We start from the raw sequence: 56,016 nt of genomic DNA on the forward strand, positions 1-56,016 counted from the left end.
GATGCCCTGGAGCTTCTTGGAGCCCACCAGGTCCTTGATCTTGGCGATCACCTTCTCCGGGCCGACCGTGAAGGGCAGCTCGGTGACGACCAGGCCCTTGCGGCGGGCGGTGACGGTCTCCACCGAGACCGTCGCGCGCATCTTGAAGGTGCCGCGGCCGGTCTCGTAGGCGTCGCGGATGCCCGACAGGCCGACGATCCGGCCGCCGGTGGGCAGGTCCGGGCCGGGCACATGGCGCATCAGGGCGTCGAGATCGGCGTTCGGGTGCTTGATCAGGTGGCGGGCGGCCGCGATGACCTCGCGCAGGTTGTGCGGCGGCATGTTGGTGGCCATGCCGACCGCGATGCCCGAGGAGCCGTTGACCAGGAGGTTCGGGAAGGCGGCCGGCAGAGCGACCGGCTCCTGCTCCTGGCCGTCGTAGTTGGGCGCGAAGTCGACCGTGTCCTCGTCGATCGACTCGGTCATCAGGCCCGACGCCTCGGCCATCCGGCACTCGGTGTACCGCATGGCGGCCGGCGGGTCGTCGTTGCCCAGGGAGCCGAAGTTGCCGTGGCCGTCGACCAGCGGGACCCGCATCGAGAACGGCTGGGCCATGCGCACCAGCGCGTCGTAGATCGACGCGTCGCCGTGCGGGTGCAACTTACCCATGACCTCGCCCACGACGCGGGCGCACTTCACATAGCCGCGCTCGGGGCGCAGCCCCATCTCGTTCATCTGGTAGACGATGCGGCGGTGCACCGGCTTGAGACCGTCGCGGGCGTCCGGCAGGGCTCGGGAGTAGATGACCGAGTACGCGTACTCGAGGAAGGAGCCCTGCATCTCGTCGACGACGTCGATGTCGAGGATGCGCTCCTCGAACGAGTCGTCGGGCGGCGGGGTCTTGGTGCTGCGGCGGGCCATCGCTGCCTGGCTCCTTTTGCTCTGGTCGTTCGCCTACGGGACGCGTCCCTTCGGCTTGCTCCGGCGGAAAGCGTGAACGAATTCTGACGCGGACCATTGTGGACCTAGGCACTGACAACGACGGACCGGGTCCCGCGTCGCCAGTGGCGGCGTGTGCCCGCAGGCTACGGGATCTCGCTCTGGGCGTACGTCGCACGGGAACTCCACCGGCGGTCCGCGCGCTTGCATACAGTGGCAGGAACGGCAGGAGAACAGCGGTTTTCACGCACCGCATCCGCGATCGAAGGGACGTACATGCCCATGGGTCACACGGCCACAGACCAGGCAGGCTCCGGCGGCCTGACAGCGACCGAGCACCGCCTGGCCAACGGCCTGCGCGTGGTGCTCTCCGAGGACCACCTGACCCCGGTCGCGGCGGTGTGCCTCTGGTACGACGTCGGCTCACGCCACGAGGTCAAGGGGCGTACCGGTCTGGCTCACCTCTTCGAGCACCTGATGTTCCAGGGCTCCGCCCAGGTCAAGGGCAACGGCCACTTCGAGCTGGTGCAGGGCGCGGGCGGCTCGCTCAACGGCACCACCAGCTTCGAGCGCACCAACTACTTCGAGACCATGCCCGCGCACCAGCTGGAGCTCGCCCTCTGGCTGGAGGCCGACCGCATGGGCTCGCTGCTGGCCGCCCTGGACGACGAGTCCATGGAGAACCAGCGCGACGTCGTCAAGAACGAACGCCGCCAGCGCTACGACAACGTGCCCTACGGCACCGCGTTCGAGAAGCTGACCGCCCTGGCCTACCCCGAGGGCCACCCCTACCACCACACGCCGATCGGTTCGATGGCCGACCTGGACGCGGCGACGCTGGAGGACGCGCGCGCGTTCTTCCGCACCTACTACGCGCCCAACAACGCGGTGCTGTCCGTCGTCGGCGACATCGACCCCGAGCAGACGCTCGCCTGGATCGAGAAGTACTTCGGCTCCATCCCGGCGCACGACGGCAAGCCCGCCCCGCGCGACGGCACGCTGCCCGACATCATCGGCGAGCAGCTGCGCGAGGTCGTGCGCGAGGAGGTCCCCGCGCGGGCGCTGATGGCCGCCTACCGGCTGCCGCACGACGGCACGCGCGCGTGCGACGCCGCCGACCTGGCGCTGACCGTCCTCGGCGGCGGCGAGTCCTCCCGTCTGTACAACCGGCTGGTGCGCCGCGACCGCACGGCCGTCGCGGCCGGCTTCGGCCTGCTGCGGCTTGCGGGCGCGCCCTCGCTGGGCTGGCTGGACGTCAAGACCTCCGGCGACGTCGAGGTCCCGGTCATCGAGGCCGCCATCGACGAGGAGCTCGCCCGGTTCGCCGAGGAGGGCCCCACCGCCGAGGAGATGGAGCGCGCCCAGGCCCAGCTGGAGCGCGAGTGGCTGGACCGGCTCGGCACGGTCGCCGGACGCGCCGACGAACTGTGCCGCTACGCCGTGCTGTTCGGCGACCCGCAGCTCGCCCTGACGGCCGTACAGCGCGTCCTGGAGGTGACCGCCGAGGAGGTCCGCGAGGTCGCCAAGGCGCGCCTGCGGCCCGACAACCGCGCGGTGCTCGTCTACGAGCCGCTGTCCCCCGAGTCCGCGGAGCACACCGAGGACGAGGACTTCCCCGAGGACCCGGAGGCCGAAGCGACGGTGGAGGCCGGCGACATGAACAACGAGGAGACGGACCGGTGACCGAGCTCGCCACGATGGACTTCCACCCCCAGCCCCAGCCGGGCGACGCCAAGCCGTGGGCCTTCCCGGCGCCCACGCGCGGGACGCTCGACAACGGTCTGACGGTCCTGCGCTGCCACCGCCCCGGCCAGCAGGTCGTCGCCGTCGAGGTGCTCCTCGACGCGCCCCTGGACGCCGAACCGGCCGCCCAGGAGGGCGTGGCCACGATCATGGCCCGGGCCTTCTCCGAGGGCACCGACAAGCACTCCGCCGAGGAGTTCGCCGCCGAGCTGGAGCGCTGCGGCGCCACCCTCGACTCGCACGCCGATCACCCCGGCGTCCGGCTCAGCCTGGAGGTCCCCGCCTCCCGCCTGGCCAAGGCCCTCGACCTGCTCGCCGACGCCCTGCGGGCCCCCGCCTTCGCCGACGGCGAGGTCGAGCGGCTGGTGCGCAACCGCCTCGACGAGATCCCGCACGAGCTGGCCAACCCCGCCCGGCGTGCCGCCAAGGAGCTCTCCAAGGAGCTGTTCCCGAGCACCTCGCGCATGTCCCGCCCCCGCCAGGGCACCGAGGAGACGGTCGCCGCGATCGACTCCGCCGCCGTCCGCGCCTTCTACGAGCGGCATGTCCGCCCCGCCACCGCCACCGCCGTGGTCGTGGGCGACCTGACCGGCATCGACCTGGACGCCCTCCTCGGCGAGACCCTGGGCGCCTGGACCGGCTCCAAGGCCGCGCCCCGCCCGGTGCCCGCGGTGACCGCCGACGACACCGGCCGCGTCGTCATCGTGGACCGTCCCGGCGCGGTCCAGACCCAGCTGCTCATCGGCCGGGTCGGCCCCGACCGCCACGACCGCGTCTGGCCCGCCCAGGTGCTCGGCACGTACTGCCTCGGCGGCACCCTCACCTCCCGCCTGGACCGCGTCCTGCGCGAGGAGAAGGGGTACACCTACGGCGTGCGGGCGTTCGGCCAGGTGCTGCGCTCCGCGCCCGACGGCAGCGGTGTGTCGATGCTCGCCATCAGCGGCTCGGTCGACACCCCCAACACCGGTCCCGCGCTGCAGGATCTGTGGACGGTGCTGCGCACCCTGGCCGCGCAGGGCCTGACCGACGCCGAGCGGGACGTGGCCGTGCAGAACCTGGTCGGGGTGGCGCCGCTGAAGTACGAGACGGCCGCCGCCGTCGCGAGCACGCTGGCGGACCAGGTCGAGCAGCATCTGCCCGACGACTTCCAGGCGACGCTGTATCAGCAGCTCGCCGCCACCGGCACGGTGGAGGCCACGGCGGCCGTCGTGAGCGCCTTCCCGGTGGACCGGCTGGTGACGATCCTCGTCGGTGACGCGGCCGCCATCAAGGAGCCCGTCGCGGCCCTCGGCATCGGTGAAGTCACCGTCGTGACGGCCGAGTAGCGACGGAACCGCGCACCACGCGCGCGTGAAGCCCTGGTGACCGAAGGGTCACCAGGGCTCACCTTTGTCCGGATTGACGCTGATTGCGGGGGAGGTTGCCTGTCTGCCCTGTGGCATGCGCTACAAAAACCCTGATCCATTAGAGGATCGAAAGATGATCCCCTTAGTGTCGTCCGGGCTGTCCGTCAGGCAGTGCGCCGCACCCGCGGCACCGGACAGCCATCGCCGAGTCCCCGTACGGCGCGAGCCAGGGGAGCCGGGGACCCACCACGTCCCTTGGGGTGAATCGGACGCCCGCGCGTGAGCGAGGGGGCCCGTAGGAGACCTTCCTGCTCCGAACCCGTCAGCTAACCCGGTAGGCGAGAGGGAAGGAAAGGACCAGCCACTTCATGGCGTTCACGCGCGCCACCGGGAAGCATCGTCGTCCCAGCAGGATGCAGCGCACCACCGCCCGCGCGGCGGGTGTCGCGGCGCTCACCACCACCGGCGTCATCGGCACCCTGGCCGGACCGGCCCTCGCCGCCGAGGCCGAGGCCGAGCAGACCGGCCTGCTGCCGGTCCTCTCCATCGGCGACTCGGTCGCCGAGCAGATCGACGCCCAGGCCGCCGCACAGCGGCAGGCCGCCGAGGAGGCCCTTGCCGAGCAGCGGGCCGAGGCGGCCGCCAAGAAGGCCGCCGAGGAGCGTGCGGAGGCCGCCCGCCAGGCCGAGGAGCGCGCCGCGCGCGAGGCCGAGCGCAAGCGCCTGAACACCTTCGTGTCGCCGATCGCCGGCTCCTACGTCTCCACCGGCTACCGCGCCGGCGGCAACATCTGGTCCTCCGGCAGCCACACCGGCGTCGACTTCCACGCCTCCAGCGGCACGGTCGTCCAGTCCGTCGGCCTCGGCACGGTCGTCGAGGCCGGCTGGGGCGGCGCCTACGGCAACCAGGTCGTCATCCGGATGCACGACGGCACGTACACCCAGTACGGGCACCTCTCCTCCATCGCCGTCTCGGTGGGCCAGACGGTCGAGCCGGGCCAGCAGATCGGCCTGTCCGGCGCCACCGGCAACGTCACCGGCCCGCATCTGCACTTCGAGGCCCGCATGTCCCAGGAGTACGGCTCGGACATCGACCCGGTCGCCTACCTCCGCTCGCACGGCGTGAACATCTGACCGACGGCGCGTCGCCGACCGAAGCGCGTCGAAGAAGCCCCGGCCCCCGCGGCCGGGGCTTTCTTTGTCCAAAAAATATCCTCGGATTCCGGCCCGCCGTCGGAAATTCAGCCTCGCTGCAATAGAGTCGCTGAACACACGTCAATCGTCGACGTTTCACGGGGATTAAAGCGGAGGTCGGTCATGCGTGTTCCGGCGCACTCGGTATGCACGGCGATCCGGGACGACATCGTCGCGGGTGTCCACGAGCGCGGCAGCCGGCTCACCGAGGAACTGCTCGCACGCCGGTACGGCGTCTCGCGCGTCCCCGTCCGCGAGGCGCTGCGCACCCTGGAGGCGGAGGGCTTCGTGGTGACGCGGCGGCACGCGGGCGCGTGCGTGGCCGAACCCAGCGAGCAGGAGGCGGCGGACCTGCTGGAGATGCGCATGCTGCTGGAACCGCTCGGCGCCTCGCGGGCCGCCCAGCGGCGCACCGAGGCCCATCTGAAGGTGCTGCGCGGCCTGGTGCGGCTGGGGCAGGAGCGGGCCCGCCGGGGTGGCAGCGAGGATCTGCGCTCCCTGGGCGGCTGGTTCCACGAGACGCTCGCCCAGGCTTCCGGCAGCCCCGCCCTGGTGTCGGTGCTCACCCAGCTCCGCCACAAGATCGCCTGGATGTACACGGTGGAGGCGCCCGTCGGCCCCGTCGAGTCCTGGGCCGAGCACGGCGCCATCGTGGACGCGGTGGCGCGCGGCGACAGCGAACGCGCGCGGGCGGTCACCGCGCTGCACACCGAGCGGGCGATCGCCGCGCACCGGCTGCGCTTTTCCGGCGGCGGGGAGCGTGTGAGGACTTCGCAACATGTCGTAAACATGTCGAGCGCGCGGCATTAACACAGGCGCCGTATACAAAGAGGAGTGAATTTCCGGGGGTTTATTCATGCTGCCCGGAAGGGGAAATCGACCTGCTGTCGGGGCAGGGAATTCGCCTGCTGCCGGGACGGGAATCAAGGCTGCCCGTGCCGGAAAACGCGAAGGGCCCGCCCGGTGATGCGGGCGAGCCCCTGCCGGCTACGGCGAGCGCCGTGACCGTCCATTGCCTCAGACGGTCTCGGGCAGCTCCTCCAGGCCCTCGGCGACCAGCTTGGCCAGACGGTCGAGGGCGGCGTCCGCGCCCTCGGCGTCGGAGGCGAGGACGATCTCCTCGCCGCCCTGGGCGCCCAGGCCCAGAACGGCCAGCATGGAGGCCGCGTTGACGGGCTTGCCGTCGGCCTTGGCGATCGTCACCGGGACGCCTGCGGCCGTGGCGGCTCGGACGAAGATGGAAGCGGGGCGGGCGTGGAGGCCCTCGGCCCAGCCGACGTTGACGCGGCGCTCAGCCATGTGTTGCTGCCCTTCACTTGCTCAGGGTTGTCTAGACCAGTGTTCCACACGTGCAGCGTCTCCGGAACGGGCCTCATGACCCGTCCGGGGTGGCAGAAGGACCGCGGCCTCGGTCCGACCCCACGTCCTCACAGACTGCCCCGCGCCGTTGTCGTACGCGAGCCGTACTCTGGGCCCCATGCAGAGCGCGACGGACCGGCAGGAGTACCCCGCCCACTGGGAAGCCGACGTGGTGCTGCGCGACGGCGGCACCGCGCGCATCCGCCCCATCACCGTCGATGACGCCGAGCGCCTGGTCAGCTTCTACGAGCAGGTCTCGGACGAGTCGAAGTACTACCGCTTCTTCGCGCCCTACCCGCGTCTGTCCGCCAAGGACGTCCACCGCTTCACGCACCACGACTTTGTGGACAGGGTGGGACTCGCGGCCACGATCGGCGGCGAGTTCATCGCCACCGTACGCTACGACCGCATCGGCACCAATGGTCTGCCCGCGTCCGCGCCCGCCGACGAGGCCGAGGTGGCCTTCCTGGTCCAGGACGCCCACCAGGGCCGCGGCGTCGCCTCCGCCCTCCTGGAGCACATCGCGGCCGTCGCCCGCGAGCGCGGCATCCGCCGCTTCGCCGCCGAAGTGCTGCCCGCCAACACCAAGATGATCAAGGTGTTCACCGACGCCGGGTACACCCAGAAACGCAGCTTCGAGGACGGCGTCGTGCGCCTGGAGTTCGACCTGGAGCCCACCGACCGCTCCGTGGCCGTGCAGCACGCGCGCGAGCAGCGCGCCGAGGCGCGGTCCGTACGGCGGCTGCTCGCGCCCGGCTCCGTCGCCGTCGTCGGCACCGGCCGCACCCCCGGCGGGGTGGGCCGCAGCATCCTCGGCAACATCCGGGAGGCGGGCTTCACGGGCGACCTCTACGCCGTCAACCGGGCCTTCCCCGAGGAGCTGAAGGAGCTCGACGGCGTCCCGGCCCACCGCTCCGTGCGCGACATCCCCGGCCCCGTCGACCTCGCGGTCGTCGCCGTGCCCGCCGAGCACGTGCCCGAGGTCGTCACCGAGTGCGGGGAGCACGGTGTGCAGGGGCTCGTCGTGATCTCCGCCGGATACGCCGAGAGCGGGCCGCAGGGGCGCGAGCGCCAGCGCGAACTCGTCCGGCACGCGCGCGCGTACGGCATGCGGATCATCGGGCCCAACGCCTTCGGGATCATCAACACCTCGCCCGAGGTCAGCCTCAACGCCTCCCTCGCCCCCGAGCTGCCCCGCCCCGGCCGCATCGGACTGTTCGCCCAGTCCGGAGCCATCGGCGTGGCGCTGCTGTCCCGGCTGCACCGGCGCGGGGGAGGGGTCACCGGCGTCACCGGCGTGTCCACCTTCGTCTCCTCCGGCAACCGCGCGGACGTCTCCGGCAACGACGTCGTGCAGTACTGGTACGACGACCCGGACACCGACGTCGCCCTGATGTACCTGGAGTCCATCGGGAACCCCCGCAAGTTCACCCGCCTCGCCCGGCGTACCGCGGCGGCCAAGCCGCTGGTCGTCGTGCAGGGCGCGCGGCACGGCGGCGCCGCGCCCCAGGGGCATGCCGTACGCGCCACGCGGCTGCCGCACGCCACGGTGTCCGCGCTGCTGCGGCAGGCCGGTGTGATCCGGGTCGACACGATCACCGAGCTGGTGGACGCGGGCCTGCTGCTCGCCCGCCAGCCGCTGCCGGGCGGGCCACGGGTGGCGATCCTCGGCAACTCCGAGTCGCTGGGGCTCCTGACCTACGACGCGTGCCTCTCCGAGGGGCTGCAGCCGCTCGCGCCGGTGGATCTGACGACCGCGGCGACGGCGGAGGACTTCCGCCGGGCGCTGTCGGGCGCGCTGGCCGACGACCTGTGCGACTCCGTCGTGGTCACGGCGATTCCGGCGATCGGGGAGGGCACCCCGGACGACGCGGAGCTGGCGGAGGCCCTGCGGTCGGCCGTGGAGGAGGTGCCCGGAAAGCCGGTACTGGTCGTGCACGTGGAGCTCGGCGGACTCGCGGCGGCGCTGTCCGCCGCGGCGAGCACCGCGCCGGTGGGTTCCCGGACGTCCGGCACGGGCGGGGGAGGCGACCTGTTCCTTCCCCGCTCCGCGGGGGGACCCCCGACGGAACGACCGTCCACCGCGGGGACCGCGGAGGGCGGCGACCGGCCCGCCGCGGACGCTGCCGACGCCCACACCCCGGTCGAACCCGCGGACGCGGGCCGCCCGGCCGCGCCGCCCGCGGACGGCCGGCAGCCCATCGCGCCGCCCGCGGACGGCCGGCAGCCCGAAGCTCCGCCCGCGGACGGCCGGCAGCCCGAAGCCCCGCCCGCGGACGGCGCGCAGCCCGTCACCGTGCCCGCCGACGGCCGCCGGACCGCCACGGCACACAGCGGGGCCGCGGAGGCCCCGACCCCTGCCGAGAACAGCGCACCCGCGGCCACGTCCGTCCCCGCCGCCACCCCCCGCCTCATCCCCGCCTACCCCGCCGCCGAGCGGGCCGTGCGGGCGCTTGCCGAGGCCGTGAAGTACGCCCAGTGGCGCCGGGAGTCGGTCAACCCCGGCAAGGTGCCCGAGTACGACGACATCGACGAGCGGGGCGCCGCCGAGCTGATCGACGGGCTGCTCACGCGCGGGCAGGGGCTCACCCTCGGCGCGGAGGAGACCTGCGAGCTGCTCGGCCGCTACGGCGTCCGCGTCATGCGCGCCCTGCCCGCGCCCACCCCGCAGGCCGCCGTGGAGGCCGCGCGGGTGCTCGGCTACCCCGTCGCCCTCAAGGCCACTGCCCCGCATCTGCGGCACCGGGCCGACCTCGGCGGAGTCCGCCTGGACCTCGCGGACGAGGAGCAACTGCGGCGGGCGTACACGGAGCTGACCGGGCTGTTCGGGACGCCGGAGGAGCTGCGGCCGGTCGTGCAGCGCATGGCCCCCCGCGGGGTCGACACCGTCGTACGGGCCGTGATCGACCCGGCCGCGGGCGCCGTCCTGTCGTTCGGGCTGGCCGGGGCCGCGTCCCAGCTGCTCGGCGACACCGCGCACCGGCTGATCCCGGTCACCGACCGGGACGCCACCTCGCTGATCAGGTCGATCAGGACGTCGCCGCTGCTGTTCGGCTGGCGCGGCTCGACACCGGTCGACACCCCCGCCCTGGAGGAACTGCTGCTGCGGGTGTCCCGGCTGGTCGACGACCACCCCGAGGTCGTCGCCGTCACCCTTGAGCCGGTGGTCGTGGCCCCGCAGGGCCTCAGCGTCCTCGGCGCCTCGGTCCGGCTGGCCCCGCCCCCGGCCCGCGACGACCTCGGTCCGCGCACCCTTCCCGCGTACTGAATCCCGTACCCGAGGCGTACGGACGACCGCGTGAGCGGTCCCTCGCAGTCAGTGCGCCACCGTAGGATGGACGGCATGGCCAAGACCAGTACGACGACCCAGGGGCTGCGTGCGGCGATCGAGCGCAGCGGCTACTACCCGGCCCTCGTGGCCGAGGCGGTGGAGGCCGCCGTGGGCGGCGAGCCCATCAAGTCGTACCTGGTCCACCAGGAGACCACCTTCGACCAGAACGAGGTCCGCCGCCATGTCACGGTGCTGGTCCTCACCGGCAACCGTTTCATCGTCAGCCACACCGACGAGCAGGCCGCCGACAGCACCTCCCCGACGCCGTACGCGACCACCTCGACGGAGTCGGTGAAGCTCGACCGGATCTCCTCGGTGGTGGTGAGCCGGGTGGTGTCCAACCCGGAGCAGTACACGCCGGGCACTCTGCCGCGCGAGGTGGTGCTGACCATCGGCTGGGGCGCCGTCTCCCGGATCGACCTGGAGCCCGCCGCCTGCGGTGACCCGAACTGCGACGCCGACCACGGCTACACCGGCAGCTCCACGGCCGACGACCTCAGCCTGCGCGTCAGCGAGGCCGGGGACGGCCCCGAGACGGTCCGCCAGGCGCTGGTGTTCGCCCAGGCGATCTCCGAGGCCACCGCGGACACCGCCCGCTGATGGCCCACCCGTCGCCCGCCCCCGCCCCCGACGGAGGGCGCTCCGCGCCCGCACCCGCCGGTTCCGCCCACTGGGACCACCCGGAACCCCTCCCCCTCGACTCCGCACCCGTACCCCAGTACGGCAGCGGCTCCCTCGCCGACCTGCTGCCCACCCTCGCCGCGGGCATGGGCGTCCCCGGCACCACGGCGGCCATCCCGGAGCTGGCCCCCGCCGACCGGGCCTGCGTCTTCCTGATCGACGGCCTCGGCTGGGAGCAGCTGCGCGCCCACCCGGACGAGGCGCCCTTCATGACCTCGCTCCTGGCGACCTCGCGCGGCGGCACCGGCCGCCCGCTGACGGCCGGCTACCCGGCCACCACCGCGACCTCCCTCGCCTCCGTCGGCACCGGCCTCCCGCCGGGCGCCCACGGCCTGCCCGGCTACACCGTGCGCAACCCGGCGACCGGCGAGCTGATGAACCAGCTGCGCTGGCAGCCCCACAGCGACCCGCGCGCGTGGCAGCCGTACCCCACCGTCTTCCAGCTCGCCCACGACGCCGGGGTGCACGCCGCGCAGGTGTCGTCCCCGGCCTTCCAGAACACCCCGCTCACCAAGGTCGCCCTCAGCGGCGGCACCTTCCACGGGCGGCTCACCGGCGAGGAGCGGGTGGACTTCGCCGCGCAGCAGCTCGCCGCGGCCGACCGCGCCCTGGTCTACACGTACTACGCCGAACTCGACGGCGCCGGGCACCGCTACGGCGTCGCCTCCGACACCTGGCGCGGCCAGCTGATGTACGTCGACCGGCTCGTCCAGCGCCTCGCGGAGCAGCTGCCGCCGCGCACCGCGCTGTATGTCACCGCCGACCACGGCATGGTCGACATCCCCTTCGACGAGCAGCACCGCATCGACTTCGACGAGGACTGGGAGCTCCAGGCCGGCGTCACCCTGCTGGGCGGCGAGGGCCGCGCCCGGCACGTCTACGCGCTGCCCGGCGCCGAGAACGACGTTCTGATCTGCTGGCGCGAGGTGCTGGGCGAGCAGTTCTGGGTGGCCTCGCGCGACGAGGCGATCGCGGCGGGCTGGTTCGGGCCGCACATCGACGAGCGGGTCTACGCCCGGATCGGCGACGTGGTCGCGGCCGCCCGCGACGACGTCCTGATCATCGCCTCCGAGCGGGAGCCCAAGGAGTCGGCGATGGTCGGCAACCACGGCTCGATGACCCCGGCCGAGCAGCTTGTCCCGCTGCTCGAAGTACGCTCCTGACGCCCACCCCTCCTCCTGACCTTCCTCACCGAAAGGTGCTCGACCCGCCATGCCCGAGCTGGTGTTCTTCTCCGGAACGATGGACTGCGGGAAGTCGACGCTGGCTCTGCAGATCGAGCACAACCGCTCGGCCCGCGGACTCCAGGGCATGATCTTCACCCGTGACGACCGCGCGGGCGAGGGCAAACTCTCCTCGCGCCTCGGCCTCGTCACGGACGCCGTGGAGGTCGCCGACGGCATGGACCTGTACGCCTACCTCGTCGACCACCTCTCCCACGGCCGGCGCGCGGACTACGTCATCGCCGACGAGGCGCAGTTCCTGGCGGAGGAGCAGATCGACCAGCTCGCGCGCGTGGTCGACGACCTCGGCATGGACGTCTACGCCTTCGGCATCACCACCGACTTCCGCTCCAAGCTCTTCCCCGGCTCCAAGCGCCTCGTCGAACTCGCCGACCGCGTCGAGGTCCTCCAGGTCGAGGCCCTGTGCTGGTGCGGCGCCCGCGCCACCCACAACGCCCGTACCGTCGGCGGCCGGATGGTCGTCGAGGGCGCCCAGGTCGTCGTCGGCGACGTCACCCACTCCGCCGACGAGATCGGCTACGAGGTGCTGTGCCGACGCCACCATCGGCGCCGGATGACGGCCGCGTCGGCGCGGGCGGCGGCGTTGTCGCCGGATGTGCTGCCGGTGCCTCCGGCGTAGGACGCGGTCAGGACGTGGCGGGCTTCTTCTCGGGGACCTTCCATTCGCCTACGTCCTTGGCGAAACCGCTGTTCATGGCGAACTCCACGGCGACGATCCGGGAGCCGTCCGGCACCTCGAAGGTGAGGTAGCCGAGCGCCTTGCCGCCGGGCCGGACGGTGAGGCCGGTCGGCAGCTCCACGCCCGCCGTGGCGGGGACGTGGGACGCCTTGAAACGCTGGTCGTCCTGGTCGACGACCGAGGCACCGTTCTGCGGCGAGTCGCTGTACGTCTCGGATCCCGTGTTCTCCAGCCGGAACTGCACGGCCACCAGACGCTCGTCCGGATCGGGGGCCAGGAAGTCGTCCTCGGCGCGGGTCGGATCGACGATCTTCGTCACCGTCACGTCGAGTTCCTCGCCCCCCTGAAGCCCCTTGAGGCTCAATGTGTCCCCCACCTCCCCCTCGGCCCCCGGGGCCAGAGCCAGGGCGGGAACCGCCAGCAGACAGATCACCAGGGGTGCGGCACGGCGACGCATCGCTCCTCCTCATCCGCATCGGAGGGCTGATGACACCATCCTCCGCCCCCGCCGTGCCGTCGGCGAGCCGGCCGTCAGTGGGGATTCTGGATCAGGGCGAACCGGGCGCCCTCCGGATCCGTGACCGTGGCCACGCGGCCGTGGGGAGAGTCGTGCGGGGGAGCGAGGACATGGCCGCCGAGGTCGGCGACGCGGGCGACGGCGGCGTCGGTGTCGGCGACCTCGAAGTAGGTCAGCCAGTGCGGCCCGCGGTCCCGCGGCAGTGTGTTGCCGACGCCCTGGACGGCGGCGACGGGGCGGCTGTCGAGGAGGAGGGTGACGGTGTCCGGGTCGGTGGAGTCCACCGGTTCGCGCCGCTCGAAGCCGAAGACCGTCTCGTAGAACTTGACGACGGTCGCGGACTCGAAGGTCAGCAGCTCGTTCCAGGCGGGCGTGCCCGGCACGCCGGTGATCGCGGTGCCGAGGTGTGCGGCCGCCTGCCAGACGCCGAACACCGCGCCGCAGGGATCGGAGCCGATGGCGAGCCGGCCGGCCTCGGCCGCGTCCAGCGGGCCCACGCCGATCGTGCCGCCGCACAGCCGGACCGTCTCGGCGGTGACGTCCACGTCGTCCGAGGCGAAGTAGGGCGTCCAGGCGATCGGCAGATGGCGGTCCGGTGGGAGCTGTCCGATGCCGGCCACCTCCCGGCCGTCGAGCACGGCCCGCACATAGGGCCCGAGCTGCTGCGGTCCCGGCCTGAACTCCCAGCCGAACAGCTCCCCGTAGAACTCCTGCGTCGAGGTCAGCCCGTGCACCATCAGGCTCACCCAGCAGGGCGTGCCGGGCGCGTACCGGGCGGGTGCTGTGCTGTTCGGGTCGGCCGAATCCCGTGCCTCGGTCATCGTCACTCTCTCCTCGGCCCCTTCGCGGTGGCCGTGTCGCCTCGCTGCGGATTCCCGTGCCGATGCTCGCACCACCGTCGTGCGGCGCGCTGCGGGCGCGCCGCCGAGCTGCGGCCGGTGAGCCGCCTCACGCCGGAGATCATGTCCGGTGTGCGGTTTCTCCACCGTTTCCGCGCCTTTGCCGACGGGTGTCGATCGGCTGTACAACCTGTGCCCGATCACGTACGTCCGGTGACCGTACCTGTCCGGCCGAGCAGAGTAGCCGGACCTGAGCGCCGCGGCCACCCCGTGCGCAAGGATGGTGGCCATGAACGCCATCATCTCCGCAACCGAACTCGCCGGTGAACTGGCGGGCGAGAACCCGCCGGTCCTGCTGGACGTCCGCTGGCAGCTCAGCCTCGCCAAGGCCGCCGGTGAGCCCGCCTTCGACGGCCGTGCCGCCTACGGGTCCGGGCACATTCCCGGTGCCGTATTCGTCGATCTGGACCGGGAGTTGGCCTCCGAGCCGGGCAAGAACGGACGGCATCCGCTGCCGGACGTGGAGGAGTTCGGGGCGGCGATGCGACGGGCGGGTGTGTCGTCCGCGCGCCCGGTGGTCGTGTACGACGGCGGACAGGGGTGGGCGGCCGCGCGGGCCTGGTGGCTGCTGCGGTGGACGGGTCACCCGTACGTGCGGGTCCTCGACGGCGGGTTGCCGGCCTGGGAGGGGCCGCTGACCACCGACGTACCGACGCCCGCCGAGGGGGACTTCGAGCCGGCGCCGGGGGCGGTGGGGCTGCTCGACGCCGACGCGGCCGCGGCACTGGCCCGCTCCGGTGTGCTGTTCGACGCGCGCGCGGGGGAGCGCTACCGCGGTGAGGTGGAGCCCATCGATCCCGTCGGCGGTCACATCCCCGGCGCAGTGTCCGCGCCGACCGGCGACAACGTGGGCCCGGACGGCCGCTTCCTGCCCCCGCGGGACCTGCGCCGGCGCTTCGAGTCGCTGGGCGCCGCGCCCGGCACCGACGTCGGTGTCTACTGCGGCTCCGGCGTCTCCGGCGCCCATGAGGTGCTGGCCCTGGCCGTGGCGGGCATCCCCGCGGCGCTCTACGTCGGTTCCTGGTCCGAGTGGTCTGCCGACCCGTCCCGTCCGGTCGCGGTGGGGCCGGACCCGCAGTGACCTGAGCGGGGCGACGGCGAGCGGCCCGCGTCGGTGAACACGCGGGCCCTGTCGCTCGTACGAGTGACTACTCCTGCTTCTTGCGGCGCGTACCGAAGACGATCTCGTCCCAGCTGGGGACCGCCGCGCGGCGGCCGGGGCGGACTCCGTCGGCCTCGGCCTGGCGGTCGGTGGCGCCGACGAGGCGGTCGCGGTGGCTGCCGACGGAGCGCGGCATGAGGACGTCCGCGTAGGCGGAACCGGCCGAGGCCGCGGGGGCCGGCGGTTCCTCCGCCGCGGGCTCGTCGGAGGGCTCCTCCGTGGGCTCGGCGGGGCGCTCCGGGACGACGAGGTCGCCGCGGAAGCTCGGTACGGCCTCCAACAGGCTGGTCAGCGAGTCCCGTTCGCTCGGGGTCTCCTCGTCCGGCTCCGGCGCGGGCAGGCTGGGCCGCTCGCGGTCGGCGGTGCGGTCCAGCGGGCGGTCGCGCGGCAGCCGGGCGATGCGCGGCACGAACGGGAAGCTGGGCTCCGGCGCACCGAGGTCCTCGGACTCGCCGATCAGCGAGCGCGCCTCGGAGTCGACGGCCTGCACGAGCCGCCGCGGCGGGTCGTAGGTCCAGCTCGCCGAGTGGGGCTCACCGGCGACGCGGTAGACCAGCAGCACTTCCCAGGTGCCGTCGTCGCGGCGCCAGGAGTCCCATTGGACGGTGTCCTTCTCGGCGCCGCGCAGCAGCAGCCGCTCCTGCACGGCCTCGCCGAGCAGCGGGCCGGAGTTCTCGCCGGGGCGGCGGACGGGTGTCTTGCGGGCGCGCTCGGCCATGAAGGCGCGCTCGGCCAGCACGGGCCCCTCGAAACGCCGTACGCGGTCGACGGGGATACCGGCCATCTGGGCGACCTCTTCCGCGGTCGCGCCCGCGCGTATCCGCGCCTGGATGTCACGGGGGCGGAGATGGCTCTCCACCTCGATCTCGATCTGGCCGAGGCGGGGACGGTCGCCGCGCACGGCGGCGCGGAGCCGTTCGTCGATCGGAAGCGTGTACTCCGTGCTGTCCGCAGCCTTCAGCACCAGCCGTGTGCCGTCATTGGAGACGGCCACGACACGCAGTTCGGGCATGGGGACCTCCCGGGTGGTGCCTGCCGACGTCACGTGCGTCGCTGCTTCCGCTAGTCGAGTGTGGCCTGCCCGGGTGCAGCCTGCCACAACCTTGCCGAGTTGCCCGGCGTGTCGGGCACGGGCCCTGGACCGCCGTTATGGCACGGTTACCTATTCGCAACGCTAAGTGACCAACTCCGTCACCCTGTGCAACAAGCCCCCTCCCGGCGGTCCTTGAGGATCCGGACACCCTGGAGGGACGCCGGACCCAGGGCTCGCAACAGTACTCCATTCGGGCCATGTGCGTGGATGGACCACGCCGCTCAACTTCCCCCGGAGCGCGGGAGTCGGGCGCCTTGGGGGGATTTCTCGATCTTGAGCGTGGCGTACTTCACGTAATCGCCAGAAACGGAACTAACCGTTTCGTCCGTACGTCCCCCTCTCGTGCAGTCCGTCGATCAAGTACGGGAAAGGCAGGCAGGATCCCGGAATGCGTGAAAGGCCCGATACCAAGCGGATCGACCTGAGCGTGCCCCAGGTGGCGGGCAGTGCGCTGGCCGCGGTGCTGGCCGCCAAACTCGCCTCCTCCTTCGGGGTGTACGGCACCATCCTGGGCGCCGGGGTCGTCAGTGTCGTGGCCACCTGCGGCGGCAGTGTCCTCCAGCACTTCTTCAAGCGCACGGGGGAGCAGATCCGTGGCACCACCGCGGGCGCGCGCCCGTCCGAGCCCCAAACGCCGCGAGAGCCGGGCGAGTTCGGCCCGCCCACCGTGCACCGCGCGCGGGCGCGCTCGTGGCGGCGACCGGTGATCGCCGCGGCCCTGGTCTTCGGCGTCACCATGGCCGGGATCACGGCGTACGAGCTGGCGTCCGGCAGCAGCTTCAGCGGTGACTCCCGTACGACCGTGGGGGACGCCCTCACCGGGCACGGGAAGCGTCCCGCCGACTCCCCGCGGACCGGGGCCACTTCGGACGGTCCTGACGCCCAGGACGCCCCGACCGCTCCCGACGCCCCGACCGCTCCCGACGCCCAGGACGCTCCCGACGCCCAGGAGACGGACGGCTCCGGCGAGCAGCCCGCCCCCTCCGCCTCGGGCACGCAGGACAGCGCCGCCACGCCGGGCGAGGAGCCCGGCGGCTCCGAGGAGCCGACGCCCGCGGCGAGTTCCGGCCCGAGCGCCGGTCCCGGTGAGGAGTCCGGCGCGCCCGACGCGTCGGCTACGGCCCCAGGACCCGGCGCAAGTAGTCGTTCTGGAACAGCCGCTGGGGATCCAGCCGGTCCCGAAGCGCCGTGAACTCCCCGAAACGCGGGTAGACCCCGGCGAAGTACTCGGCGTCCCGCGTGTGCACCTTGCCCCAGTGCGGGCGCCCCTCGTGGGCGGTGAAGATGCGCTCGGCGGCGGTGAAGTACGCCTGGTAGGGCGTGCCGCGGAACATGTGCACGGCGATGTAGGCGCTGTCCCGGCCCGAGGCGGTGGACAGCGCGATGTCGTCGGCCGGGGCCGTGCGCACCTCCACGGGGAAGCTGACGCGCAGCCGGGAGCGGTCCACCAGGGCCTTCAGCTCCCGCAGCGTCTCCACCAGGGCCTCGCGCGGAACGGCGTACTCCATCTCCACGAACCGCACCCGGCGCGGGGATGTGAAGACCTTGTAGGGGATGTCCGTGTAGGTGCGCGCGGACAGCGCGGTGCTGGAGATCCGGGCGATCGCCGGGACCGTGCCGGGCGCCGCGCGGCCGACCCACTGGGCCGCCTGGAAGACGCCGTTGGACAGGAACTCGTCCTCGAACCAGCCCGCGAGCCGTCCGACCGGCCGCGCGGGGCCGGCGCTGCGGTTGTTGCGCTTGGTGTTGGTGTTGCCGGTGTGCGGGAACCAGTAGAACTCGAAGTGCTCGTTCTCCGCCCACAGTTCGTCGAACTCGGCGAGGACCCGCTGCAGCGGCATCGGCTCCTCGCGCGCGGTGAGCAGGAAGACCGGCTCCACCGCGAAGGTGATCGCGGTGACGATGCCGAGGGCGCCCAGGCCGATCCGGGCGGCCGCGAAGACCTCGGGGTTCTCCTTCTCGGAGCAGGTGAGCACCGAGCCGTCGGCGAGGACCAGTTCGAGTCCCTTGATCTGGGCGGCGATGGACGCCGACTCCCGGCCCGTACCGTGGGTGCCGGTGCTGGTGGCGCCGGAGACCGTCTGCTCCATGATGTCGCCCATGTTGGTGAGCGACAGGCCCTCGCGCGCGAGAGCCAGGTTGAGCCTCTTGAGCGGGGTGCCCGCCTCGACCGTGACGGTCATGTTGTCCCGGTCGATGGTGCGTATACCGGTCAACAGTTGAGGACGTATCAATACTCCGTCGGTCGCCGCTATGGACGTGAAGGAGTGCCCCGAGCCCACGGGCTTGACCCTGAGGCCGTCCTCGGCGGCCGCGCGCACCACCGCGGCCAGCTCCTCCACGGAGGCAGGCGTGGCCTCCCGCGCGGGGCGCGCGCTCACATTGCCGCCCCAGTTACGCCACGTGCCGCTCTTCCCGTTCGCTGTGCTGCTCAACGGTGCCTCCCCGACCCGGAGCCGGCCTGCCGAGCCGGCGGTAGCCAAGGAAACCCACCGCGACCGCGACGGCACCGGCGACCGCCGGAACCCCGTACCCGGCACGCGCGCCCGAGGCGTCGATCACCCAGCCGGCGGCCGAGGAGCCGAGGGCCACCCCCACCGCGAGCCCGGTGCTCACCCAGGTCATGCCCTCGGTCAGCTGCGCGCGTGGTACGTGCTGCTCGATGAGGGACATGGTGGTGATCATCGTGGGAGCGATGGCCAGACCCGCAACGAACAGCGCCACGGCCAGAAACGGCAAGTTTCCGACCAGTAGGAGGGGGATCATACTCACGGCCATCGCACAGACACCCAGCAGCCAACGGCGTTCCGGCGCCCCCTTGAAGCGCAGCAGTCCGAACACGGCGCCGGCGGTACAGGAACCCGCCGCGTACAGCGCGAGCACCAGGCTGGCGGCGCCCTTGTGGCCGCGCTCGTCGGCGAAGGCCACGGTGACCACGTCCACCGCGCCGAAGATCGTGCCGGTCGCCGCGAACGTGCCCACCAGCACCTGGAGGCCGGGGGAGCGCAGGGCCGTGCCGCCGCCGTGCTGCTCACGCGGGTGCGGGGCCGGCTCGGTGGCGCGCTGCGCGGTCAGCCAGAAGACGCCCACCGCCAGGAAGCACGCGGCGAGCAGCGGACCGGCCTCCGGGAACCAGGCGGTCGACAGACCGATGGAGAAGATCGGCCCGAAGATGAAGCAGATCTCGTCCACCACGGACTCGAAGGAATACGCGGTGTGCAGCTGGTCGGTGCCCCGGTACAACGCCGCCCAGCGGGCCCGGATCATCGCCCCGACGCTCGGCACGCATCCGATGCCCGCGCAGGCCGCGAACAGCACCCAGTCCGGCCACCCGTAGTGCGCCGCCACCAGCAGCACGGCGGCCGCGGTCAGCGACAGCAGGGTCACCGGCCGCAGCACCCGGCGCTGCCCGTACTGGTCGACCAGCCGCGAGACCTGCGGTCCCGCCAGCGCAGCGGCCAGCGCGATGGTCGCCGACAGGGCTCCGGCCAGGCCGTATCGCCCGGTGAGCTGCGAGACCATCGTGACCACGCCGATGCCCATCATCGACAGCGGCATGCGGCCGAGGAACCCCGCGGCGGAGAAGCCCTTGGTGCCGGGTGCGGCGAACAGGGCGCGGTAGGGGCTGGGCACAGGGGCACTCCGGGGGTCCGGTAAGGCGTGAAGATGGTGTGTACAGCTTACGAGTTAGGCAACCCTAACGCACCCGCCCGGCCCCTGTTCGACGGATCGGACAACTTGGCGGCCGGTGGCCGTTTCCCGGCTGTCAGTGGCGGGTGGCAGGATCGGTGCCATGCCAGACGCGCTCGATGCCAGCCCCTACGACGCCCTGCTCCTGCTCTCCTTCGGCGGCCCCGAGGGCCCCGACGACGTGGTCCCGTTCCTGGAGAACGTGACGCGCGGGCGGGGCATCCCCACCGAACGCCTCAAGGAAGTCGGGCAGCACTACTTCCTGTTCGGCGGGGTCAGCCCCATCAACGACCAGAACCGGGCCCTGCTGGACGCCCTGCGCAAGGACTTCGCGGAGCACGGCCTCGAACTGCCCGTCTACTGGGGCAACCGCAACTGGGCGCCGTACCTCACCGACACCCTGCGCGAGATGGTCGCCGACGGCCGCCGCCGCATCCTCGTCCTGGCCACCAGCGCGTACGCCTCGTACTCCGGCTGCCGCCAGTACCGCGAGAACCTCGCCGACGCGCTGGCCGCCCTGGAGGCGGAGGGCCTGGAGCTGCCGAGGATCGACAAGCTGCGGCACTACTTCAACCACCCCGGCTTCGTCGAGCCGATGATCGAAGGCGTCCTGGCCTCCCTCGCCGACCTCCCCGAGGACGTCCGCGACGGCGCGCACATCGCCTTCACCACCCACTCCATCCCGAACTCCGCGGCGGACACCTCCGGCCCCGTCGAGGACCACGGCGACGGCGGCGCGTACGTCGCCCAGCACCTGGACGTGGCCCGCCTCGTCGCCGACGCCGTCCGCGAGCGCACCGGCGTCGACCACCCCTGGCAGCTCGTCTACCAGTCCCGCTCCGGCGCCCCGCACATTCCCTGGCTGGAGCCCGACATCTGCGACCACCTGGAGGAGCGGCACGCCGCCGGGGTGCCGGCCGTCGTGATGGCCCCCATCGGCTTCGTCTCCGACCACATGGAGGTCCTCTACGACCTCGACACCGAGGCCACCGCCAAGGCCGCGGAACTGGACCTGCCGGTGCGCCGCTCGGCCACCGTCGGCGCCGACCCGCGCTTCGCCGCGGCGGTCCGCGAGCTGATCCTGGAGCGCGCGGCGGTCGAGCGCGGCCAGGACGTCACCCCGTGCGCCCTGGGCGCGCTGGGCCCGAGCCACCACCTCTGCCCCGTCGGCTGCTGCCCGGCCCGCGCCCCCCGCCCGGCCGCCGCGGGCGCCGACAGCCCCTACGCCTGAGGACCGACGTGACCGACGCCCCGCGCCCCGACGCCCGCCCCGGCGGCCCCGACATCGACCCGCTGCACTCCGAACTGCTCCGCCTCGCCCAGGAGGCCGCCCACCGTGCCGGCGCCCTCCTGCGCGACGGCCGCCCCGCCGACCTCGGCGTGGCCGCCACCAAGTCCAGCCCCATCGACGTCGTCACCGAGATGGACATCGCGGCCGAGAAGCTGATCACCGGCTTCCTCTCCGACCACCGCCCCGAGGACGGCTTCCTCGGCGAGGAGGGCGCCTCCAGCGAGGGCAGCTCGGGCGTGCGCTGGGTGATCGACCCGCTCGACGGCACGGTGAACTACCTCTACGGCCTGCCCACCTGGGCCGTCTCCATCGCCGCCGAACAGGGCGGCGAGACCGTCGTCGGGGTCGTCGCGATCCCGATGCGCGGTGAGACCCACAGCGCGGTCCGCGGCCACGGCGCGTGGGCCACCGGTCCGTGGGAGGGCGAGCGGCCCCTCACCTGCCGTCCGGCCCCGCCGCTGGACCAGGCCCTGGTCTCCACCGGCTTCAACTACGTGGCCGAGGTCCGCGCCCACCAGGCCGAGGTGGCCCACCGGCTGATCCCCCTCGTCCGCGACATCCGCCGCGGCGGCTCGGCCGCGGTCGACCTGTGCGACGTGGCCTGCGGCCGGCTGGACGGCTACTACGAGCGGGGCCTCAACGCCTGGGACTACGCCGCCGGTGACCTCATCGCCCGGGAAGCGGGTGCTCTGACCGGTGGACGGCCCGGAGAGCGCCCCGGACGCGGTCTGACGGTCGCCGCCACACCGGGCGTCTTCGAGCCCCTCCAGCGCCTTCTGGAGGACTTCGGCGCCTGGCACGACTGACGCGGCTCGGCGGCCCGGACGCCCGCGGGGCACCGAGGCCGCCAGACCCGTCGTACGCGGCGACCACCGGCAAGGCCGAGTCCCCCGGCAGGCAGGCTCCGGCAGGGAGGGACCCTGGCGGGATCGGCAGGCAGGACTCGGGCAAGGACGGACCCTCGGAGGACCGGCAGCCAGGACTCAGGCGGGGGACGGACCCTGGCGATACAGGCAGGCAGGCCCCCGGCAGGGACGGGCCCTGGGAGACCGGCAGCCAGGACTCAGGCGGGGACGGGCCCAGGTGAGACCGGCAGGCAGACCCGGCGGCAGCGGCGGGCCCCGGCGAGACCGGCAATCAGGCCCGCCGGGACGGAGCCCCGCGAGGTCGGCAAGTAGGCCCCCGGCCAGGGCGGCAGGCAGACCCCCCGCGAGCTCGGCAGGCAGGCCCCGGCAAGGACGGAGCCCCGCGAGGCCGGCAAGCAAGCCCCCCCCCCGCGAGGTCGGCAGGCAGGTTCCCCGCGAGGCCGGCAATCAGCCCCCCCCGCAAGGCCGGCAAGCAGGCCCCCGGCAAGGACGGACCCGGCAAGAAAAGACCCCCGGCGCTGGATTCGCCGGGGGCTTCGTACCGCTGCGAGCTCGTCAGACGCCGTACGCGCCGACCTCCACACCGTGCTCGGCGGCGAGGCGGCGCAGGTCGTCGAGCTCCCCCTGCTCCACCTCGACGAGGAAGTCGTCGCCCTCGTCCCGCGCCCGCGACAGGTCGGACTCGGTCGCCTTTATGCGCTGCAGAAGTCCTGCGGTGAATGCGTCCATGCTGCGCCCCCTCGTCCTGGGTCGTGGGTCTGCTTGGCACGGGGTGTGCCGTTGGGAAGGGGCGATCACGGCTCCCATGGATGCCCGGCGTCCCGTGCCGGGCGGCTACGGTGCCGGACACCCACGCCCACTCTGCGGCAAGCGGATCGGCGTACCGCTGGTGCTGCGGTACATGCAGAGCGTGATCGCGGGTGTAAACCGTCCTCCCCGCGCTCCCTTCCGCGGAAACCTCAACCGCCCGAGAAAATCTGGCATTCCCGCCCCGGCCGACCCCCGTCCCCATGCCGGTCACCCGCCGCTCACCCGGACACCTCCGTCCCTGCCGGCACCCCCTCGTCCCGGCCCTCACCTCGCCTTACCGCCGACTTACGGCCGAAAAGTGCAGGATGGACGTCAACACACCCACGAACCCCCTGCCCGCGCGCGCTCCGCCACGCCGGGTGGACACAGGAAGGACAGCGACGTGCGCGTACTCGTCGTCGAGGACGAGCAACTGCTCGCCGATGCGGTGGCCACCGGACTGCGCCGGGAGGCCATGGCCGTCGACGTCGTGTACGACGGTGCGGCCGCCCTGGAGCGCATCGGCGTCAACGACTACGACGTGGTCGTCCTGGACCGCGACCTGCCCCTGGTGCACGGCGACGACGTCTGCCGGAAGATCGTCGAGCTGGGCATGCCCACCCGCGTGCTGATGCTGACCGCCTCCGGTGACGTCAGCGACCGCGTCGAGGGCCTCGAGATCGGCGCCGACGACTACCTGCCCAAGCCCTTCGCCTTCAGCGAGCTGATCGCCCGCGTCCGGGCCCTGGGCCGGCGCACCAGCGTGCCGCTGCCGCCCGTCCTGGAGCGGGCCGGCATCAAGCTCGACCCCAACCGCCGCGAGGTCTTCCGCGACGGCAAGGAGGTGCAGCTGGCGCCGAAGGAGTTCGCCGTGCTGGAGGTGCTGATGCGCTCCGAGGGCGCGGTCGTCTCCGCCGAGCAGCTGCTGGAGAAGGCCTGGGACGAGAACACCGACCCGTTCACCAACGTCGTCCGGGTCACCGTCATGACCCTGCGCCGCAAGCTGGGCGAACCGCCGGTCATCGTCACCGTCCCCGGCTCCGGCTACCGGATCTGATCCCCGGTGGCCGCGACCCCGGCGCCGCCCCAGGCGCCCCCGAAACCCACTTGGGACCCCCGACGGCCGGAACCGCCGTTCCCCTGGCTGCGCCCCACCATCCGCATACGGCTCACGCTGCTGTACGGCGGCATGTTCCTGATCGCGGGCATCCTGCTGCTGTCGATCATCTACCTGCTCGCCGCGCAGGCGCTGAACTCCGGCAACGAACCCCTGTTCAAGATCGTCGGCGGCCGGTCGATCGAGGTCACCAGCGACAGCTGCCCGGCCATCGCCACGGACAACCTCCCGCTGAACGCCTTCAACGAGGCGATCAGCGAGTGCATCGACCACCAGCGCCGCGTCGCCCTGGACAACCTCCTCAGCCGCTCCCTGCTGGCCCTGCTCGGCCTCGCCGTGATCGCCTTCGCGTTCGGCTACGCGATGGCCGGCCGCGTCCTGTCCCCGCTGGGCCGGATCACCCGTACCGCCCGTGCGGTGGCCGGATCCGATCTGTCCCGGCGGATCGAGCTGGACGGCCCGGACGACGAGCTGAAGGAGCTGGCGGACACCTTCGACGACATGCTGGAGCGCCTCCAGCGCGCGTTCACCGCCCAGCAGCGCTTCGTCGGCAACGCCTCGCACGAGCTGCGCACCCCGCTGGCGATCAACCGCACGCTGCTGGAGGTGCATCTGTCGGACCCGAACGCCCCGGTGGAGCTCCAGCAGCTGGGCAAGACGCTGCTGGCCACCAACGAGCGCAGCGAGCAGCTGGTGGAGGGTCTGCTGCTGCTCGCCCGCAGCGACAACCAGATCGTGGAGCGGGGCCCGGTCGACCTGGCCGAGGTCGCCTCGCAGGCCGTCGACCAGGTGCACGCCGAGGCGGAGGCCAAGGGCGTGGAGATCCGCGGCAAGCGGGAGCCCGCGGTCGTGCAGGGCAACGGCGTGCTGCTGGAGCGGATCGCCCTGAACCTGGTCCAGAACGCGGTCCGGTACAACATCCCCGAGGGCGGCTGGGTCGAGGTGACCACCGAGACGCAGCACGGTCAGGCGCTGCTGGTGGTGTCCAACACCGGGCCGGTCGTCCCGGCGTACGAGATCGACAACCTCTTCGAGCCGTTCCGGAGGCTGCGCACCGAGCGCACCGGCAGCGACAAGGGGGTGGGGCTCGGGCTGTCCATCGCGCGGTCCGTGGCGCGGGCGCACGGCGGCCACATCATGGCTCAGCCGCGGGAAGGCGGTGGCCTCACGATGCGGGTCACTCTGCCCGTCTGAGATCATGACGCGGTCGACACGCGATACACACGGCGTTGTTCGCTTTGCGCGGAATTTTTCGGCGGCCGAGTGGGCTAACGACTGTGTGATCGATCACAAAGGCGAATTTCCAGCCATCTACTCTCCGTGATCATGCAGGCTGTCGGAAAGTCGGGAAAATCCGTGTTTTCCGGGGTCTTGATCACGGGAAGTACACGGGGAGGCGCCTTTGAAGTGCAGTGATAGGGCCGTGTACGGTCCCGATCGCCACCTAAACCGATCACTCGTGAGGAGTCCGGTTGGGTGTCGATTGAGTAACAGACCTTGATGTGAGGCAAAATCTCCGCCTCAGGTCGGGCACAAGTCCGGCCTCTCACGCGTTACGTGCGCTGGAGACACCGCAGACACCCGGAGGGGGAGAGCGACATGGCAACCGATTACGACACCCCACGCAAGACCGACGACGACGTCGACTCGGACAGCCTTGAAGAGCTGAAGGCGCGGCGGAACGACAAGTCCGCGTCGTCCGTGGACGTCGATGAGTTCGAGGCCGCCGAGGGCCTGGAACTGCCCGGAGCGGACCTCTCCAATGAGGAGCTGGCCGTCCGGGTGCTGCCCAAGCAGCAGGACGAGTTCACCTGTATGAGCTGCTTCCTGGTGCACCACCGCAGCCAGCTGGCCCGCGAGAAGAACGGCCAGCCGATCTGCCGCGACTGCGACTGAGGACGGGTCGGCCGTGACTGGCTCGACCCCACCTCGGAAGCGCCGCTTCTCCTTCGGGAAGGCGGACCAAGGGCCGTCCGACGGCCCGTACGGCGCGCGTGACGACGAGCGGGGCTCATCCATGGCGGGACCGGTTCCGGCGGAACCGCATCCCACGGCTGCTCCGGAACCGACCCCCAGGGGAACGGTTCTTCCGGGGCAGGCACTCCCTGGATCGGCCTCGCTCGAACCGGCCGGCGAGCACACCGGGCTGCCGGCCTCCGGCCTTCCGGCACCCGCGGAGAGTCCCGCACCCGTCGCCCGCCGACGGGGCGCGGTCATGCGCGAGCGGGCCAGGGAACTGGCCAGGGAAGGGGCCCGCAAGGGCGGTGACCGGGCCAGGGCGGGCCTGGCGTACATCGCCGACCGGATCATCGACAGCGCGCCCAGGATCCCCGTACGCGACCTCGCCACCCTGCGCCGGCAGTTCCCGGGGCTCGGCCCCGAGCAGCTCGCCGACAAGCTGGTGACGGGCGCGGCGAACGCGTCCGCGACGGTCGGCGCGGGCGTCGGCGCGGCGGCCATGCTGCCGGTGCCGCCCGCGATGCCGGCCGAGCTGGCCGCGGAGGTCACCGGCGTGGCGGCGATCGAGCTCAAGCTGATCGCCGAGCTCCACGAGGTGTACGGCGTACGGCCGCCCGGCACCCTCATGGAGCGCAGCACCGCCTACCTGCGCTCGTGGTCGGGCGAACGCGGCATCGACGTGATGAAGCCGATGTCGGTCAACGCCGCCCTCGGCGGCCAGATGAAGCGCGAGCTGCGTCAGCAGATCATGAAGCGCATGGTGCGCAACATGCCCAACCTGATGCCGTTCATGGTCGGCGCCGCCGTCGGAGCGGTCATGAACCGCCGCGACACCAAGAAGGTCGCCGCCCGCATCCGCGCGGACCTGCGCAAGATCCAGGTGCCCTGGGACGCCCTCCCCGAACTGCCGCCGCTGGAGCAGCCCGAGAAGCCGATCGAGATCGGGGACGTCTCCGGCGAGCCCGGCGACCGCAGACGGCCGGGCGGCCACTGACGGGCCGCCCCGTCGCCCGGCGCTAGGCGGCGCGGGCCGTGCGGATCGCCTCCGCCAGCCGCTCCGGGTCCCGCGAGGACAGATACAGATACGGCGTCGGGTCGGCCGGGTCGGTGACCTCGACCTTCAGGGCCCGGGGGATGTAGGCGCGCAGCAGCAGGAACGCGCGGGTGTCGGCCTTGTAGGTGCGCCAGGCGCGGGCCTCCTCGGGATCGAGGACCTCCGCCTCGCCGAGCGCCGTGACCGGGATCTTCGCGTCGCCCGCGATCAGCGAGCCGTTCACCACGCGGATGCGCACCGAGCCGTAGGAGCTGGCCACGACCGCCGCCGCGGCGGTGCCGCCGGCCAGGCCGCCCAGCATCGGCAGCGTGCCGAAGGGCAGCAGGATCAGACCCAGCGAGACACCGACCAGAAAGCTGACCAGCCACCACGAGCGGGGCACGGTGAGGCGTTCTTCGTACGGGGTGGTGGAGAGCTGCATGGAGCCAAGCTTGGCACGGTCTCCCGATACGGCCCGGCCAGGGGGTGCCGGTACGGCCCGGCCCGGACGGGGCGGGGCGGCCCCGGCCAGCGGGCGCCGCGGCCGGGTTCGGACGGCGGTACGGCCCTGGCCAGGGAGTGGCGGCGGGTAGCGCCGTCGAGCACGGCGAGGGGGGAGCCGGGCGGGCGGGTAAGGTCTGCGCCTGTGAGTGGTACTTCCGCAAGCCTTCAGCCGCCCGCCGACGCGGCGAAACCGGTACGGCATCCCGATGCCCCCGCGCCCGGGGAACTGCTCGGCGCCCACTACGGCCAGTGCTTCGGCTGCGGCGGCGAGCAGCCGCACGGTCTGCACCTGGCCGCGCGGGCCGGTGAGGGCGTCAGCATCACGGCCGAGTTCACCGTGCAGCCCGCCCACCAGAGCGCTCCGGGACTCGCGCACGGCGGCGTCCTGGCGACGGCCCTGGACGAGACGCTGGGCTCGCTGAACTGGCTGCTGCGCACGATCGCGGTGACCGGACGCCTGGAGACGGACTTCCGGCTCCCGGTGCCCGTGGGCACCACGCTGTATCTGGAGGCCGAGGTCACCGCCGTCGCCGGCCGGAAGATCTACTCCACCGCCACCGGGCGGATCGGCGGCCCCGAGGGGCCCGTCGCGGTACGCGCCGACGCCCTCTTCGTCGAGGTGAAGGTCGACCACTTCATCGACAACGGCCGCCCGGAGGAGATCCGGGCCGCGATGAGCGACCCGGACCAGATCCGCCGGGCCCGCGCCTTCGAGGTGAACCCGTGAGCCGTGACGCCCTGCCGGTGCTGATCCGGCGCGTCGACCCCGACGTACCGCTTCCGGCGTACGAGCACCCCGGTGACGCGGGGGCCGATCTGCGGACCACCCGGGCGTGCGAACTGGGGCCGGGGGAGCGGGCGGTGCTGCCCACCGGGGTGTCCATCGCGCTGCCGGAGGGGTACGCGGCCTTCGTGCACCCGCGCTCCGGGCTCGCCGCCCGGTGCGGTGTCGCCCTCGTGAATGCCCCGGGGACGGTTGATGCCGGGTACCGTGGGGAGATCAAGGTGATCGTGGTGAATCTCGACCCGCGCGAGTCCGTGCGGTTCGAGCGCTTCGACCGGATTGCCCAACTGGTCGTCCAGCAGGTCGAGAAGGTCCGCTTCCAGGAGGTGGCGGAGCTTCCCGGCTCGGCGCGGGCCGAGGGGGGCTTCGGGTCCACCGGCGGCCATGCCGCCGTGGGCGGTGCAAGCGGCGAAACCGGGGGAACCGGCAAGAGCGGTCAGGCCGCCGAGGGCGGCACGACGGGTGGGAATCGATACGCTTCGGTCGTATCCGACCGGGAAGGACAGTGACGTGTTCGGACGTCGCAAGAAGAGGGATGCCGCCGAGGGCGCGGCCGGCGAGGCCGAGCAGGTCGTCGACAGCGTCGACAGTGAGGCGTACGGCGAGGCCGGTGACGCCGGTCGCGAGCGCGTGCGACTTGAGCCCGAGCCCCGTCCCGACGGGCCGTGGGACAGCAGCGAGGTCCGCGATCCCGGTGAGGGCCGGGTGGACCTGGGCGGGCTCTTCGTACCGGGCGTCGACGGCATGGAGCTGCGGGTCGAGGTCGCGGGCGACGCGATCGTCGCGGCCACCGTCGTGCTGCGCGACAGCGCCATCCAGCTGCAGGCATTCGCCGCGCCCAAGCGCGAGGGCATCTGGGCCGAGGTCCGCGAGGAGATCGGCGCCGGGATCACCCAGCAGGGCGGCATCATCGACGAGGTCGAGGGCCCCCTGGGCTGGGAGCTGCGCGCCCAGGTGCCGGTGCAGCTGCCCGACGGCACGGGCGGCTTCCAGGTCGTGCGGTTCGTCGGTGTGGACGGGCCCCGCTGGTTCCTGCGCGGTGTGATCTCCGGTCAGGGCGCGGTGCAGCCGCAGGCCGCCGGGCTCCTGGAGCAGATCTTCCGCGACACGGTCGTGGTCCGCGGCGACGGCCCGATGGCGCCCCGCGACCCGATCGTCCTGAAGCTGCCGAACGACGCGCAGATGGTGCCGGAAGGCGTCCAGCAGGAGGAGGCCGGTTCGCGGTTCTCCGGCGGCATGGGCCAGCTGCAGCGCGGACCGGAGATCACCGAGGTCCGCTGACAGCCCGGGCAGGACAAGGGCCGTACCCCGTGAGGGTGCGGCCCTTTCTCGTGCGCCCACGCTTGACGCCCTCTCGTGCGTGTCCCCGTGCGCCCACCCTTGACGTGCGATTGGTCTGGACCTACGTTCTCCGGCACCCGCATTCAAAAGGGTGCCCTGCGTTCACGTATGAGAACGGAGCTGTCGTGCGACGAACCCCCCTCCTCGCGGCCGTCACCGCCCTCCTGCTCGGCGGCCTCCTCGCCCAGCCGGCCGCCGAGGCCGCCCCCACCACCTTCACCCACCCCGGTGTCACCGTCTCCCGGAGCCAGCTCGACTTCGCCCGCACCCAGGTCCTCGCCGGCGCCCAGCCCTGGAAGGGCGCCTTCGACCAGATGATGGCGAGCCGGTACGCCGACCAGAACCGCGTGCCCAGGCCGCGCGCGATCGTGGAGTGCGGCTCCTACTCCAACCCCAACAACGGCTGCACCGACGAGCGCGAGGACGCCATGGCCGCGTACACCAACGCCCTCGCCTGGTACATCACCCGCGACAGCCGCTACGCCCAGAAGGCGATCCAGCTGATGGACGCCTGGTCCGCCGTCATCCAGGACCACACCAACAGCAACGCGCCCCTGCAGACCGGCTGGGCGGGCTCGTCGTGGCCCAGGGCCGCCGAGATCATCAAGCACACCTACCCCGGCGGCTGGCCCAACGCCGGCCGCTTCGCGACCATGCTGCGCGACGTCTACCTCCCGGAGATCATCAACGGCTCGAACTCCAACGGGAACTGGGAGCTGTCGATGATGGAGGCCGCCATCGGCATCTCCGTCCACCTGGAGGACAAGGCGTCCTACGACAAGGCGATGGCGAAGTTCCGCACCCGCACCGCCGCCTATGTCTACCTCGCCTCCGACGGCGAACTGCCGAAGACCGTCCCCAGCCAGAACCTCGACACCCGCGACAAGATCGTCCGCTACTGGCAGGGCCAGTCCACCTTCGTCACCGGCCTCACCCAGGAGACCTGCCGCGACTTCACCCACACCGGATACGGCATCTCCGCCCTCTCCCACGTCGCGGAGACCAGCCGCATCCAGGGCCAGGACCTGTACGGCACCGACGTCGGCGAGCGGCTGCGGCACGCGCTCGGCTTCCACGCGAAGTACGAACTCGGCGCCACCGTCCCCGGCTGGCTGTGCGGCGGATCGGTCAGGCGCGGCCTCGGACCGGTCACCGAGGTCGGCTACAACGCCCTGCACCACCGCCTCGGCCACCCCATGACCAACACCGAGGCCCTGACCCGGCAGCAGCGCCCCGCCGGCAGCAACAACCTCTTCGTCGCCTGGGAGACCCTCACCCACGGCGACAACCCGAACTGACCGGCGACGACCCCGGCCGAACCGTTGATCGACCGGGCGCCGCCCGCGATACTGGCGCCCGGCCCACGGGGGAGGCACAGCATGAGCCAGGTGGTCACCGAGACCATGGTGCGCGTGGAGGACGTCCACAAGACGTACGGATCCGGCGCCGCCGCCGTCCACGCCCTGCGCGGCGTCTCCCTGACCCTGCGCCCGGGCGAGCTGGTCGCCCTCAAGGGCCGCTCCGGGTCCGGCAAGACCACGCTGCTGAACATCGTCGGCGGACTCGACGCGCCCGACCGGGGCAGCATCGTCGTCGACGGGCGTGAGCTGTCCGGGCTCGGCGAGCAGGGGCTGCTGGAACTGCGCCGGGACCGTATCGGATTCGTCTTCCAGTCCTTCGGGCTGATCCCGATCCTCACCGCCGCCGAGAACGTCGGCGTACCGCTCCGGCTGCGCCGCGCCGAGGTGCGCGAGCGCGAGGAACGCGTGGAGCTGCTGCTCGCCCTGGTCGGCCTCGCCGACCACGCCGCCCAGCGGCCCGGCGAGCTCTCCGGCGGCCAGCAGCAGCGGGTGGCCATCGCCCGCGCCCTCGCCAACAGCCCCGCCCTGCTGATCGCCGACGAGCCGACCGCCCAGCTGGACGCCGAGACCGGGCACGCCGTGATGGAGCTGCTGCGAGCCGTCGTCCGCAGCGAGCGCGTCACCGCCCTCGTCGCCACCCACGACAGCACGCTGCTCGACCTGGCCGACCGGGTCCTGGAGCTGCGCGACGGCCAGATCAGCGAGAGCTGAGACCGGAGAGGCGCCACCATGACCAGGGTGCTCATGATCGACGACGAGCCGCGGATCGTGCGCGGCCTCGTGGTGCATCTCGACGCCCGCGGATACGAGGTCGACCTGGCCCACGACGCGGCCGAGGGCCTGCGCCTGGCCGCCGAGCGCCGGCCCGACGTCGTCGTCCTCGACCTCGACATGTCCGGCACCGACCGCGGGCGGATGCTGCGCGCGCTGCGCGAACGGGCCGGCGGGGCGCAGATCCTCGGGGTGTCCGCGCGGCGCGGCCACGAGGACAAGACCGAGGCCCTGGCCGCCGGCGCGGACGACTACGTCACCAAGCCGTTCGGGCCGGACGCGCTGCTCGCGCGGCTGCGCGCCGCCGTCCGCCGCGCCGAGCCCGGTGAGACGGGCGGGGTGCTCGTGGAGACGCCCGCCTTCACGCTCGACCTGGGCACGCGCAGGGCGGTCCGCGAGGGCCGGGAGATACGGCTCACCCCCACCGAGTGGCGGCTGGTGGAGGTGCTGGTCCGCAACACCGGCCGACTGGTCGGCCAGAAGGAGCTGCTGCAGGAGGTGTGGGGCCCGTCCTACGGCACGGAGACCAACTACCTGCGCGTCTACCTGGCCCAGCTGCGCCGGAAGCTGGAGGCGGACCCGTCCCGTCCGCGGCACTTCCGCACCGAGCCCGGCGCGGGATACCGGTTCGAGAAGTGAGCGATCTCCCAGCGCGAGCCGGGGGGTTCTGAGGTGTCGGTGGCCCCCGGTACCCTTCAGACATGAGTGCTGTTCCTCGACCCGACAAGCCGGTGGGCCGGTTCCGGCGCATGCTCGACCGGCTCTCCTCGTCGCAGGAGGACCTGGAGTCCGAGGAGCTGCGAGAGGACGCCGAGACCACCGGCTGCACCCGCATCTGCGACTGTCACGACCGCGAGGTCGTCACCGTTACTGGTACCTTGCGCACGGTCACCCTGCGTCCGCGCGCGGGCGTGCCCGCCCTGGAGGCCGAGCTGTTCGACGGCTCCGCCGCCCTGGACGTGGTGTGGCTGGGCCGGCGCTCCATCGTCGGGATAGAACCGGGACGCAGAATGATCGCGTCCGGCCGGATCTCGATGAGCCGGGGCCGCCGGGTGCTGTTCAACCCGAAGTACGAACTGAGACCCCTCGGACGGGAGTAGCCGGTGACGTCGCTCGACAAGCCGACCCAGGACGCCCAGCAGGATGACCGGGATTCGAGGGCGGTGACGGAGGCCGCGCTCTTCGAGGCATTCGGCGGCGTGCGCGGCATGGTCGAGACGGTGGTCCCGGGCCTGCTCTTCGTCACGATCTACACGATCAACAAGGACCTGCACCTGTCCGCGATCGCCGCGCTCGCGGTGTCGCTGCTGCTCGTCGTCGTCCGCCTGGCGATGCGGGACACCGTCAAGCACGCCTTCAGCGGCGTCTTCGGCGTCGCCTTCGGTGTCGTCTTCGCGATGATGACCGGCAACGCCAAGGACTTCTACCTGCCCGGCATGCTCTACACCCTGGGCCTGGCGCTGGCGTACATCATCACCACCCTGTGCGGGGTGCCGCTGCTCGGTCTGATCCTCGGCCCGGTCTTCAAGGAGAACCTCTCCTGGCGCACCCGCAACCCCGGCCGCAAGAGGGCCTACGCCAAGGCCAGCTACGCCTGGGGCCTGATCCTGCTGGCCAAGTGCGCGATCCTCTTCCCGCTGTACTGGTGGGCCGACACCACCCAGCTCGGCTGGGTCCTGGTCGCCCTGAAGATCCCGCCCTTCCTGCTCGCCGTCTGGCTGACCTGGATCTTCCTGGCGAAGGCACCGGCGCCGATCGACGTGTTCGCGGAGATGGAGGCCGCCGAGCAGGCGGAGAAGGCCGAGGAGGAGCGCAGGGCCGCGGCCCGGTCCGCCGAGTAGCCGTCCCACGCCGACGCCGCTCGACGGCTGCCTCTACGACGAGAAGGGCGCCCCTGGTCGCAGGGGCGCCCTTCTCGTCGTATCCCCGAGGGGTCAGTCGCCTGCGGTGTCGTCGCGCCGCACCGACAGCAGATCCTCCAGCTGCTCCTCGCGGGCCTGCGCGGCCACGAACAGCAGCTCGTCGCCGGCCTCCAGGGAGTCGTCCTTGGACGGGGTCAGCACACGGGTGCCGCGGATGATGGTGACCAGCGAGGTGTCCTGCGGCCACTCCACGTCGCCGACCTGGGTGCCCGCCAGCGCCGACTCCTCGGGCAGGGTCAGCTCGACCAGGTTGGCGTCGCCGTGGCTGAAGCGCAGCAGCCGGACCAGGTCGCCGACGCTCACCGCCTCCTCCACCAGGGCCGACATCAGACGCGGGGTGGAGACGGCGACGTCCACGCCCCAGGACTCGTTGAACAGCCACTCGTTCTTGGGGTTGTTCACCCGGGCGACGACGCGCGGCACGCCGTACTCCGTCTTCGCGAGCAGCGAGACGACCAGGTTGACCTTGTCGTCGCCGGTCGCGGCGATCACGACGTTGCAGCGCTGGAGCGCGGCCTCGTCCAGGGAGGTGATCTCGCAGGCGTCGGCCAGCAGCCACTCGGCCTGCGGGACGCGCTCGACCGAGATGGCGGTGGGCGCCTTGTCGATCAGCAGCACCTCGTGGCCGTTCTCCAGCAGCTCACCGGCGATGGACCGGCCGACCGCGCCGGCCCCGGCAATGGCGACCCTCATCAGTGACCGCCCTCCTTCGGGCCCTCGGCGAACGCCGCCTCGACCTTCTCGACCTCGTCGCTGCGCATCATCACGTGCACGAGGTCGCCCTCCTGCAGCACGGTCTGCGAGGTGGGCAGCATCGCCTCGCCGAGACGGGTCAGGAACGCCACACGGACGCCCGTCTCCTCCTGGAGCTTGCTGATCTTGTGGCCGACCCAGGCGGACGACGCGTGCACCTCGGCGAGCTGGACGCCGCCGGTGGCGTCCCGCCACAGCGCCTCCGAGCCGGAGGGCAGCAGCCGGCGCAGCATCTGGTCCGCGGTCCAGCGGACGGTGGCTACGGTCGGGATGCCCAGGCGCTGGTAGACCTCGGCGCGGCGGGGGTCGTAGATCCGGGCCGCGACGTTCTCGATGCCGAACATCTCGCGGGCCACCCGGGCGGCGATGATGTTGGAGTTGTCGCCGCTGGAGACCGCGGCGAAGGCCCCGGCCTCCTCGATGCCGGCCTCGCGCAGGGTGTCCTGGTCGAAGCCGACGCCGGTGACCCGGCGGCCACCGAAGGAGGAGCCGAGGCGACGGAAGGCGGTGGGGTCCTGGTCGATCACCGCGACCGTGTGCCCCTGTTCCTCCAGGGTCTGGGCGAGTGCGGAACCCACTCTGCCGCAGCCCATGATGACGATGTGCACGACCGTCCTTCCGGTGTCACGAGTTGTTGACTTTGAGCTGAATCAAGGTCCTTGACCTGAACAGGGTCTCAGACCGCCGACCAAGCTACACATGCACGGTCGGGGGACGGCACCCCCGTGCGCCCCCTGGACGTTCTCGTGCACCGACTGCCCCGCTCAGCGGCGGCTGATGCTGCGGACGCTCGCGAAAGTGAGGACGGCGAGGGCGACGAGGGCGGCGGTGGCGCCGATCAGCTCTGCGGCGGTGGCCATGGGCACTCCGGGTGACGAGCAGGGGCGGGCGGTCATCAGGGCGGGTCGGTCGTCAGGGTGGGTCAGCCTTCACGGCGGCCAGCCATCAGGGCGGGTCGGCCATCACGGCGGGGCAGCCATCAAGGCGGGTTAGTCATATAGACACGGCAGCGTCCCCGGAGGTTGACGCCCGGCCCGGACCAGGGCCGATTTCACCCGTGAGGCAGACCGCGGTGGGCCGGTGGGCGCGCTGCTGTTCGAGGCCTTACGATGCTCTGTTGTGTCCAAACTGACCGACGTGCCCAAACGGATTCTGATCGGGCGCGCACTGCGCAGCGACCGGCTCGGCGAAACGCTCCTGCCGAAGCGCATCGCGCTCCCCGTCTTCGCCTCCGACCCGCTGTCCTCCGTGGCGTACGCCCCCGGGGAGGTGCTGCTGGTCCTGTCCATCGCGGGTGTGTCGGCCTACCACTTCAGCCCGTGGATCGCCGCCGCGGTCGTCGTGCTGATGTTCACCGTGGTCGCCTCCTACCGGCAGAACGTGCACGCCTACCCCAGCGGCGGCGGCGACTACGAGGTGGCGAACACCAACCTGGGCCCCAAGGCCGGGCTCACCGTCGCCAGCGCCCTGCTGGTCGACTATGTGCTCACCGTCGCCGTCTCCATCTCCTCCGGCATCGAGAACCTCGGCTCCGCGGTCCCGTTCGTCGTCGAGCACAAGGTGTTCTGCGCGATCGCCGTGATCGTGCTGCTGACCCTGATGAACCTGCGCGGCGTGAAGGAGTCCGGCTCGCTCTTCGCGATCCCGACGTATGTGTTCGTCGCGGGCGTCTTCATCATGATCGCCTGGGGTGCCTTCCGCGGCCTGGTCCTGGACGACACCCTGCGGGCGCCCACCGCCGGCTACGAGATCAAGCCCGAGCACGAGGGCCTGGCCGGTTTCGCGCTCGTCTTCCTGCTGCTGCGCGCCTTCTCCTCCGGCTGTGCCGCGCTCACCGGCGTGGAGGCCATCTCCAACGGCGTCCCCGCCTTCCGCAAGCCCAAGTCCAGGAACGCGGCCACCACACTGGCGCTGATGGGCCTGCTGGCCGTCACCATGTTCTGCGGCATCATCGGCCTGGCCATGGTGTCCAAGGTGCGCATGGCCGAGAACCCCGGCCACGACCTGCTGGACAACGGTGTCCCGGTGGGCGCCGACTACGTCCAGCACCCGGTGATCTCCCAGGTCGCCGAGGCCGTCTTCGGCAGCGGCAGCCTCCCGTTCATCGTGCTGGCCGCGGCCACCGCGCTGGTGCTGTTCCTCGCCGCGAACACCGCGTACAACGGCTTCCCGGTCCTCGGCTCGATCCTCGCCCAGGACCGCTATCTGCCGCGCCAGCTGCACACCCGCGGCGACCGCCTCGCCTTCTCCAACGGCATCGTGCTGCTGGCCGGCGCGGCCATGCTGCTGGTGTGGATCTACGGCGCCGACTCCACCCGGCTGATCCAGCTCTACATCGTCGGCGTCTTCGTCTCCTTCACGCTCAGCCAGACCGGCATGGTCCGCCACTGGAACCGCCATCTGGCCACCGAGCGGGATCCCGGCAAGCGCCGCCACATGATCCGCTCCCGCGCGATCAACGCCTTCGGCGCCTTCTTCACCGCCATGGTGCTGATGGTCGTCCTGGTCACCAAGTTCACCCACGGCGCCTGGGTCGCGCTGCTCGGCATGGTGATCTTCTACGTCACGATGAGCGCGATCCGCCGCCACTACGACCATGTCTCGCGCGAGCTCGCCGCCCCCGAGGGCCCCAGCGACGACAGCGTGCGCCCCTCGCGGGTCCACTCCGTCGTCCTGGTCTCCAAGATCCACCGCCCCGCCCTGCGCGCCCTCGCCTACGCCAAGCTGATGCGCTCCGACACCCTTGAGGCGCTCACCGTCAACGTGGACCCGAACGAGACCAGGGCACTGCGCGAGGAGTGGGAGCGGCGCGGGATCGACGTACCGCTGAAGGTCCTCGACTCGCCCTACCGCGAGATCACCCGACCGGTCATCGAGTACGTCAAGAACCTGCGCCGTGAGTCGCCGCGCGACGCCGTGTCGGTGATCATTCCCGAGTACGTCGTCGGCCACTGGTACGAGCACCTGCTGCACAACCAGAGCGCGCTGCGGCTCAAGGGCCGCCTCCTGTTCACGCCGGGCATCATGGTCACCTCCGTGCCCTACCAGCTCCAGTCCTCCGAGGCCGCCAAGCGGCGCGCCCGCAAGCGGCAGGAGTGGAACGCGCCGGGTTCCGTGCGACGGGGACCGGCGCAGGAGCGGCCGAAGGAGCCGAGCGGCAGGGACTGAGGGGTGCCGGGGACGACGTAGACTGGTGGGCTGTTGTCCCGCGAAGGCGGACGTGCCCCGGCCACCGCACCTTCCCGTTGACGCTCTCACCGCTGTACGTTCCCGATCTGGAGTCACCCGCCATGCAGGCAGAACCGAAGAAGTCGCTGGTGGGCGAGGTGTACGAGGTCGAGGTCGGGCCCGTCGCGCACGGCGGGCACTGCATCGCCCGTACGTCCGAGGGACAGGTGCTCTTCGTCCGGCACACGCTGCCCGGTGAGCGGGTCGTCGCCCGGGTCACCGAGGGCGAGGAGGGCGACCGCTTCCTGCGCGCGGACGCCGTCGAGGTGCTGGAGGCGTCCAAGGACCGGGTCGAGGCCCCCTGCCCCTACGCCGGCCCCGGCCGCTGCGGCGGCTGCGACTGGCAGCACGCCAAGCCGGGTGCGCAGCGGCGCCTCAAGGGCGAGGTCATCGCCGAGCAGCTGAAGCGGCTCGCGGGTCTCACCCCGGAGGAGGCCGGCTGGGACGGCACGGTGATGCCGGCCGAGGGTGACAAGCTGCCCGCAGGTCAGGTGCCGCAGTGGCGTACGCGCGTGCAGTACGCGGTGGACGCCGACGGCCACGCCGGCCTGCGCCGCCACCGCTCCCACGAGGTCGAGCGCATCGAGCACTGCATGATCGCCGCGGAGGGCGTCAGCGAGCTCGGCGTCGAGCGGCGCGACTGGTCCGGCATGGAGTCGGTGGAGGCGATCGCGGCGACGGGCAGCCAGGACCGCCAGGTGATCCTCACCCCGCGACCGGGCGCCCGCCTCCCCCTGGTCGAACTGGACAAGCCGGTGTCGGTGATGCGGGTGGACGAGAAGTCCGGCGGCGTCCACCGCGTCCACGGCCGCCCCTTCGTCCGCGAACGTGCGGACGGCCGCACCCACCGGGTCGGCAGCGGCGGCTTCTGGCAGGTCCACCCGAAGGCGGCGGACACGCTGGTGACGGCGGTCATGCAGGGCCTGCTGCCGCGCAAGGGCGACATGTGCCTCGACCTGTACTGCGGCGTCGGCCTCTTCGCGGGCGCGCTCGCCGACCGCATCGGCGAGAAGGGCGCGGTGCTCGGCATCGAGTCCGGCAAGCGCGCGGTGGAGGACGCCCGCCACAACCTGGCCGACTTCCCGCGGGTCCGCGTGGAGCAGGGCAAGGTCGAAGCCGTCCTTCCCCGGACCGGCATCACCGACGTCGACCTCATCGTCCTCGACCCGCCCCGCGCCGGCGCCGGCCGCAAGACCGTCGCCCACCTCGCCGCCCTCGGCGCCCGCCGCATCGCGTACGTCGCCTGCGATCCCGCTGCGCTGGCTCGCGACATCGCGTATTTCCGGGAGGGCGGGTATCGGGTGCGGATGCTGCGGGCGTTCGATCTGTTTCCGATGACGCATCATGTGGAGTGCGTGGCGATTCTGGAGCCGGCCGCGAAGGGGCTTTGACCTGCCGTTTCCCAGGGTTTCTCAAGTGTGGCCGGAAGTGCTCGACCTGTTTCGCTGACCGCCGCTGCCGCCGCCCTGGGCGTGTCCCAACCCGCGGTCAGCGGTCGGCTGGCGCGTCCGGAGGGCCAGTTGGACGCCGTGCTCTTCGAACGTTCCCGGCGAAGAGCCGCACCGACGCCGCGTGCACACGAGCCGGCCCGGCGCATCGCCTCCCCTCTGGACCAGTTGCGGGGCGCCCTGGCTCAGGACGCCGACCGCCAGGCCCGTCAGGGCACGGCAGCGGAGCTGACCGCTTCGCGGCTGGTCCCTGCTCTGGCACCCCGAGTTCGGTCGGCGGCCGCCCAATCCGGTGTCGATGATCGTGCCCGACCTGCGGGCCGTGCTGGTTGCCGTCGTCGCCGGCGCCGGGATCTCCGTCCTGCCTCGCTATCTGGCGGACCCCGCTCTGGCGGCCGGCTCGCTGGAGGCGTTGCACCGTACGCAGGTCCAACCGCTCAATGCCCTCCATTTCGTCACCCCTTCGGGGCCGGCCCCGGCGTCCGTGGCGCTGGTGCAGCGTCAGCTGCATCAGCAGTCCGAGGTCTGGGGGCCCCTGTGAGAGGCCGGTTCGAGAAGGGCTGAGCGTACGCCGGCTGTTTGGACCGGTTGTCCGAGGGCGGTGGGACCAGCGAAGAGGTGGGGCGGCTCAGCCCCGCGGCTGCCGTGGTCGTCGCATGCGGCCTGCGGCCCTGGGTGGTCGCCGTGGTCGTCCCCTCACTGTGTGAGGTGCCGCAGTTCGTTCTCGTACAGCTCGTCGGGGTCGAATCCCATGCCGTTGAAGTGGCCCGCGAGTTCCAGGGAGAGGATGCCGTGCAGGCGGGTCCAGAAGTGCAGGGCGAGGCGTAGCGCCGTTGGGGAGGCGGGGTGGTCGCCGGCCCACTGGCGGTGTTCGGCGAGGTGGGATTCGAGCGAAGTGTCCTGCACCGCGGCCGGGGCAGGGGCTGGGGCGGCTGGGGCGGCGTCCAGGAGGGCGTCCATGATCTCCGAGGCGATCATGGTGATGTCGTCGGGGGCGTGGTAGCCGGGGACGGGTGTGCCGTAGATGAGGAAGTAGCGCTGGGGGTCGTCCAGTGCCCATGCGCGCAGCGCGTGCCCGAGCCCGGCGAGATCGGCACCCGATGCGGCGGCGGTGCGCAGGGTGTCGGCGAGACTGCGGTAGGCGTCCCGGATCAGCTCGGTGATCAACTCGTCCCGGCTGGCGAAGTACCGGTAGAGCGCGGGGCCGCTCATCCCCATCTGTTTGGCGATGGCGTTCAGGGAGAGCCCGGGTGCCCCGGCGGCGGCGATCTGCTCCCAGGCGCGCTGCTTGATCTCGGCGCGCAGTTGGGCGCGGTAGCGCTCGCGCGGTGTCTCTTTTCCTGCGATGGCCATGGGCTCATCCCTTCCCTGTCATGTCCGCCGGTTTCCCGGAGCCGGCGGAGCGGCTGGTCAACCGCCTGAGTTAGACCCTATTACGAACGTACTTGACTGTCACTCGGCGGTGAAGTTATAACTTCTAACGAACGCGTCAGCCGTTAACGATGCTGGTGCCTGTCGAGGGAGGAACACCATGAACGCCGCAGCGATGGTCGAGGTCGTGCTGCCGGGCAAGGTCGAGCCGGAGGGGCTTCAGGTGCGGCAGGGTGCTGTCCCGAGCGCCGGGGCGGGCCAGGTCGTGGTTCGCATGGAAGCCACCGGTGTCTCCTTCGCGGAGCAGCAGATGCGCCGGGGCCGTTACTACGACCAGCCGCCCTTCCCGTTCGTCCCCGGATACGACCTGGTCGGCACCGTGGCGGCGACCGGTGAGGGTGTCGACGCGGGGCTGGTCGGGACGCGGGTGGCCGCGCTGCTGAAGGTCGGCGGCTGGGCCAGTCACGTCGTCGTCGACGCCGCGGACCTGGTGCCGGTCCCGGACGGGGTCGGCGCGGCGCAGGCGGAGACGGTGGTGATCAACGGCATCACGGCCTGGCAGATGCTGCACCGCAAGGCCCGTGTCCGCGCCGGGCAGACCGTCCTGGTGCACGGGGCCAACGGGGGAGTGGGGTCGGTCCTGGTCCAGCTCGCCCAGGTCGCGGGCGCCCAGGTGATCGGCACCGCCTCCGCGCGCCACCACGCCGTGCTGAAGGAACAGGGCGTGACCCCGATCGACTACCGCACGGAGAACATCCCGGCCCGTGTCCGTGAACTCGCCCCGCGGGGGGTGGACGCCGTCTTCGACCACGTCGGCGGCCGCGGCATCGTCGACTCCTGGCGCCTGCTCGCCCCCGGCGGCACGCTCGTCTCCTACGGCAGCGCCTCCACCCGCGACGACGAGGGCTCCAAGCAGTGGCCCGTCCTCAAGCTCCTCGGCCGGGTGTGGCTGTGGAACGCGCTGCCCAACGGCCGCCGCGCGTATTTCTTCAACGTCTGGGCCGGCCGAGCCCTGAACCGCGGCCGTTTCCAGGCCAGGCTGCGCGCCGACCTCACCGAGGTCTTCGAAGCCCTGCGCCGCGGTGAGATCACCGCCCACATCGCCGCCGAACTGCCCCTGGCCCAGGCCGCCGAGGCGATGCGGCTGGCCGAGTCCGGCACCGTCGCCGGAAAGGTCGTCCTGCACGCCTGACCCCTCATGCGGAAAACCGCATCCACGCATGGTCGACGCTCGCAGCGTTCGCGCACCTGCCGTTCTCTCCCCGCATTTCCTCCGCGCCGCGCCACGGCGCCGACAGCCTCAGGAGCATCCCGCCATGCCCAGATCCAGCCTGCGCACCCATGTCCGGCGTACTCTGACCGCCGCTCTCGTCGCCACGGCCACCCTCGCCACCCCGGCAGTCGCCACCCCCGCACAACCCCAGACCGCCGCCCCCACGAGCCGGATCAGCTGGAGCGCCTGCTCCGACACGGAATTCCAGGGCATGCAGTGCGGCACCCTCCGGGTCCCGGTCGACTACGCCCACCCCGGCGCCGGCAGCCTCAGCCTCGCCCTGGTCCGCCGTCCCGCCGACGACCAGCCCCATCGCCAGGGCACCCTCCTGCTCAACGACGGAGCCGGTGGATCGTCGATCGAGCAGCTTCGCCTGGCGATGCGCATCGGCTTCCCCTCGTTCGCGGGCGCCATGAGCCGCAACTTCGACCTGGTCGCCGTCGACCCGCGCGGCGTGGGCCACAGCACGCCGATCCGCTGTACGACACCCCTCAAGCCGGCCGGAGTCACCCACTTCCCGCGTGACCGGCAGCAGTTCGACGCGCTCGTCGCCCACAACCGCGCCTTCGCCGAGGACTGCCTGCGTGAGAACGGCCCCCTGGTCGCCCACGCCGACCTGACCAGCACCGCACGGGACTTCGAAGCCGTACGCACCGGCCTCGGCGAGAAGCAGCTGAACTGGTACGGCATCCACTACAGCACCCTGCTCGGGCGCACCTACGCCGACCTGTACCCCGGTCGCCTGCGCACCATGGTCCTGGACACGGCGCTGGACGACACCACCACACCCACCGAGCGGATCCGCCGCGAAGCAGCCACGGCCGAAGAAGCGTTCAACCGCTTCTCCGCCTGGTGCGCCGCGACAGCGGACTGTGCCCTGCACGGCAAGGATGCCGCGGCCGAGTACGACGCCCTCGTCGCCCGCGCCGACCGCACACCGATCCCCACCGCCGACGGCCGGGCCCTGACCGGGGAGGACATCCGCACCGCCACCCAGGACCATCTGACCCTCTCCGGCGTCACCTGGCCGGCCCTCGCCCAAGCCGTCGTCAAGGCCAAGGCCGGCGACGCGAGCGACTTCACGTACGAACCCGACGACACCCTCGACCCCGTCCAGGTGCAGGTCCCCGCCTGCCTGGACAGCTCCCGTCCGGCGACGACGTTCGACCAGCTCACCCGCCTGCGCAAGGACCTGGCGCGGATCTCCCCGCACCTCGGCGGCGCCGTGCGCTCCTGGACCGCCCTCACCGGCTGCCTCGGCTGGCCCGTCCCCGCCCGCCCCATCGCGGCCGGTACCCCCGTCCACGGCGCGCCCCCCGCCCTGATCGTGCAGTCAACCCACCAGGCGCTCGCCCCGCACAGCGCGGGCTTCGCCATGGCGGCACAACTGCCCGGCAGCGTCGTCCTCAGCCGCGAAGGCGACGACTACAGCATGTTCCTGCTCTCCCAGTGCGTGCGCGACGCCACCAACCGCTACCTGACCACCCGCGACCTGCCCGCACCCGGCACCACCTGCACCGACTGACACCACAGCCGGCCACCACCGCGACAACGGCCGCAGCGTCCACCTCGTCCGCCGCCCCGGCCGCTCACCCGGTCACCTCACCGGGCCACCAGGCGCCCGCCAAGAACCCCAAGACGATGCTCGACGCCTGGCTGCGCCTCTGGAACGGCGACTGCACCCAGGCACCCGGCATCATCTCCCCGGACTTCACCGTCCACGCAGCCCTCCTCGACGGAGGCGACGGCAGCATCCGCGGCGCCGACGGCCTCGTGGCCTGGATCGCCCCGACCCACGCAGCCTTCCCCGACCCGCACTTCTCCCTCCAGACCGACCCCCTGATCGCCGGACACGGCGCCTCCGTGCGCTGGAGGGCCACCGGCACCTACGCCGGCGGCTTCCTGGGCGCCAAAGCCCAGCCCGGCGGCGCGGTGTCCTCGGCGACCGGGCCCGAGAGGTCGCTCGGCGTGGGTACGGGGCGCTGTGAGCTAGGCGGCATGAGTCCAATATGGCGGCCGGAGGAGTGGCGCGGGGCGTCATCAGCGAGCCCGTGACTGGCGGCAGAGAGGGTGGGCCTGCTGTGGAGCTGCTCGTAGCAGCTCAGTGCCTGAGTAGGGGAAGGGCGATCGGCCGCGACGCTCGTTTGACGCTCTGGGCGTCCGCCCGCCTCGCGATGAGCCGAGAAGACAGCTGTGACCTGGTGTTTTCCCTGACTCGCTCAGGCCGACATCTTTCCTATGACGCACCATGTGGAGTGCGTGGCGATTCTGGAGCCGGCCGCGAAGGGCTCCTGACCTGCCTATCGCATGCCCTCGGCGCACGCGGCGACTGCTTTCTGCAAGCCGGCGAAATCGGTCTTCAGCGGGTTGAGGCGCTCCAGACTGGACAGTCGGATGGACTTCTGGTTCGGGCAGTGTTCGTCCAGGACCGGTGTGGGCAGGACGTAGAAGGTCCACTGGTCAAGGTCCAGGGGATCGAGGGTCTGCTTGTCCTGATGGTGCAGCAGGCAGAAGACGTACACGTCCGAGCGGCGTCGCACTTCGGCCGAGGTGGTGCCGGTGTGGGTGTCCCAGCCGGAGGTCGGGGCGATGTGGAACGAGACCTTCGATAGTTGGGGCTGTGTCCAGGACTGCAGGTAGGCCGTCGATTTCACCTCGACGCGCCACTTCTCGGGCGTGCGGATGTCGACGGTGTCCCATTCGGTGCGGGTGCCGGCTGCCGCGTCCAGTGCCGTGGCCACGAGATACTCGGCCAGGACGCCCCGCATGGTGTTGTTGGCCAGGTCGGAGCATGCCCAGCTCCAGAAGTCGCCGAGTCTGCCGACCGTTTCGCCGTTGGCTCGTATCGGCTCACTGCCGCTGCGGCGGGTGATGACCAGCGGACCCAGGTCGCCACTCATGTTCCTCCAGACAACGAGGTGGGGCGAGGCTGATTCTGACAGCAGGCGGTGACACTGGTGTTGGGTTTCGGCCCTTGTATGCGGTGCTGCGGTTGCGGGGGGTGAGGAAGGTGGTCAGGGTGGTGTCGGCGGTCTTGGTCGGGTCGGTGTCGGCCGTGAGGGAGTCGTGGAGGAAGGCGACGGTGACGTCGGTGATGCCGCAGAACTCGGAGATGCCGGTGGCGAGGGCGTGTCGGAGGGTTCTGTCCCAGCCGAGTGCGGTGAAGTCGGGGGCCGAGCAGCTGCTCACCGCCGGGCCGGAGCATGCGGGTGGCGGCCAGGCGGGGAGTGCTGCGGCCGTAGGCGAAGCCGTAGTTCCAGATTCGGTCGATCCAGCCCTTGAGGATCGCGGGGGGGGGGCCGAACCACCGGAGGGGGAAGACGACGATGACGTCGGCGGCGTCGATGCGCCGCATGTGGGCGCGTACTTCGGCGGAGTAGACCTTGCCGCGGTCCTGCCGGTCGGGTTCGTCCCGGTGCGCGGCCTGGTGGGCGACCTGGGTCGTGCGGGAGTCGGTGCGGGGGTGGGCGACGACGAGCAGGCGTGGGGGCGGGCCGTGGCGGCCGGTGTGTTCGAGGGGTTCGGGGTCGGCACCGTGCTCACCCGGCCAGTCGGACGAGCATCTTGCCGGTGTTGGCGCCGCGCATCATGCCGAGGAACGCCTCGGGGGCGCGCTCGATGCCGTCGACCACCGTCTCCTCGGTGCGCAGTGTGCCGTCGGCCAGCCAGGGTGCCGCCTTCGCGATCCACTCCGGGAACAGGTCGAGCCAGTTGCTGACGAGCATCCCGCGCAATGTCACTTCCTTTGCGGCGGCCTCGAAGAGGTTGTCCGGGCCGGGCGCGGGCGTCTCGGCGTTGTAGCCGCTGATCGCGCCGACCATGGCGATCCGGCCGCCCGCGCGCATCGCGCCGATCGCGGCCCGCAGATGGTCGCCGCCGACGCTGTCCAGATAGACGTCGACGCCCTCGGGGGCGGCCTCGGCCAGCTGCTCCTCCAACCGGCCCGCGCGGTAGTCCAGGGCCGCGTCGTAGCCGAAGTCGGCGACCAGGCGCTTCGTCTTGGCCGGCCCGCCCGCCGAACCGATCACCCTCACCGCGCCGAGCCTACGCGCCAGTTGACCGGCGACGCTGCCGACCGCCCCGCCCGCGGCGGACACGAAGACCGTGTCCCCCTCACGCACCGGCGCGGTCCGGGTGAGCGCCACATAGGCGGTCAGGCCCGTGGTGCCGAGCGCGCCCAGGTACGCCTGGGCCGGGATCCGCCCGGCGTCGACCACGGTGGCGGCCGCGGCGTCGAGCACCGCGTACTCGCGCCAGCCCAGGAAGTGGGAGACCGTCGCTCCCACCGGCACCTCCGCCGAGCGCGAGGCGACCACCTCGCCCACCGCACTGCCCTCCATCGCCTCGCCGAGGCGGAACGGCGGGATGTAGGAGGGCACGTCGTTCATCCGGCCGCGCATGTACGGGTCCACGGACATCCAGGTGTTGCGCACCACGACCTGGCCCTCGGCGGGCTCGGGGACCGGGGCGCTGGCCAGCTCGAAGTGCTCGGGGCCGGGCTCGCCCACGGGGCGTGCGGCGAGGCGGATCTCGCGGGAGACGAGGGTCGTCGTCATGGTGTCCTCCTTCTCGGAAGCGGCGGGTTGCCGCCGTCTCGACGGAGACGACCCTGCCGGGCCACGCGCACGGGACGCCTACGGTCCGCGCACGGTCACGCACGCCCACATGCGCCTGCGGTCATGCGCGCCCACGTATGCCTACGGTCATGCGCGCGTACGGTCATGCGCGCCCACGTACGCGTACGGTCACCCGCGCTTACGGTCATGCCCACGTACCGTCATGCCCACGTACCGTCACGCCCGCCGCACGGCCTCGTCCAGCGGCCCCGTCCGCCACACCCTCATGCCCGACCCCGACCCCGACCCCGACCCCGCCCCCAGCCGCACACCCCCACCCCTCCTCGCCCTCCGCCCCCTCCCCGCACGGCAGTTACCGTGACGGCATGCTGTTCGACGTACTCGGCCCCCTGCGGATCCGCACCGACGGCGGCGCCCCCGTCGTCGTACGCGAGGCGAAGGTGCGGGCTCTGCTGGCCGACCTGCTGGCCCACCCTGGGCGACCGGTGCCGGTCGACCGGTTGGTCGACGACCTGTGGGAGGAGAATCCGCCCGGCAACCGGGTCAACACGCTGCAGACCAAGGTGTCCCAGCTGCGCCGGGCGCTGGACGGGGCGGAGGCCGGGGCGCGGGGCCTGGTGGCGCTGACGCCGGCCGGGTATGTCCTGCGGGTGGGCGAGGAGGCCGTCGACGCGGGCCGTTTCGCCGTGCTCACCGATCGCGCCCGGCGGTCGGCGCGGCCGCGTGAGCGGGCGGATGTTCTCCAGGAGGCGCTGGGCCTGTGGCGGGGGCCCGCCTTCGCGGAGTTCCGGGACGCGGCGTTCACCCGGACCACCGTGGCGCGGCTGGACGAGCAGTATCTGACCGCCGTGGAGGAGCTGGCCGAGGCCCGGCTGGAACTCGGTGAGCACGGCCGACTCGCCGACGAGCTCGGTGAGACGGTGCACGCGCATCCGCTGCGGGAACGGTTGCGGGCCGCGTATCTGCTCGCCCTCTACCGCGCGGGCCGCCAGACCGAGGCGCTGGCCACGTACGCCGAGCTGAAGGAGCGGCTGGCCGAGGACCTGGGTCTGGACCCCGGCCCCGAACTGGCCGCACTGCACGCGGCGGTGCTGCGGCAGGACCCGGCCCTCGACGCGCCCGCCGAGGCCGCCCCGCGCCGGCTGCCCGCGAGCGGCCGGCTGCCCGCGAGCGGCCGTCTGCCCGCCCCGCTCACGGAGCTGATCGGCCGCGAGGACGATGTCGCCCGCGTCGGCGACCTGCTGCGAGCCGGCCGGCTGGTCACCCTCGTCGGACCGGGCGGCGTCGGCAAGACCCGGATCGCGCTGGAGGCGGCGGCCCGCGCCGCCGACGCCCACCCGGACGGGATACGGCTCGTCGAACTCGCCCCGGTCAAGGGCGATCTGGGACCGGCCGTGGCCGCCGCGCTGGACATCCGGGAGGACGCCGCCACAGCGGTCGACGCGGTCGACGACCCTCTCGCACAGGCGCTGGCGGGCCGCTCCCTGCTGCTCGTCCTGGACAACTGCGAGCATGTGATCGACGAAGCGGGCCGGCTGGCCGCCCGTCTGCTCGGGCAGGCACCGGGGCTGCGGGTGCTGGCCACGAGCCAGGAACCGCTCGCCGTCGACGGCGAGTCGCTGCACCTCGTGGCCCCGCTGGCCGACGACGACGCCATCGCGCTGTTCGCCGCCCGCGCCCGGGCCGCCGCCCCCGGTTTCGCCCTGGGTCCGGCCAACGCCGACGCGGTGGCACAGATCTGCGCCCGGCTCGACGGCATCCCGCTGGCCCTGGAACTCGCCGCCGCCCGTGTCCGCGCGCTCGGCGTCCACGGCCTCGCCGCCCGCATCGACGACCGGTTCCGGGTCCTCGCCGCCGGCCGCCGGGACGCCCCCGCCCGCCAGCGCACCCTGCGCGCCGTCATCGACTGGAGCTGGGACCTGCTCACCGGCGACGAGCGGACCCTGCTGCGCCGGCTGGCCGTCTTCGCCGGAGGCTGCACGAGCGAGGCCGCCGAAGCCGTCTGCGCCGCACCGGACCTGCCGGCCGAAGCCGTCCTCGACACGCTCGCCCGGCTCGTGGACCGTTCCCTCGTCACCGTCGCCGTCACCGACGACGCGGCGTCCGGCCCCCGCTACGGCCTGCTGGAGTCCATCGCCGCCTACGGCCTGGAACGGCTCGGCGAGGCCGGCGAGACGGACGCCGTACGGCTGCGCCACGCGCGGTACTTCGCGGCGCTGGCCGAGCGCACCGAGCCGCACCTGTACGGGCCGCAGCAGTGCGACCGGCTCGCGCTGCTCGACCGGGAGCGCGCCGATCTGAGCGCCGCGCTGGCCTCCGCCGTCGCGGCCGACGCCGTGGACCTGGCGCTACAGCTGGTCAATCCGCTCTCCTGGTACTGGTTCCTGCGCGGACGCCATGCCGAGGCGCACCGCTCCCTGACCGCCGCGCTGTCCCTGTCCGGCCCCGACACCGAGGAGCGGGCCGCCGCCGGGACGCGTCAGGCGGCGTTCGCCCTGCTCACCGGCCGACCGGTCGCCGACGCGCCGGTCCGCGCCGCGCCCCGGTCGGACATACGGGCCCGGTGGCTGCTGGAGCTCGTCCGGTGCGGTTTCGACGCCGCTCCCGGCGGCGACCGTGCCGCCGCGGCCGCCGCCCTGCTCGCCGAGTCCGCCGAACGGGAGGACCGGTGGGGTGTCGCCGCGGCCCACGCCGTCCTCGCCACCCAGGCCCTCTACCGTGGCGACCTGGCGGCGCAGCGGCGGCACGCCACGCTGAGCGCCGACCTCTTCGATCGGCTCGACGACGCGTGGGGCCGCCTCCAGTCCACCGAGCACCTGGGCATGCTCGCCGAGATCGCCGGCGACTACGAGCGGGCCATGCGGCTGCACCAGGAAGGCATCCGCCTGGCCGAGCGGCTGCGGCTGTGGACCGAGCTGTCCTTCCGGCTGTCCCGAGCCGGCCGGATCGCCCTGCTCACCGGCGACCTCGCCACCGCGGCCGACCTCACCTCGCGCGCCCGCACCCTCGCCGCCGAGCAGTCGCACCGCCCCGCCGAGCAGTTCGCCGACACCGGGCTCGCGCTCGTCGCCCGCAGACGGGGTGACCTGGACACCGCGGAGGAACTGCTGCGGCCCTGGCTCGACTGGAACCGCGACCGCGGCGTGGACGCGGGCGCCGCCCTCGTCCTCGCCCAGCTGGGCTTCGCCGCCGAGCAGCGCGGCCTCGCCGACCGGGCGCTCGCGCTCCACCTGGACGGACTCCGCCTGGCCGAACGCACCGGCGATCCGCGCGCCGTCGCGCTGGCCCTCGAAGGACTCGCCGGCGCCCGCGCGATCGGCGGCGCCCCCGAGCACGCCGCCGAACTCCTCGGCACCGCCGCCGCTCTGCGCGACTGCGCCGGCTCGCCGCTGCCCGCCGCGGAACGCTTCGACACCGACCGCGCCACCGCTCACGCCGGCGCGGCCCTCGGCACGCACGCGTTCGCCGCGGCCCTCGACCGCGGGCGGCTGCTGACCCCCCGCGACCACCGGGAGCGCCTGGCCTGACGGGGTGTCAGCCCGCGTGGGCGGCCATCCACCGCTCGACCTCGTCCGCCGAGCGGGGCAGGGCGGCGGAGAGGTTCTCGTGCCCGGACTCGGTGACGAGCAGGTCGTCCTCGATGCGCACGCCGATGCCGCGCCAGTCCGCGGGGACCGTCAGGTCGTCGGGCTGGAAGTACAGGCCAGGCTCCACCGTGAGGACCATGCCGGGCTCCAGGAGGCCGTCGACGTACTCCTCGTTGCGGGCGTGGGCGCAGTCGTGGACGTCGAGGCCGAGCATGTGACCGGTGCCGGCCATGGTGAAGCGGCGCTGGAGGCCGAGCTCGTAGGCGCGGTCGACGGGGCCCTCGATGAAGCCCCAGCCGACCAGGCGGGCGGCCAGGGAGCGCTGGGCCGCCTCGTGGAAGTCGCGGTAGCGGGCGCCCGGCTTCACCGCGGCCATGCCGGCCTCCTGGGCCTCGTACACCGCGTCGTAGATCTCGCGCTGTACGGGGGTGAAGGTGCCGCTGATCGGGAGCGTGCGGGTGACGTCCGCGGTGTAGAGGGTGTGGGTCTCGACGCCGGCGTCCAGGAGCAGCAGCTCGCCCGGGCGCACGGGGCCGTCGTTGGCGGTCCAGTGCATGATCGTGGCGTGCTCGCCGGCGGCGCAGATGGTGCCGTAGCCGACGGAGTTGCCCTCCAGGCGGGCCCGGCGGAAGAAGGTGCCCTCGATCCAGCGTTCGGAGGAGGCGACGGCGCGCGAGAGTTCGCCGACGGCGTCGGTGAAGCCGCGGACGGTGGAGTCCACCGCCTTGCGCATCTCGCCGATCTCCCAGGCGTCCTTGACCAGGCGGAGCTCGCTCAGTGCCTCTTCGAGCTCGTCGTCGCGGGACTCGTCGGTGGTGACCGCGGCTTGCAGGGCCTGGTCCACGCCGCGCACGATCCGGGTGGGCACGGCGGAGGCGGCCGCCAGGTCGGCGGCGATCGTCCGGACGTCCCGGCACGGCAGCCCGAGGACGCGCTCGGACTCGGCGAGGGAGCGGCGGCGGCCCATCCACAGCTCGGCGGTGTAGCCGAGCCAGAACTCGTCGGTGTCGCGGCTGTCGCGGGGGAGCTGGTAGCAGTAGGCGTCGTGGCCGCCGTCCGCGCGGGGTTCGAGGACGAGGGCGCCGTCGCGGGCCTGGTCGCCGGTCATGTGGACGTAGCCGGAGTAGGGGCGGAAGGGGTAGGTGTCGTCGTTCGAGCGGACCTTGAGGTTGCCCGAGGGGATCACCAGGCGCTCGCCGGGGAAGCGGGCGGAGAGCGCGGCGCGGCGGCGGGCCGCGTACGGGGCCTGCTCGTCGGGGGTCAGGTCGTGCCGTTCGGTGTCGGCCCAGCCCGTGCGCATCAGGGCGGACAGTTCCTTCGAGATCCCTGCGTACAGACCGTTCTTCCGGCGCTTGGCCACGGTGTTCCCTCTCGTCCGGGGTGGTGGGCTGGAGGGACCGTAGCCCGCCGCGCGGGCGGGTGGTGCCATGGAGTGCCAGTGGCACGGATCGGCCATCCGGGGTCGGGGTGCCGTCGATAATGCGTCGTATGACTCACGCGAAACTCCGGCAGGCGCTGCGTCTGCTGGGCCTCGGCGAGGCCGCGGCCCGTGTCTATGTGGCGCTGCTGGAGGTGGCCCCCGCGCCGCTGGTCGCGGTCGGGGAGGCGGCCGGGCTGGGCGCGGGCGAGCTCGCCGTGGCGTACGAGGAGCTTGTGGACGCCGGGCTGGCCAGCGCCGCCGACGAGGCCGGGGACGTGGTGGCGCCGGTGCCGCCGGCCGCGGGCCTGGAGATCCTCGCCCGGCACCGGGCGGCCGAGGTGGAGGAGTCGCGGATCGCCGTCGGGGGAGCGTTCGAGTCGTTCCGGCGGCACCGGCTGGCCGCGTACAACGACGATCTCGTGGAGGTCGTCACCGGGGAGGCCATCGGCCCGCGGATGCGGCACGCCTGGGCGAGCGCCCGGGAGCAGATCCGCCAGTTCGAGTCGCCGCCGTACGTGCCGCTGGCCGGGGTGCGGGAGGACGCGCTGGCGACGCTCGCGCGCGGGGTCACCCAGCGGGTGGTGTACTCGCGGGCCTCGCTGGAGCACCCGGGGCATCTGAAGGAGGTGATCGAGCCCTGCGTCGAGGCCGGGGAGCAGGCCAGGGTGCTGCCGTCGGTGCCGGTCAAGCTGCTGATCATCGACGAGGCGTACGCGCTCGTCTCGCTGTCCATCAAGGAGGCGGACGTGGTCAACAGCATGCTGGTGGTGCAGCCGTGCGGGCTGCTGTCGGCGCTGGTCGCCCTGTTCGAGCGGTGCTGGCACGACGCCCTGCCCTTCCACGGCGGCACCGCCCGACCCGGCGGACCCGAACCGTCCGACCGCCGGCTGCTGTCGCTGCTGGCCGGCGGTGCGAGCGACGAGGTGATCGCCCGCGAGCTGGGCGTCAGCCGGCGCACCCTGTTCCGCCGCCTGCAGATCCTCATGGCCCGGCTCGGCGCCGCCAACCGCTTCCAGCTGGCCCTGCAGGCGCAGCGGGCCGGGTGGCTGTGAGCCTTGAGGGGTGGACAGGGCCGGCGGCACCGCCGTACTCTCCGACGCACCTACTCAAATAATTGACTAGAGGTGGTCGCGTGCACGCCTTCCGCAGGGCCGTCGAGAACGAGGACTTCGCCGCCGTCGAGGCGCTGCTCGCCGAGGACGTGGTCTTCACCAGCCCGGTCGCGTTCAAGCCGTACCGGGGCAGGGCGATCACCGCGGCGATCGTGCGCGGGGTGGGCCGGGTCTTCGAGGACTTCCGCTACGTACGCGAGATCGCGAACCCCGACGGCCGGGACCACGCCCTCGTCTTCACCGCGACCGTCGACGGCAGGCAGATCCAGGGCTGCGACTTCCTCCACTTCGACGAGGAGGGGAAGATCGACGACTTCATGGTGATGGTGCGCCCGCTGTCCGCCGCGCAGGCGCTCGCGGCGGCCATGGGCGCCCAGTTCGACCGGATCGCGGAGGAGGCGGCGGCCGGTCGGTGACGGGCTGAACGGCCGGCCGGTGACACAACTGAACGGCCGACCGGTGACGCGGTGAACGGCCAGCCGGTGACGCGGTGACACGGTGAACGGCCGACCGGTGACGCGGTGACACGGTGAACGGCCGGCCGGTGACACGGTGAACGGCCGACCAGTGACGCGATGAACGGCGGCCGGGCCCCCTGGGCAGCCGCTCAGTGCCCCGCCGAGCCGCCCGTCACCGGATCCGGGTCCGCGGCGCCGTCCAGCGCGTCCAGGATGCGCTCGGCGGCCAGGGTCGGGGTCAACTCCCCGTCCCTGACCCGCTGTTCCAGCGCGGGCGCCACCGCCCGCACCGCCGGGTCGGCGTGCAGGCGGTTGAGCAGTTCGTCGCGGACCATGCTCCACGTCCAGTCGACCTGCTGGTCACGGCGCTTGGCGGCGAGCCGCCCGGTCGAGTCCAGCAGGGTGCGGTGCTGCTCCAGGCGCTCCCAGACGGTGTCCAGACCCGCCGACTCCCGGGCGCTGCAACTGAGCACCGGCGGCGTCCAGAAGGCGTCCTTGCCGTGCATCAGCCGCAGCGCGCCCGCCAGTTCGCGCGCGGCCGCGCGGGCGTCGCGCTCGTGCGGCCCGTCCGCCTTGTTGACGGCGATCACGTCGGCCAGCTCCAGCACGCCCTTCTTGATGCCCTGCAACTGGTCGCCGGTGCGGGCCAGGGTGAGCAGCAGGAAGGAGTCGACCATGTCGGCGACGGCCGTCTCGGACTGGCCGACGCCGACCGTCTCCACCAGGATCACGTCGTAGCCGGCCGCCTCCATCACCACCATCGACTCACGGGTGGCCTTGGCGACCCCGCCCAGCGTGCCCGCCGAGGGGGAGGGGCGTACGAAGGCCGCCGGGTCGACGGCCAGGCGCTCCATACGGGTCTTGTCGCCCAGGATCGACCCGCCGGTACGGGTGGAGGACGGGTCGACGGCCAGCACCGCCACCCGGTGCCCCAGCCCGGTCAGCATCGTGCCGAACGCGTCGATGAACGTCGACTTGCCGACTCCCGGCACCCCGCTGACCCCGATCCGCCGCGCCCGGCCGCTGTGCGGCAGCAGCTCGGTCAGCATCCGCTGCGCCAGCGCCCGGTGCTGGGGGCGGGTGGACTCGACGAGAGTGACGGCGCGCGCGACGACCGCCCGCTTCCCGTCGAGCACGCCCTTCACATACGCGTCGACATCGATCACAGGTCGTGCCCGAGGTCGTCCGACAGCCGCTTCACCAGGTCGTGGGCCGCGTCCGGGATCACCGTCCCGGGCGGGAAGACGGCCGCCGCTCCGATCTCCAGCAGCGTCGGCACGTCCTGCGGCGGGATCACCCCGCCCACCACGATCATGATGTCCTCGCGCCCCTCCTCGGCCAGCTGCTCCTTCAGCGCCGGTACGAGGGTGAGGTGACCGGCCGCCAGCGACGAGACGCCGACGATGTGCACGTCCGCCTCCACGGCCTGACGGGCCACCTCGGCCGGGGTCTGGAACAGCGGGCCGACGTCGACGTCGAAGCCCAGGTCGGCGAAGGCGGTGGCGATCACCTTCTGGCCGCGGTCGTGGCCGTCCTGGCCCATCTTGGCGACCAGGATGCGCGGCCGGCGCCCCTCGGCCTCGGCGAAGGCGTCGACCAGCGCACGGGTGCGGTCCACGGACGGCGACTCCCCTGCTTCGTTGCGGTACACGCCCGAGATCGTACGGATCTGGCTCGCGTGCCGTCCGTACACCTTCTCCAGGGCGTCCGAGATCTCCCCGACGGTCGCCTTGGCGCGGGCCGCGTGCACCGCCAGCTCCAGCAGGTTGCCCTCGCCCGCGGCCGCCCGCGTCAGCGCGTCCAGCGCGTCCTGGCAGGCCCGCTCGTCGCGCTCCGCCCGCAGCCGCCGCAGCTTCTCGATCTGCTGCGCCCGCACGGAGGAGTTGTCGACCTTCAGGACCTCGATCTGCTCGTCGGAGTCCACCCGGTACTTGTTGACGCCGATCACCGGCTGGCGGCCGGAGTCGATCCGGGCCTGCGTACGGGCCGCGGCCTCCTCGATGCGCAGCTTCGGGATGCCGGCGTCGATGGCCCTGGCCATGCCGCCCGCCGCCTCGACCTCCTGGATGTGCTGCCAGGCCCGGCGCGCCAGGTCGTACGTCAGCTTCTCCACGTAGGCGCTGCCGCCCCACGGGTCGATCACCCGTGTGGTGCCCGACTCCTGCTGGATGAGCAGCTGGGTGTTGCGGGCGATCCGCGCGGAGAAGTCCGTCGGCAGGGCCAGCGCCTCGTCCAGGGCGTTGGTGTGCAGCGACTGGGTGTGGCCCTGGGTCGCCGCCATCGCCTCCACACAGGTGCGGGTGACGTTGTTGAACACGTCCTGCGCGGTCAGCGACCAGCCCGAGGTCTGCGAATGGGTGCGCAGCGACAGCGACTTGGTGTTCTTCGGGTCGAACTGCTTGACCAGCTTCGCCCACAGCAGGCGGGCCGCCCGCAGCTTGGCGATCTCCATGAAGAAGTTCATGCCGATCGCCCAGAAGAACGACAGCCGCGGCGCGAACGCGTCCACGTCCAGGCCCGCTTCACGGCCCGCCCGGATGTACTCCACGCCGTCCGCGAGCGTGTACGCCAGCTCCAGGTCGGCCGTCGCGCCCGCCTCCTGGATGTGGTAGCCGGAGATGGAGATGGAGTTGTAGCGGGGCATCCGCTGCGAGGTGAAGGCGAAGATGTCGGAGATGATCCGCATCGACGGCTTCGGCGGATAGATGTAGGTGTTGCGGACCATGAACTCCTTGAGGATGTCGTTCTGGATGGTCCCGGCCAGCTTCTCGGGCGGCACGCCCTGTTCCTCGGCGGCGACGATGTACAGCGCCAGCACCGGCAGCACGGCGCCGTTCATCGTCATCGACACCGTCATCCTGTCCAACGGGATGCCGTCGAAGAGCTGACGCATGTCGTAGATGGAGTCGATGGCCACGCCCGCCATGCCGACGTCACCGGTCACCCGCGGGTGGTCGCTGTCGTAACCGCGGTGCGTGGGCAGGTCGAAGGCGACCGACAGGCCCTTCTGGCCGGCGGCGAGGTTGCGCCGGTAGAAGGCGTTGGACTCCTCGGCGGTGGAGAAGCCCGCGTACTGGCGGATCGTCCAGGGCTGGTTGACGTACATCGTCGGGTAGGGCCCGCGCAGATACGGGGCGATGCCCGGGTAGGTGCCCAGGAAGTCCAGGCCCTCCAGGTCCTCCCCGGTGTACAGCGG

General features: G+C 72.4%; 51 protein-coding genes, 1 pseudogene and 1 riboswitch (2 of these 53 only partly in view). Of the genes and pseudogenes, 34 read left to right on the plus strand and 18 right to left on the minus strand.

The features are described from left to right. Positions 1-900, minus strand: the start of a protein-coding gene (locus ACSU6M_RS25580; RefSeq protein WP_437072616.1) for a DNA gyrase/topoisomerase IV subunit A. It extends 1,557 nt beyond the left edge of the window; only the first 900 of its 2,457 coding nucleotides appear in the window; it begins with the start codon at positions 898-900; its stop codon lies beyond the left edge, outside the window. A gap of 294 nt (positions 901-1,194) precedes the next feature. On the opposite strand from ACSU6M_RS25580, the gene ACSU6M_RS25585 reads away from it, so the two are divergent. From ACSU6M_RS25585 to ACSU6M_RS25600, 4 genes are all read left to right on the plus strand, one after another. Next, positions 1,195-2,601, plus strand: coding sequence for a M16 family metallopeptidase (locus ACSU6M_RS25585; protein WP_437072617.1), 1,407 nt, complete (start codon positions 1,195-1,197; stop codon positions 2,599-2,601). Then, positions 2,598-3,986 carry a M16 family metallopeptidase gene (locus ACSU6M_RS25590; RefSeq protein ID WP_437072619.1) on the plus strand — a complete coding sequence of 463 codons (1,389 nt, stop codon included), beginning with the start codon at positions 2,598-2,600 and terminating at the stop codon, positions 3,984-3,986. Before ACSU6M_RS25585 ends, ACSU6M_RS25590 begins: the two co-directional genes overlap by 4 nt. A gap of 213 nt (positions 3,987-4,199) precedes the next feature. Further along, positions 4,200-4,363: riboswitch (cyclic di-AMP (ydaO/yuaA leader) on the plus strand. 12 nt (positions 4,364-4,375) lie between these two features. Further along, positions 4,376-5,140 (plus strand): M23 family metallopeptidase, encoded by a 765-nt coding sequence (locus ACSU6M_RS25595; RefSeq protein ID WP_437072620.1) that lies wholly within the window; start codon positions 4,376-4,378, stop codon positions 5,138-5,140. A gap of 183 nt (positions 5,141-5,323) precedes the next feature. Beyond that, positions 5,324-6,010 carry a GntR family transcriptional regulator gene (locus ACSU6M_RS25600; RefSeq protein ID WP_437072621.1) on the plus strand — a complete coding sequence of 229 codons (687 nt, stop codon included), beginning with the start codon at positions 5,324-5,326 and terminating at the stop codon, positions 6,008-6,010. Between the two features lie 207 nt (positions 6,011-6,217). Here ACSU6M_RS25600 and ACSU6M_RS25605 read toward each other — a convergent pair whose 3' ends face one another. Next, positions 6,218-6,499: an HPr family phosphocarrier protein gene (locus tag ACSU6M_RS25605; protein WP_381035143.1), complete on the minus strand. Its 282-nt coding sequence runs from the start codon at positions 6,497-6,499 to the stop codon at positions 6,218-6,220. Between the two features lie 178 nt (positions 6,500-6,677). On the opposite strand from ACSU6M_RS25605, the gene ACSU6M_RS25610 reads away from it, so the two are divergent. The 4 genes from ACSU6M_RS25610 (at position 6,678) to ACSU6M_RS25625 (ending at position 12,434) form a co-directional block, all read left to right on the plus strand. Continuing rightward, on the plus strand, positions 6,678-9,827 hold the full coding sequence (locus ACSU6M_RS25610; protein ID WP_437072624.1) for a GNAT family N-acetyltransferase: 3,150 nt from the start codon (positions 6,678-6,680) through the stop codon (positions 9,825-9,827). A 66-nt stretch (positions 9,828-9,893) separates the two neighbouring features. Next, positions 9,894-10,490, plus strand: a complete 597-nt coding sequence (locus ACSU6M_RS25615; RefSeq protein ID WP_437075340.1) for a DUF5998 family protein — start codon at positions 9,894-9,896, stop codon at positions 10,488-10,490. Next, positions 10,490-11,734, plus strand: coding sequence for an alkaline phosphatase family protein (locus ACSU6M_RS25620; protein WP_437072626.1), 1,245 nt, complete (start codon positions 10,490-10,492; stop codon positions 11,732-11,734). Before ACSU6M_RS25615 ends, ACSU6M_RS25620 begins: the two co-directional genes overlap by 1 nt. A 49-nt stretch (positions 11,735-11,783) precedes the next feature. Then, a complete protein-coding gene (locus tag ACSU6M_RS25625) occupies positions 11,784-12,434 on the plus strand; it encodes a thymidine kinase (protein WP_437072628.1) in 651 nt (216 codons plus the stop codon). Positions 12,435-12,441: 7 nt separating this feature from the next. Here the strand turns inward: ACSU6M_RS25625 and ACSU6M_RS25630 are convergent, their stop codons facing one another. After that, a complete protein-coding gene (locus ACSU6M_RS25630; RefSeq protein WP_437072629.1) occupies positions 12,442-12,951 on the minus strand; it encodes a DUF4352 domain-containing protein in 510 nt (169 codons plus the stop codon). A gap of 74 nt (positions 12,952-13,025) precedes the next feature. Then, positions 13,026-13,832, minus strand: a complete 807-nt coding sequence (locus ACSU6M_RS25635; RefSeq protein ID WP_437072630.1) for a VOC family protein — start codon at positions 13,830-13,832, stop codon at positions 13,026-13,028. Between the two features lie 307 nt (positions 13,833-14,139). On the opposite strand from ACSU6M_RS25635, the gene ACSU6M_RS25640 reads away from it, so the two are divergent. Next, the gene (locus tag ACSU6M_RS25640; RefSeq protein WP_437072631.1) at positions 14,140-14,991 is read left to right on the plus strand and encodes a sulfurtransferase; all 852 of its coding nucleotides are present in this window, start codon (positions 14,140-14,142) and stop codon (positions 14,989-14,991) included. 67 nt (positions 14,992-15,058) lie between these two features. Here the strand turns inward: ACSU6M_RS25640 and sepH are convergent, their stop codons facing one another. Next, entirely contained in the window at positions 15,059-16,084 is a 1,026-nt protein-coding gene (sepH, locus tag ACSU6M_RS25645; protein ID WP_437072633.1) for a septation protein SepH, read from the minus strand. Between the two features lie 469 nt (positions 16,085-16,553). On the opposite strand from sepH, the gene ACSU6M_RS25650 reads away from it, so the two are divergent. Further along, a complete protein-coding gene (locus ACSU6M_RS25650) occupies positions 16,554-17,357 on the plus strand; it encodes a hypothetical protein (RefSeq protein ID WP_437072634.1) in 804 nt (267 codons plus the stop codon). Here ACSU6M_RS25650 and ACSU6M_RS25655 read toward each other — a convergent pair. Continuing rightward, positions 17,281-18,600: a D-arabinono-1,4-lactone oxidase gene (locus tag ACSU6M_RS25655; protein WP_437072635.1), complete on the minus strand. Its 1,320-nt coding sequence runs from the start codon at positions 18,598-18,600 to the stop codon at positions 17,281-17,283. The genes ACSU6M_RS25650 and ACSU6M_RS25655 overlap by 77 nt on opposite strands. Beyond that, the gene (locus tag ACSU6M_RS25660) at positions 18,560-19,798 is read right to left on the minus strand and encodes an MFS transporter (RefSeq protein WP_437072637.1); all 1,239 of its coding nucleotides are present in this window, start codon (positions 19,796-19,798) and stop codon (positions 18,560-18,562) included. The genes ACSU6M_RS25655 and ACSU6M_RS25660 overlap by 41 nt, the downstream gene beginning before the upstream one ends. Before the next feature lie 160 nt (positions 19,799-19,958). Between ACSU6M_RS25660 and ACSU6M_RS25665 the strand changes: the two genes are divergently transcribed. Beyond that, entirely contained in the window at positions 19,959-21,086 is a 1,128-nt protein-coding gene (locus ACSU6M_RS25665) for a ferrochelatase (RefSeq protein WP_437072639.1), read from the plus strand. Positions 21,087-21,139: 53 nt separating this feature from the next. Continuing rightward, positions 21,140-21,952, plus strand: a complete 813-nt coding sequence (locus tag ACSU6M_RS25670; RefSeq protein ID WP_437075341.1) for an inositol monophosphatase family protein — start codon at positions 21,140-21,142, stop codon at positions 21,950-21,952. 615 nt (positions 21,953-22,567) lie between these two features. Here the strand turns inward: ACSU6M_RS25670 and ACSU6M_RS25675 are convergent. Next, complete coding sequence (locus ACSU6M_RS25675) at positions 22,568-22,741, minus strand: hypothetical protein (RefSeq protein WP_437072641.1); 174 nt, start codon at positions 22,739-22,741, stop codon at positions 22,568-22,570. A gap of 463 nt (positions 22,742-23,204) precedes the next feature. Here ACSU6M_RS25675 and ACSU6M_RS25680 point away from each other — a divergent pair, with 463 nt between their 5' ends. The 4 genes from ACSU6M_RS25680 to ACSU6M_RS25695 all read left to right on the plus strand — a co-directional run bounded on the left by ACSU6M_RS25680 (position 23,205) and on the right by ACSU6M_RS25695 (position 26,871). Continuing rightward, positions 23,205-23,858, plus strand: a complete 654-nt coding sequence (locus ACSU6M_RS25680; protein WP_003993508.1) for a response regulator transcription factor — start codon at positions 23,205-23,207, stop codon at positions 23,856-23,858. A 6-nt stretch (positions 23,859-23,864) separates the two neighbouring features. Further along, positions 23,865-25,112, plus strand: coding sequence for a sensor histidine kinase (locus ACSU6M_RS25685; protein WP_437072642.1), 1,248 nt, complete (start codon positions 23,865-23,867; stop codon positions 25,110-25,112). Between the two features lie 405 nt (positions 25,113-25,517). Continuing rightward, positions 25,518-25,814, plus strand: a complete 297-nt coding sequence (locus ACSU6M_RS25690) for a DUF4193 domain-containing protein (RefSeq protein ID WP_043504706.1) — start codon at positions 25,518-25,520, stop codon at positions 25,812-25,814. Between the two features lie 13 nt (positions 25,815-25,827). After that, complete coding sequence (locus ACSU6M_RS25695) at positions 25,828-26,871, plus strand: hypothetical protein (protein ID WP_437072644.1); 1,044 nt, start codon at positions 25,828-25,830, stop codon at positions 26,869-26,871. 22 nt (positions 26,872-26,893) lie between these two features. Here ACSU6M_RS25695 and ACSU6M_RS25700 read toward each other — a convergent pair whose 3' ends face one another. Then, the gene (locus ACSU6M_RS25700; protein WP_437072645.1) at positions 26,894-27,352 is read right to left on the minus strand and encodes a DUF3093 domain-containing protein; all 459 of its coding nucleotides are present in this window, start codon (positions 27,350-27,352) and stop codon (positions 26,894-26,896) included. Positions 27,353-27,556: 204 nt separating this feature from the next. Here ACSU6M_RS25700 and ACSU6M_RS25705 point away from each other — a divergent pair, with 204 nt between their 5' ends. The 8 genes from ACSU6M_RS25705 to ACSU6M_RS25740 all read left to right on the plus strand — a co-directional run bounded on the left by ACSU6M_RS25705 (position 27,557) and on the right by ACSU6M_RS25740 (position 33,512). Continuing rightward, the gene (locus tag ACSU6M_RS25705; protein WP_437072647.1) at positions 27,557-28,141 is read left to right on the plus strand and encodes a PaaI family thioesterase; all 585 of its coding nucleotides are present in this window, start codon (positions 27,557-27,559) and stop codon (positions 28,139-28,141) included. Beyond that, the gene (dut, locus tag ACSU6M_RS25710) at positions 28,138-28,707 is read left to right on the plus strand and encodes a dUTP diphosphatase (RefSeq protein ID WP_437072648.1); all 570 of its coding nucleotides are present in this window, start codon (positions 28,138-28,140) and stop codon (positions 28,705-28,707) included. Before ACSU6M_RS25705 ends, dut begins: the two co-directional genes overlap by 4 nt. 1 nt (position 28,708) lies before the next feature. Beyond that, on the plus strand, positions 28,709-29,479 hold the full coding sequence (locus tag ACSU6M_RS25715; protein ID WP_437072650.1) for a DUF3710 domain-containing protein: 771 nt from the start codon (positions 28,709-28,711) through the stop codon (positions 29,477-29,479). Positions 29,480-29,664: 185 nt separating this feature from the next. Next, positions 29,665-30,837 carry an alginate lyase family protein gene (locus ACSU6M_RS25720; protein WP_437072652.1) on the plus strand — a complete coding sequence of 391 codons (1,173 nt, stop codon included), beginning with the start codon at positions 29,665-29,667 and terminating at the stop codon, positions 30,835-30,837. 81 nt (positions 30,838-30,918) lie between these two features. Next, positions 30,919-31,611 carry an ABC transporter ATP-binding protein gene (locus ACSU6M_RS25725; RefSeq protein WP_437072654.1) on the plus strand — a complete coding sequence of 231 codons (693 nt, stop codon included), beginning with the start codon at positions 30,919-30,921 and terminating at the stop codon, positions 31,609-31,611. Between the two features lie 18 nt (positions 31,612-31,629). After that, on the plus strand, positions 31,630-32,310 hold the full coding sequence (locus tag ACSU6M_RS25730; RefSeq protein WP_437072655.1) for a response regulator: 681 nt from the start codon (positions 31,630-31,632) through the stop codon (positions 32,308-32,310). A gap of 62 nt (positions 32,311-32,372) precedes the next feature. Beyond that, positions 32,373-32,771 carry an OB-fold nucleic acid binding domain-containing protein gene (locus ACSU6M_RS25735; protein ID WP_437072657.1) on the plus strand — a complete coding sequence of 133 codons (399 nt, stop codon included), beginning with the start codon at positions 32,373-32,375 and terminating at the stop codon, positions 32,769-32,771. Between the two features lie 3 nt (positions 32,772-32,774). After that, positions 32,775-33,512: a DUF3159 domain-containing protein gene (locus tag ACSU6M_RS25740; protein WP_437072658.1), complete on the plus strand. Its 738-nt coding sequence runs from the start codon at positions 32,775-32,777 to the stop codon at positions 33,510-33,512. Positions 33,513-33,605: 93 nt separating this feature from the next. On the opposite strand, the gene ACSU6M_RS25745 is transcribed toward ACSU6M_RS25740, so the two are convergent. Continuing rightward, positions 33,606-34,286, minus strand: coding sequence for a potassium channel family protein (locus tag ACSU6M_RS25745; RefSeq protein WP_437072659.1), 681 nt, complete (start codon positions 34,284-34,286; stop codon positions 33,606-33,608). Beyond that, positions 34,286-34,954: a potassium channel family protein gene (locus ACSU6M_RS25750; RefSeq protein ID WP_437072660.1), complete on the minus strand. Its 669-nt coding sequence runs from the start codon at positions 34,952-34,954 to the stop codon at positions 34,286-34,288. Before ACSU6M_RS25750 ends, ACSU6M_RS25745 begins: the two co-directional genes overlap by 1 nt. 511 nt (positions 34,955-35,465) lie before the next feature. Here ACSU6M_RS25750 and ACSU6M_RS25755 point away from each other — a divergent pair. The 4 genes and pseudogenes from ACSU6M_RS25755 (at position 35,466) to ACSU6M_RS25770 (ending at position 39,563) form a co-directional block, all read left to right on the plus strand. Beyond that, complete coding sequence (locus tag ACSU6M_RS25755) at positions 35,466-37,514, plus strand: APC family permease (RefSeq protein ID WP_437072662.1); 2,049 nt, start codon at positions 35,466-35,468, stop codon at positions 37,512-37,514. A 122-nt stretch (positions 37,515-37,636) separates the two neighbouring features. Then, on the plus strand, positions 37,637-38,965 hold the full coding sequence (locus ACSU6M_RS25760) for a class I SAM-dependent RNA methyltransferase (RefSeq protein ID WP_437072664.1): 1,329 nt from the start codon (positions 37,637-37,639) through the stop codon (positions 38,963-38,965). Between the two features lie 81 nt (positions 38,966-39,046). Then, positions 39,047-39,091 (plus strand): annotated as a pseudogene (locus ACSU6M_RS25765) (hypothetical protein); the annotation flags it as partial. 229 nt (positions 39,092-39,320) lie between these two features. After that, positions 39,321-39,563 carry a LysR substrate-binding domain-containing protein gene (locus tag ACSU6M_RS25770; RefSeq protein WP_437072665.1) on the plus strand — a complete coding sequence of 81 codons (243 nt, stop codon included), beginning with the start codon at positions 39,321-39,323 and terminating at the stop codon, positions 39,561-39,563. A 155-nt stretch (positions 39,564-39,718) separates the two neighbouring features. Here the strand turns inward: ACSU6M_RS25770 and ACSU6M_RS25775 are convergent, their stop codons facing one another. After that, the gene (locus ACSU6M_RS25775) at positions 39,719-40,375 is read right to left on the minus strand and encodes a TetR/AcrR family transcriptional regulator (RefSeq protein ID WP_437072666.1); all 657 of its coding nucleotides are present in this window, start codon (positions 40,373-40,375) and stop codon (positions 39,719-39,721) included. Positions 40,376-40,553: 178 nt separating this feature from the next. On the opposite strand from ACSU6M_RS25775, the gene ACSU6M_RS25780 reads away from it, so the two are divergent. The 3 genes from ACSU6M_RS25780 (at position 40,554) to ACSU6M_RS25790 (ending at position 43,721) form a co-directional block, all read left to right on the plus strand. After that, a complete protein-coding gene (locus ACSU6M_RS25780; protein WP_437072668.1) occupies positions 40,554-41,585 on the plus strand; it encodes a medium chain dehydrogenase/reductase family protein in 1,032 nt (343 codons plus the stop codon). 124 nt (positions 41,586-41,709) lie between these two features. Beyond that, positions 41,710-43,191 (plus strand): alpha/beta fold hydrolase, encoded by a 1,482-nt coding sequence (locus ACSU6M_RS25785; RefSeq protein ID WP_437072669.1) that lies wholly within the window; start codon positions 41,710-41,712, stop codon positions 43,189-43,191. A 116-nt stretch (positions 43,192-43,307) separates the two neighbouring features. Further along, positions 43,308-43,721: a nuclear transport factor 2 family protein gene (locus ACSU6M_RS25790; RefSeq protein WP_437072670.1), complete on the plus strand. Its 414-nt coding sequence runs from the start codon at positions 43,308-43,310 to the stop codon at positions 43,719-43,721. A gap of 245 nt (positions 43,722-43,966) precedes the next feature. Here ACSU6M_RS25790 and ACSU6M_RS25795 read toward each other — a convergent pair whose 3' ends face one another. The 3 genes from ACSU6M_RS25795 to ACSU6M_RS25805 are packed head-to-tail and all read right to left on the minus strand — an operon-like array spanning position 43,967 to position 46,222. Further along, the gene (locus tag ACSU6M_RS25795) at positions 43,967-44,566 is read right to left on the minus strand and encodes a hypothetical protein (protein ID WP_437072671.1); all 600 of its coding nucleotides are present in this window, start codon (positions 44,564-44,566) and stop codon (positions 43,967-43,969) included. Continuing rightward, positions 44,563-45,147: an NAD(P)H-dependent oxidoreductase gene (locus ACSU6M_RS25800; RefSeq protein ID WP_437075342.1), complete on the minus strand. Its 585-nt coding sequence runs from the start codon at positions 45,145-45,147 to the stop codon at positions 44,563-44,565. Before ACSU6M_RS25800 ends, ACSU6M_RS25795 begins: the two co-directional genes overlap by 4 nt. Before the next feature lie 58 nt (positions 45,148-45,205). After that, positions 45,206-46,222 (minus strand): NADP-dependent oxidoreductase, encoded by a 1,017-nt coding sequence (locus ACSU6M_RS25805; RefSeq protein WP_437072672.1) that lies wholly within the window; start codon positions 46,220-46,222, stop codon positions 45,206-45,208. Positions 46,223-46,608: 386 nt separating this feature from the next. Here ACSU6M_RS25805 and ACSU6M_RS25810 point away from each other — a divergent pair, with 386 nt between their 5' ends. Further along, entirely contained in the window at positions 46,609-49,770 is a 3,162-nt protein-coding gene (locus ACSU6M_RS25810; protein WP_437072673.1) for a BTAD domain-containing putative transcriptional regulator, read from the plus strand. A gap of 7 nt (positions 49,771-49,777) precedes the next feature. Here the strand turns inward: ACSU6M_RS25810 and ACSU6M_RS25815 are convergent, their stop codons facing one another. Continuing rightward, on the minus strand, positions 49,778-51,190 hold the full coding sequence (locus tag ACSU6M_RS25815) for an aminopeptidase P family protein (protein ID WP_437072674.1): 1,413 nt from the start codon (positions 51,188-51,190) through the stop codon (positions 49,778-49,780). A gap of 128 nt (positions 51,191-51,318) precedes the next feature. Here ACSU6M_RS25815 and ACSU6M_RS25820 point away from each other — a divergent pair, with 128 nt between their 5' ends. Both ACSU6M_RS25820 and ACSU6M_RS25825 read left to right on the plus strand, forming a co-directional pair. Next, a complete protein-coding gene (locus ACSU6M_RS25820; protein ID WP_437072675.1) occupies positions 51,319-52,302 on the plus strand; it encodes a LuxR family transcriptional regulator in 984 nt (327 codons plus the stop codon). 80 nt (positions 52,303-52,382) lie between these two features. After that, positions 52,383-52,778 (plus strand): nuclear transport factor 2 family protein, encoded by a 396-nt coding sequence (locus ACSU6M_RS25825; protein WP_437072677.1) that lies wholly within the window; start codon positions 52,383-52,385, stop codon positions 52,776-52,778. A 191-nt stretch (positions 52,779-52,969) separates the two neighbouring features. On the opposite strand, the gene meaB is transcribed toward ACSU6M_RS25825, so the two are convergent. Next, positions 52,970-53,986: a methylmalonyl Co-A mutase-associated GTPase MeaB gene (gene meaB, locus ACSU6M_RS25830; protein WP_437072678.1), complete on the minus strand. Its 1,017-nt coding sequence runs from the start codon at positions 53,984-53,986 to the stop codon at positions 52,970-52,972. Next, positions 53,983-56,016: the 3' portion of a methylmalonyl-CoA mutase gene (scpA, locus tag ACSU6M_RS25835; RefSeq protein ID WP_437072680.1), read on the minus strand. The gene runs 141 nt beyond the window's last position; only the last 2,034 of its 2,175 coding nucleotides appear in the window; its start codon lies beyond the right edge, outside the window; it ends in the stop codon at positions 53,983-53,985. Before scpA ends, meaB begins: the two co-directional genes overlap by 4 nt.

The sequence above is a fragment of the Streptomyces sp. enrichment culture genome, from assembly GCF_964272895.1.
In the GTDB taxonomy this organism is placed as follows: domain Bacteria; phylum Actinomycetota; class Actinomycetes; order Streptomycetales; family Streptomycetaceae; genus Streptomyces.

What these genes read in the sequence shown, in the direction of transcription:
- ACSU6M_RS25600 (WP_437072621.1), top strand. Translation starts at nt 5,324, where the DNA reads ATGCGTGTTCCGGCGCACTCGGTATGCACGGCGATCCGGGACGACATC.
- ACSU6M_RS25640 (WP_437072631.1), top strand. Translation starts at nt 14,140, where the DNA reads ATGAACGCCATCATCTCCGCAACCGAACTCGCCGGTGAACTGGCGGGC.
- ACSU6M_RS25745 (WP_437072659.1), bottom strand. Translation starts at nt 34,286, where the DNA reads ATGAGGGTCGCCATTGCCGGGGCCGGCGCGGTCGGCCGGTCCATCGCC.
- ACSU6M_RS25615 (WP_437075340.1), top strand. Translation starts at nt 9,894, where the DNA reads ATGGACGGCATGGCCAAGACCAGTACGACGACCCAGGGGCTGCGTGCG.
- ACSU6M_RS25770 (WP_437072665.1), top strand. Translation starts at nt 39,321, where the DNA reads ATGATCGTGCCCGACCTGCGGGCCGTGCTGGTTGCCGTCGTCGCCGGC.
- ACSU6M_RS25795 (WP_437072671.1), bottom strand. Translation starts at nt 44,566, where the DNA reads ATGAGTGGCGACCTGGGTCCGCTGGTCATCACCCGCCGCAGCGGCAGT.
- ACSU6M_RS25790 (WP_437072670.1), top strand. Translation starts at nt 43,308, where the DNA reads ATGCTCGACGCCTGGCTGCGCCTCTGGAACGGCGACTGCACCCAGGCA.
- ACSU6M_RS25780 (WP_437072668.1), top strand. Translation starts at nt 40,554, where the DNA reads ATGAACGCCGCAGCGATGGTCGAGGTCGTGCTGCCGGGCAAGGTCGAG.
- ACSU6M_RS25635 (WP_437072630.1), bottom strand. Translation starts at nt 13,832, where the DNA reads ATGACCGAGGCACGGGATTCGGCCGACCCGAACAGCACAGCACCCGCC.
- ACSU6M_RS25700 (WP_437072645.1), bottom strand. Translation starts at nt 27,352, where the DNA reads ATGCAGCTCTCCACCACCCCGTACGAAGAACGCCTCACCGTGCCCCGC.
- ACSU6M_RS25775 (WP_437072666.1), bottom strand. Translation starts at nt 40,375, where the DNA reads ATGGCCATCGCAGGAAAAGAGACACCGCGCGAGCGCTACCGCGCCCAA.
- ACSU6M_RS25595 (WP_437072620.1), top strand. Translation starts at nt 4,376, where the DNA reads ATGGCGTTCACGCGCGCCACCGGGAAGCATCGTCGTCCCAGCAGGATG.
- ACSU6M_RS25725 (WP_437072654.1), top strand. Translation starts at nt 30,919, where the DNA reads ATGAGCCAGGTGGTCACCGAGACCATGGTGCGCGTGGAGGACGTCCAC.
- ACSU6M_RS25630 (WP_437072629.1), bottom strand. Translation starts at nt 12,951, where the DNA reads ATGCGTCGCCGTGCCGCACCCCTGGTGATCTGTCTGCTGGCGGTTCCC.
- ACSU6M_RS25760 (WP_437072664.1), top strand. Translation starts at nt 37,637, where the DNA reads ATGCAGGCAGAACCGAAGAAGTCGCTGGTGGGCGAGGTGTACGAGGTC.
- ACSU6M_RS25675 (WP_437072641.1), bottom strand. Translation starts at nt 22,741, where the DNA reads ATGGACGCATTCACCGCAGGACTTCTGCAGCGCATAAAGGCGACCGAG.
- ACSU6M_RS25805 (WP_437072672.1), bottom strand. Translation starts at nt 46,222, where the DNA reads ATGACGACGACCCTCGTCTCCCGCGAGATCCGCCTCGCCGCACGCCCC.
- ACSU6M_RS25665 (WP_437072639.1), top strand. Translation starts at nt 19,959, where the DNA reads ATGCCAGACGCGCTCGATGCCAGCCCCTACGACGCCCTGCTCCTGCTC.
- ACSU6M_RS25810 (WP_437072673.1), top strand. Translation starts at nt 46,609, where the DNA reads ATGCTGTTCGACGTACTCGGCCCCCTGCGGATCCGCACCGACGGCGGC.
- ACSU6M_RS25610 (WP_437072624.1), top strand. Translation starts at nt 6,678, where the DNA reads ATGCAGAGCGCGACGGACCGGCAGGAGTACCCCGCCCACTGGGAAGCC.
- sepH (WP_437072633.1), bottom strand. Translation starts at nt 16,084, where the DNA reads ATGCCCGAACTGCGTGTCGTGGCCGTCTCCAATGACGGCACACGGCTG.
- ACSU6M_RS25785 (WP_437072669.1), top strand. Translation starts at nt 41,710, where the DNA reads ATGCCCAGATCCAGCCTGCGCACCCATGTCCGGCGTACTCTGACCGCC.
- ACSU6M_RS25735 (WP_437072657.1), top strand. Translation starts at nt 32,373, where the DNA reads ATGAGTGCTGTTCCTCGACCCGACAAGCCGGTGGGCCGGTTCCGGCGC.
- ACSU6M_RS25690 (WP_043504706.1), top strand. Translation starts at nt 25,518, where the DNA reads ATGGCAACCGATTACGACACCCCACGCAAGACCGACGACGACGTCGAC.
- ACSU6M_RS25625 (WP_437072628.1), top strand. Translation starts at nt 11,784, where the DNA reads ATGCCCGAGCTGGTGTTCTTCTCCGGAACGATGGACTGCGGGAAGTCG.
- ACSU6M_RS25820 (WP_437072675.1), top strand. Translation starts at nt 51,319, where the DNA reads ATGACTCACGCGAAACTCCGGCAGGCGCTGCGTCTGCTGGGCCTCGGC.
- ACSU6M_RS25650 (WP_437072634.1), top strand. Translation starts at nt 16,554, where the DNA reads ATGCGTGAAAGGCCCGATACCAAGCGGATCGACCTGAGCGTGCCCCAG.
- ACSU6M_RS25620 (WP_437072626.1), top strand. Translation starts at nt 10,490, where the DNA reads ATGGCCCACCCGTCGCCCGCCCCCGCCCCCGACGGAGGGCGCTCCGCG.
- ACSU6M_RS25605 (WP_381035143.1), bottom strand. Translation starts at nt 6,499, where the DNA reads ATGGCTGAGCGCCGCGTCAACGTCGGCTGGGCCGAGGGCCTCCACGCC.
- ACSU6M_RS25730 (WP_437072655.1), top strand. Translation starts at nt 31,630, where the DNA reads ATGACCAGGGTGCTCATGATCGACGACGAGCCGCGGATCGTGCGCGGC.
- ACSU6M_RS25585 (WP_437072617.1), top strand. Translation starts at nt 1,195, where the DNA reads ATGCCCATGGGTCACACGGCCACAGACCAGGCAGGCTCCGGCGGCCTG.